The organism is Pseudoalteromonas sp. 2CM28B (assembly GCF_023161935.1).
Map to the genome: position 1 here is coordinate 1 of NZ_JALNTH010000049.1, position 46,025 is coordinate 46,025.

General features: G+C 40.5%; 43 protein-coding genes, 1 tRNA gene and 1 pseudogene. 36 read left to right on the forward strand and 9 right to left on the reverse strand.

The features are described 5' to 3' along the window. The first annotated feature begins 860 nt into the window (after positions 1-860). The 5 genes from MTN96_RS32805 to ihfA all read left to right on the forward strand — a co-directional run bounded on the left by MTN96_RS32805 (position 861) and on the right by ihfA (position 6,394). Positions 861-1,916: a DUF2066 domain-containing protein gene (locus MTN96_RS32805; RefSeq protein ID WP_055255312.1), complete on the forward strand. Its 1,056-nt coding sequence runs from the start codon at positions 861-863 to the stop codon at positions 1,914-1,916. Then, complete coding sequence (gene hda, locus MTN96_RS32810) at positions 1,916-2,626, forward strand: DnaA regulatory inactivator Hda (protein WP_004587231.1); 711 nt, start codon at positions 1,916-1,918, stop codon at positions 2,624-2,626. The genes MTN96_RS32805 and hda overlap by 1 nt, the downstream gene beginning before the upstream one ends. An 82-nt stretch (positions 2,627-2,708) precedes the next feature. Next, on the forward strand, positions 2,709-3,689 hold the full coding sequence (gene pheS / locus MTN96_RS32815) for a phenylalanine--tRNA ligase subunit alpha (RefSeq protein ID WP_004587232.1): 981 nt from the start codon (positions 2,709-2,711) through the stop codon (positions 3,687-3,689). 15 nt (positions 3,690-3,704) lie between these two features. Next, the gene (pheT, locus tag MTN96_RS32820; RefSeq protein ID WP_004587233.1) at positions 3,705-6,092 is read left to right on the forward strand and encodes a phenylalanine--tRNA ligase subunit beta; all 2,388 of its coding nucleotides are present in this window, start codon (positions 3,705-3,707) and stop codon (positions 6,090-6,092) included. A 2-nt stretch (positions 6,093-6,094) separates the two neighbouring features. Then, positions 6,095-6,394, forward strand: a complete 300-nt coding sequence (ihfA, locus tag MTN96_RS32825) for an integration host factor subunit alpha (RefSeq protein ID WP_002960690.1) — start codon at positions 6,095-6,097, stop codon at positions 6,392-6,394. A gap of 88 nt (positions 6,395-6,482) precedes the next feature. On the opposite strand, the gene MTN96_RS32830 is transcribed toward ihfA, so the two are convergent. Then, positions 6,483-7,283: a DUF2989 domain-containing protein gene (locus MTN96_RS32830; RefSeq protein ID WP_004587234.1), complete on the reverse strand. Its 801-nt coding sequence runs from the start codon at positions 7,281-7,283 to the stop codon at positions 6,483-6,485. A gap of 174 nt (positions 7,284-7,457) precedes the next feature. On the opposite strand from MTN96_RS32830, the gene MTN96_RS32835 reads away from it, so the two are divergent. The 10 genes from MTN96_RS32835 to ccoG all read left to right on the forward strand — a co-directional run bounded on the left by MTN96_RS32835 (position 7,458) and on the right by ccoG (position 20,599). Next, positions 7,458-8,900 (forward strand): glyceraldehyde-3-phosphate dehydrogenase, encoded by a 1,443-nt coding sequence (locus MTN96_RS32835; protein WP_004587235.1) that lies wholly within the window; start codon positions 7,458-7,460, stop codon positions 8,898-8,900. A 316-nt stretch (positions 8,901-9,216) separates the two neighbouring features. Continuing rightward, positions 9,217-10,344, forward strand: coding sequence for a M14-type cytosolic carboxypeptidase (locus tag MTN96_RS32840; RefSeq protein WP_004587236.1), 1,128 nt, complete (start codon positions 9,217-9,219; stop codon positions 10,342-10,344). 158 nt (positions 10,345-10,502) lie between these two features. After that, positions 10,503-12,170 carry a sodium:alanine symporter family protein gene (locus MTN96_RS32845; protein ID WP_004587237.1) on the forward strand — a complete coding sequence of 556 codons (1,668 nt, stop codon included), beginning with the start codon at positions 10,503-10,505 and terminating at the stop codon, positions 12,168-12,170. A gap of 59 nt (positions 12,171-12,229) precedes the next feature. Beyond that, complete coding sequence (locus tag MTN96_RS32850) at positions 12,230-12,556, forward strand: hypothetical protein (protein ID WP_004587238.1); 327 nt, start codon at positions 12,230-12,232, stop codon at positions 12,554-12,556. A 1-nt stretch (position 12,557) separates the two neighbouring features. Beyond that, the gene (locus tag MTN96_RS32855; RefSeq protein WP_004587239.1) at positions 12,558-12,839 is read left to right on the forward strand and encodes a YeaC family protein; all 282 of its coding nucleotides are present in this window, start codon (positions 12,558-12,560) and stop codon (positions 12,837-12,839) included. Beyond that, entirely contained in the window at positions 12,829-15,510 is a 2,682-nt protein-coding gene (locus MTN96_RS32860) for a DUF349 domain-containing protein (RefSeq protein ID WP_248534238.1), read from the forward strand. Before MTN96_RS32855 ends, MTN96_RS32860 begins: the two co-directional genes overlap by 11 nt. Before the next feature lie 93 nt (positions 15,511-15,603). Beyond that, positions 15,604-16,161, forward strand: a complete 558-nt coding sequence (locus MTN96_RS32865) for a DUF1439 domain-containing protein (RefSeq protein WP_004587241.1) — start codon at positions 15,604-15,606, stop codon at positions 16,159-16,161. A gap of 115 nt (positions 16,162-16,276) precedes the next feature. Beyond that, positions 16,277-17,596, forward strand: coding sequence for an AarF/ABC1/UbiB kinase family protein (locus tag MTN96_RS32870; protein ID WP_248534240.1), 1,320 nt, complete (start codon positions 16,277-16,279; stop codon positions 17,594-17,596). A 57-nt stretch (positions 17,597-17,653) separates the two neighbouring features. Then, positions 17,654-19,072, forward strand: coding sequence for a sigma-54-dependent Fis family transcriptional regulator (locus MTN96_RS32875; RefSeq protein WP_024032193.1), 1,419 nt, complete (start codon positions 17,654-17,656; stop codon positions 19,070-19,072). 144 nt (positions 19,073-19,216) lie between these two features. After that, positions 19,217-20,599 (forward strand): cytochrome c oxidase accessory protein CcoG, encoded by a 1,383-nt coding sequence (ccoG, locus tag MTN96_RS32880; RefSeq protein ID WP_055255318.1) that lies wholly within the window; start codon positions 19,217-19,219, stop codon positions 20,597-20,599. A gap of 18 nt (positions 20,600-20,617) precedes the next feature. On the opposite strand, the gene MTN96_RS32885 is transcribed toward ccoG, so the two are convergent. The 3 genes from MTN96_RS32885 to MTN96_RS32895 form a co-directional block, all read right to left on the reverse strand. Then, positions 20,618-21,028 carry a hypothetical protein gene (locus tag MTN96_RS32885; RefSeq protein ID WP_055255319.1) on the reverse strand — a complete coding sequence of 137 codons (411 nt, stop codon included), beginning with the start codon at positions 21,026-21,028 and terminating at the stop codon, positions 20,618-20,620. A gap of 251 nt (positions 21,029-21,279) precedes the next feature. Continuing rightward, a complete protein-coding gene (locus MTN96_RS32890) occupies positions 21,280-22,194 on the reverse strand; it encodes a M14 family metallocarboxypeptidase (RefSeq protein ID WP_138685924.1) in 915 nt (304 codons plus the stop codon). Between the two features lie 64 nt (positions 22,195-22,258). Continuing rightward, positions 22,259-22,843, reverse strand: a complete 585-nt coding sequence (locus MTN96_RS32895) for a hypothetical protein (RefSeq protein ID WP_248534242.1) — start codon at positions 22,841-22,843, stop codon at positions 22,259-22,261. Positions 22,844-23,140: 297 nt separating this feature from the next. On the opposite strand from MTN96_RS32895, the gene MTN96_RS32900 reads away from it, so the two are divergent. From MTN96_RS32900 to MTN96_RS32910, 3 genes are all read left to right on the forward strand, one after another. Further along, positions 23,141-25,648, forward strand: a complete 2,508-nt coding sequence (locus MTN96_RS32900; RefSeq protein ID WP_248534244.1) for a UvrD-helicase domain-containing protein — start codon at positions 23,141-23,143, stop codon at positions 25,646-25,648. Between the two features lie 185 nt (positions 25,649-25,833). Beyond that, on the forward strand, positions 25,834-27,402 hold the full coding sequence (locus MTN96_RS32905; RefSeq protein WP_248534246.1) for a cyanophycinase: 1,569 nt from the start codon (positions 25,834-25,836) through the stop codon (positions 27,400-27,402). Between the two features lie 165 nt (positions 27,403-27,567). Beyond that, positions 27,568-27,816 carry a hypothetical protein gene (locus MTN96_RS32910; protein WP_248534248.1) on the forward strand — a complete coding sequence of 83 codons (249 nt, stop codon included), beginning with the start codon at positions 27,568-27,570 and terminating at the stop codon, positions 27,814-27,816. 58 nt (positions 27,817-27,874) lie between these two features. Here the strand turns inward: MTN96_RS32910 and MTN96_RS32915 are convergent, their stop codons facing one another. Further along, positions 27,875-28,198, reverse strand: a complete 324-nt coding sequence (locus MTN96_RS32915) for a DUF2845 domain-containing protein (protein WP_055255323.1) — start codon at positions 28,196-28,198, stop codon at positions 27,875-27,877. Positions 28,199-28,628: 430 nt separating this feature from the next. Here MTN96_RS32915 and MTN96_RS32920 point away from each other — a divergent pair. Continuing rightward, positions 28,629-28,997: pseudogene (locus MTN96_RS32920) on the forward strand (S24 family peptidase). 177 nt (positions 28,998-29,174) lie between these two features. Here MTN96_RS32920 and MTN96_RS32925 read toward each other — a convergent pair. Beyond that, complete coding sequence (locus MTN96_RS32925) at positions 29,175-29,315, reverse strand: hypothetical protein (protein WP_248534250.1); 141 nt, start codon at positions 29,313-29,315, stop codon at positions 29,175-29,177. A 338-nt stretch (positions 29,316-29,653) separates the two neighbouring features. Here MTN96_RS32925 and MTN96_RS32930 point away from each other — a divergent pair, with 338 nt between their 5' ends. The 3 genes from MTN96_RS32930 to MTN96_RS32940 all read left to right on the forward strand — a co-directional run bounded on the left by MTN96_RS32930 (position 29,654) and on the right by MTN96_RS32940 (position 31,125). Then, positions 29,654-30,544, forward strand: a complete 891-nt coding sequence (locus MTN96_RS32930; protein ID WP_248534252.1) for a hypothetical protein — start codon at positions 29,654-29,656, stop codon at positions 30,542-30,544. Beyond that, entirely contained in the window at positions 30,537-30,782 is a 246-nt protein-coding gene (locus tag MTN96_RS32935) for a hypothetical protein (protein ID WP_248534254.1), read from the forward strand. The genes MTN96_RS32930 and MTN96_RS32935 overlap by 8 nt, the downstream gene beginning before the upstream one ends. 157 nt (positions 30,783-30,939) lie before the next feature. Beyond that, positions 30,940-31,125: a hypothetical protein gene (locus MTN96_RS32940; RefSeq protein WP_016899764.1), complete on the forward strand. Its 186-nt coding sequence runs from the start codon at positions 30,940-30,942 to the stop codon at positions 31,123-31,125. A gap of 36 nt (positions 31,126-31,161) precedes the next feature. On the opposite strand, the gene MTN96_RS32945 is transcribed toward MTN96_RS32940, so the two are convergent. After that, positions 31,162-31,449: a hypothetical protein gene (locus MTN96_RS32945; protein ID WP_154945975.1), complete on the reverse strand. Its 288-nt coding sequence runs from the start codon at positions 31,447-31,449 to the stop codon at positions 31,162-31,164. A gap of 125 nt (positions 31,450-31,574) precedes the next feature. Here MTN96_RS32945 and MTN96_RS32950 point away from each other — a divergent pair, with 125 nt between their 5' ends. From MTN96_RS32950 to MTN96_RS32960, 3 genes are all read left to right on the forward strand, one after another. Next, the gene (locus MTN96_RS32950; protein ID WP_186807309.1) at positions 31,575-31,721 is read left to right on the forward strand and encodes a hypothetical protein; all 147 of its coding nucleotides are present in this window, start codon (positions 31,575-31,577) and stop codon (positions 31,719-31,721) included. Positions 31,722-31,723: 2 nt separating this feature from the next. After that, the gene (locus tag MTN96_RS32955; protein ID WP_154945976.1) at positions 31,724-32,122 is read left to right on the forward strand and encodes a hypothetical protein; all 399 of its coding nucleotides are present in this window, start codon (positions 31,724-31,726) and stop codon (positions 32,120-32,122) included. A 193-nt stretch (positions 32,123-32,315) separates the two neighbouring features. Next, complete coding sequence (locus MTN96_RS32960; RefSeq protein WP_154945977.1) at positions 32,316-32,870, forward strand: hypothetical protein; 555 nt, start codon at positions 32,316-32,318, stop codon at positions 32,868-32,870. A 469-nt stretch (positions 32,871-33,339) separates the two neighbouring features. Here the strand turns inward: MTN96_RS32960 and MTN96_RS32965 are convergent. Together MTN96_RS32965 and MTN96_RS32970 are read right to left on the reverse strand one after the other, a co-directional pair. Next, positions 33,340-33,416 (reverse strand) — tRNA-Pro (locus MTN96_RS32965). Between the two features lie 164 nt (positions 33,417-33,580). Beyond that, a complete protein-coding gene (locus MTN96_RS32970) occupies positions 33,581-34,204 on the reverse strand; it encodes an arylesterase (RefSeq protein WP_248534256.1) in 624 nt (207 codons plus the stop codon). On the opposite strand from MTN96_RS32970, the gene MTN96_RS32975 reads away from it, so the two are divergent. The 11 genes from MTN96_RS32975 to ybgF all read left to right on the forward strand — a co-directional run bounded on the left by MTN96_RS32975 (position 34,205) and on the right by ybgF (position 45,739). Then, complete coding sequence (locus MTN96_RS32975) at positions 34,205-34,918, forward strand: ABC transporter ATP-binding protein (RefSeq protein ID WP_004587268.1); 714 nt, start codon at positions 34,205-34,207, stop codon at positions 34,916-34,918. It abuts the gene before it with no gap. Next, a complete protein-coding gene (locus MTN96_RS32980) occupies positions 34,908-37,409 on the forward strand; it encodes an ABC transporter permease (RefSeq protein WP_248534258.1) in 2,502 nt (833 codons plus the stop codon). Before MTN96_RS32975 ends, MTN96_RS32980 begins: the two co-directional genes overlap by 11 nt. Positions 37,410-37,537: 128 nt before the next feature. Continuing rightward, the gene (ruvC, locus tag MTN96_RS32985; protein ID WP_248534260.1) at positions 37,538-38,062 is read left to right on the forward strand and encodes a crossover junction endodeoxyribonuclease RuvC; all 525 of its coding nucleotides are present in this window, start codon (positions 37,538-37,540) and stop codon (positions 38,060-38,062) included. Positions 38,063-38,064: 2 nt separating this feature from the next. Beyond that, positions 38,065-38,682: a Holliday junction branch migration protein RuvA gene (gene ruvA, locus MTN96_RS32990; RefSeq protein ID WP_004587271.1), complete on the forward strand. Its 618-nt coding sequence runs from the start codon at positions 38,065-38,067 to the stop codon at positions 38,680-38,682. A gap of 7 nt (positions 38,683-38,689) precedes the next feature. Continuing rightward, positions 38,690-39,697: a Holliday junction branch migration DNA helicase RuvB gene (ruvB, locus tag MTN96_RS32995; RefSeq protein ID WP_004587272.1), complete on the forward strand. Its 1,008-nt coding sequence runs from the start codon at positions 38,690-38,692 to the stop codon at positions 39,695-39,697. Between the two features lie 1,278 nt (positions 39,698-40,975). Continuing rightward, on the forward strand, positions 40,976-41,680 hold the full coding sequence (gene tolQ / locus MTN96_RS33000) for a protein TolQ (RefSeq protein WP_004587273.1): 705 nt from the start codon (positions 40,976-40,978) through the stop codon (positions 41,678-41,680). Then, a complete protein-coding gene (gene tolR, locus MTN96_RS33005; RefSeq protein WP_248534262.1) occupies positions 41,667-42,098 on the forward strand; it encodes a protein TolR in 432 nt (143 codons plus the stop codon). Before tolQ ends, tolR begins: the two co-directional genes overlap by 14 nt. 4 nt (positions 42,099-42,102) lie before the next feature. Further along, positions 42,103-43,029, forward strand: a complete 927-nt coding sequence (gene tolA, locus MTN96_RS33010; RefSeq protein ID WP_248534265.1) for a cell envelope integrity protein TolA — start codon at positions 42,103-42,105, stop codon at positions 43,027-43,029. 9 nt (positions 43,030-43,038) lie between these two features. Further along, on the forward strand, positions 43,039-44,397 hold the full coding sequence (gene tolB / locus MTN96_RS33015) for a Tol-Pal system beta propeller repeat protein TolB (RefSeq protein ID WP_004587276.1): 1,359 nt from the start codon (positions 43,039-43,041) through the stop codon (positions 44,395-44,397). A gap of 36 nt (positions 44,398-44,433) precedes the next feature. After that, complete coding sequence (gene pal / locus MTN96_RS33020; protein WP_004587277.1) at positions 44,434-44,976, forward strand: peptidoglycan-associated lipoprotein Pal; 543 nt, start codon at positions 44,434-44,436, stop codon at positions 44,974-44,976. A 13-nt stretch (positions 44,977-44,989) separates the two neighbouring features. Further along, entirely contained in the window at positions 44,990-45,739 is a 750-nt protein-coding gene (ybgF, locus tag MTN96_RS33025; protein ID WP_004587278.1) for a tol-pal system protein YbgF, read from the forward strand. Positions 45,740-46,025: the final 286 nt, after the last annotated feature.

The window sequence follows — 46,025 nt, forward strand, 5'->3', positions numbered from 1 at the left end:
GCATTTGCTATGTGAAAGTAGGACATTGCCAGGCTCCAAATAAGAGAAACCCGTTACAGCGATGTAACGGGTTTTTTCTGTCTGGGATTTAATAAATAGCCAGACCCATGGCTAACTCACCAGAGAAGTAAAACAGCTCGAAGGCGAGCCCCACGGAAGGCCGACCCGACACAATGATAATGACCCATTTGCTATGTGACTCTCTACCGCTGTGGGCACCACGACATCACCAAGCTCCCAATACAAGAAAGCCCGACTCGAAAGAGCCGGGCTTTTTTACGTCTGCAGAAAAGTAAAAATACATTTCAGATATTATTCGCACAGTCTCCACCACGCTCCGTAGCGTGGGTTGAATATCACGAAACCCGCGGATAAGGCTCGCCACACATCTTTGTATGGTAAATATAGTGTTTTTATATATGCGAACCATAGTCCGCACACTTAATGCATTCACTTTTAAACCTATCATGTAGGTCGGGCGAGTGAAGCGACTCCCGACGCTAAAAATCATCGATAATTATTATAGTGTTCTTATTTCACGAGTTGCTTTACCAAACATTATTCACAAAGCCTCCACCAACACCGTAGCGTGCACCGTAGCGTGGGCTGGCTATAACGAAACTCGCGGATAAAGCACACTACATAACCATAATATGCATTTTAAAGTTTATTGTGTGTGCTGTTTAATCGCCTCACCAATAACAACCCATTTTACATATAGCTAAGTAGCAGTTTGTTTCTGTTTTAAGCTTTAAGATAAACAATATTTATTCAACATAGCTAGATTACAAATATAATTTTGCTTTGTTACTGGCTTTGATTTAGGATCAAAATAGTTTAAAACCAAGAACTAATAGCCAGTGTATAGATTATTAATTAGTGCCATATCATTTATATTTTGTTTCTCTGTGTCGGCAGTTGAAGTAACTGATCTGTATCAAGATATATTAAAAGTCGATGATAAAAGTCGAGACACGCGTTTAGCCGCTAGCCGCAAAGCATTACTCAATGTATTAGTAAAGGTAAGCGGGGATGAATCTGCTGATCAAAATAGGCTTGCTCAGCAACGCACCAAAAACATTTCTGATTACATGCTCAAGTTTGAATACGACGAAAAAGCAAATGGACAGCTTAATCTAGTTGTTAAATTTGAAGCGCGTAAAATAAATGAATTAATTAAAGAATTAAATTTACCTCTTTGGGGCGTCCAGCGCCCATTAGTTGCTATTTGGTTAGGTATTGAAGATAACTGGCGTAGAGAGCTTGTTACGCAAGAAAGCTATCCTCAGTTAGAGCAGCTTATATATGACAAAGCCGGTCGACGTGGTTTACCCGTTGTAGTGCCGCTATTAGATTTACAAGACAGACGTTTGGTTGGCATTCCTGAAGTATGGGGTAATTTTTCAGAGCCTGTTGAAGAGGCGTCGCGCCGTTATAGTGCAGAGCGAAGCATTACAGCAAGAATGTATCAAGAGCCCGACAGCGAAACCTGGATTTTAGACTGGCGTTTTACTAATGACGATTTATTCGATTCAAACCGTCTTGAAGGTGATAAACAGCAAATAGTAGGCCAGATGATAGACAGCTTAGCGTTGGGATTAGCCAATGAATACGCTATCGACCCTAACGCGTATTATGAACAGGCTGCGGCTACGCTCACCTTAAAAGGTACTCAAAGCTTTGTCGATATTGAACTTGCAAAGCGTCGTCTACAAAGTTTGAGTGTAGTGACGCAAGCAACCATAATGCGCAAAACCCCAGAATTTGTTGAGTTTAAGCTTAACCACACTGGCAGTGTGGGCGATCTTAAAAAAGGCCTTGGTCTTGATAGTGCCTTTAGAGATTATGTTGACCCTCGCGCATTTTACCATGTTGTAGACAAAAACAGTCTTGAGTATCAGTGGGTCGGTGAGTAATGCTAAGTGCTGAGCCAATGCAAATGGCACTACCAGTCACCTTGCCTGATGATGAAACATTTGCTTCTTATTTTGGTGGGGAAGACTCTTTAGAGGTAAACCACCTTAAAGCGAGCTTCTCAAAGCTTGCCAACAAATTTCAGTACACTTATTTGTGCGGCTTAGGCGATTCTGGCAAATCCCACTTATTGTACGCAACCTGCATACAAGCCCAAGAGCGTGGCTTGTCAAACATGCTGTTGTCTATGCGTGAAGTTATCGACTTTGGCCCTATGGTGTTAGATGGTTTAGAAGCACTTGATGTATTATGTATTGATGATGTGCACTTAGTCGCTGGCAATGACGCATGGGAAAAAGCCCTTTTTAACTTTTTTAATCGCTTTAACGAGCCCGGAAAAATGTTAGTGGTTACGGCCGATTTGCTCCCTGACATGCTTAATATCACCTTGCCCGACTTAGAGTCTCGGCTAAAGTGGGGAACCACCTTTCAAATTCGATCAATGAGTGATGATGATAAAGCACAAGCACTGGTTAAGCGAGCGCATATGCGTGGGCTTGAACTAAGCGATGAATGCGCGCGCTTTTTATTAACTCGCTTGAGTCGTGATATGCGTGCTTTATTAGACGTATTAGACAAATTAGATCACGCATCAATGGCCGCACAACGAAAATTAACAATTCCCTTCATAAAATCAACGTTAAAGCTGTAGTAGGTCTAGAATCTAGACCCTGCTTTCAGTTATCATTAGTCAACAAAATTGTAATCACCTTCTGTGAAAGATCAGGTATCGAATGAACTTAGAAAATATTTTAGCGCAAGCACTTGAGGCAGTTGCCAGTGCCAGTGAAATCGCGCAACTAGAAGAGATCAGGGTTAATTACCTTGGTAAAAAAGGCGAAATCACAAGCTTACTTAAAACACTGGGTAAAATTGCTCCTGAAGAACGCAAAGAAGCAGGCCAAGTAATTAACCAAGCTAAGCAAGATGTACAAGCAGCCATTAACGAAAAGCGTGAGCTTTTAGCAAGTAAAGCGCTTGAAGAAAAGCTAGCAGCTGAAACAATTGATGTAACTTTACCAGGGCGCGTAATGCCTACGGGTGGCCTTCATCCGGTAACACGCACAATCGAGCGTATAGAAAGCTTTTTTGGCGAGCTAGGTTTTGAAGTTAAATCAGGCCCAGAAGTAGAAGATGATTTTCATAACTTTGATGCGCTAAATATTCCTGAGCATCACCCAGCGCGTGCTGATCACGATACCTTTTATTTTAATCCTAAGTTAGTACTGCGTACCCAAACAAGTGGTGTGCAAATTCGTACTATGGAAACAGAGCAACCGCCACTGCGAATTATTTCGCCAGGTCGAGTATATCGTAACGACTACGACCAAACGCATACTCCGATGTTTCATCAGGTAGAAGGTTTAATGGTTGATACTGATGTAAGCTTCACAGAGCTTAAGGGTATTTTACACGACTTCTTACGTAACTTTTTTGAAGAAGACATGGAAATTCGTTTCCGTCCTTCATTCTTCCCATTTACAGAGCCTTCAGCTGAAGTAGATGTTATGGGTAAAGACGGTAAATGGCTTGAAGTATTAGGTTGTGGCATGGTTCACCCTAACGTACTTAAGTCAGTAGGTATTGACCCAGAAAAATACACCGGTTTTGCTTTTGGTATGGGCGTAGAGCGCTTAACCATGCTGCGCTATGGCGTAAATGACTTACGTGCATTTTTTGAAAATGACTTAAAATTCCTAAACCAGTTCCGTTAAGAGTGAAAATATAAAATGAAATTTAGTGAAAAGTGGTTAAGAGAGTGGGTAAATCCTGCTATTGATACGCAAGCTCTTTCGGAACAGCTTTCTATGGCTGGCCTTGAGGTTGATGCAGTTGAGAGCGCGGCAGCGGATTTTAACGGCGTAGTGGTTGGTGAAGTTGTGGAATGCGCACAGCACCCAGATGCAGATAAACTTCGCGTGACTAAAATCAATGTAGGTGGCGATGAGCTACTTGATATTGTGTGTGGCGCGCCAAACTGTCGCCAAGGCATTAAAGTAGCTGTTGCAACAGTGGGCGCTGTTTTACCGGGCGACTTTAAAATTAAAAAAGCCAAATTACGCGGTCAGCCATCACACGGTATGCTGTGTGCCTTTGTTGAGCTAGGTATTAGCGAAGAAGGCGACGGCATCATGGAATTGCCAAGCGATGCGCCAATTGGTACAGACCTGCGCGAATACTTAGGCCTTGATGACAACATAATTGATGTTGACTTAACGCCAAACCGTGGTGATTGCTTGGGTATAAAAGGCCTTGCACGCGAAGTAGGTGTATTAAACAGCGTTGATGTAAACGAGCTACAAATTCCAGCTGTTAGCGGCACTATTGACGATGAAGTATCTATTGAACTTGTCAATTCTGACGCGTGTCCGCGTTACTTAGGGCGTGTAATCAAAGGCATTAGCCTTGATGCAGAAACACCGCTTTGGATGGTTGAAAAGCTTCGCCGTAGTGGTATTCGCTCAATTGACCCTGTTGTTGATGTTACTAACTATGTATTACTAGAACTTGGCCACCCAATGCATGCATTTGATTTAAATGCAATTGAAGGCGGCATTAAGGTTCGCAGTGCCAATGCAGGCGAAGAGTTAGTATTGCTTGATGGCAATACTGCAAAACTGAACGAATCAACACTTGTGATAGCCGATCATAATAAAGCACTTGCGATTGCCGGTATTTTTGGCGGTGAGCAATCAGGTGTAACAGAAAAAACGTCTGATATTTTATTAGAAAGCGCGTTTTTTAACCCAGTCGCAATTGCAGGTCAAGCCCGAAGTTACGGCTTACATACCGATGCATCACACCGCTATGAGCGTGGCGTAGATTTTACCCTGCAACACGATGCAATGGAACGCGCAACTGCTTTATTACTTGATATTGTTGGCGGTGAAGCAGGCCCTGTTGTAGAAGCTGTAGCTGCTGATAAACTGCCAAAGGTGACAGAAGTACGCCTACGTCGTGCGCGTTTAGACCGAGTAATTGGTCATCATATTGACGATGAGAAAGTGACTGATATTCTGACTCGTTTAGGGTTAGACGTTAAGTTTGAAAACGACAGCTGGAGCGCCGATATTCCAAGCTACCGCTTTGATATTCGTATTGAAGAAGACTTAATTGAAGAAGTTGCTCGTGTTTATGGTTACAACAGTATTCCAAATGTGGCGCCAACCGCAAAATTAAAAATGACTACACATGACGAGTCAACAATTGCGCTAAGTAAGTTTCGAAATACGTTAGTGACACGTGGCTACCAAGAAGCAATTACGTACAGCTTTGTAGACCCTAAAGCACAAGCTATTATACACCCACAAAGTAATCCGCTTATACTGCCGCACCCAATTTCAATTGAAATGTCGGCTATGCGTGTAAGCTTAATGCCAGGGCTTTTAGCATCGGTTGCGTATAATCAAAATCGTCAACAACCACGTATTCGTTTATTTGAGCATGGTCTTAAATTTATCAGCGACGACAGTGCAGAAAATGGCCTGCAGCAAGTCCCTGTCATTGGCGGTGTGATCACTGGCCTTGCACACGGCGAGCATTGGGTTGAGCAAAAACGCAACGTTGATTTTTACGACTTAAAAGGTGATGTTGAAGCCTTATTAGCAATCACCAACGATACAAGCCGTTTTGAAATTAAAGCAGAACAGTCAGACGGTTTACACCCAGGCCAATCAGCAGTTATTTATGTTGAAGGTAAAAAGGTAGGATTTTTTGGTGCTCTTCATCCTCAAGTGCAAAAATCGTTAGATATCAATAACGCAACTTTTGTATTTGAAATAGAAATGTCTGCAATAGAAAAAAGAAATTTACCGCAAGCTGTAGGGGTTTCAAAATTCCCTTCAAATCGCCGCGACATCGCGATTTTAGTGGCTGACAGCGTTAATTCAGGTGATATTTTAAGCACAATAGAAAAAGTTGGCGGAAATCAATTGGTTGACCTAAACTTATTCGATGTGTATAAGGGCAAAGGTATTGAGCCAAATTATAAGAGTTTGGCGATTGCTCTAACACTGCAGGCGGTTGATAGAACACTCGAAGAGAAAGATATCAATCTGGTAGTTGATAACGTGGTGGCCACATTGGCCGAAAAGTTTAATGCATCGTTGAGGGACTAGATATGGCGCTTACTAAAGCCGACATAGCTGAACACCTATTTGAAAAGCTCGGGATCAATAAAAAAGATGCCAAAGATTTAGTTGAAGCGTTTTTTGAAGAAATCCGCTCAGCGCTAGAAAAAGGCGAGCAGGTTAAGCTCTCTGGATTTGGTAACTTTGATCTTCGTGATAAAAAAGAAAGACCAGGCCGTAACCCGAAAACAGGAGAAGACATTCCTATTTCGGCGCGCCGCGTGGTGACCTTTAGACCAGGTCAAAAGCTTAAAACCCGTGTAGAAGTGGGCACAAGCAAAGCAAAATAAAAAAGGGCAGCGTAAGCTGCCTTTTTTATTTAAAAAACCATCTGGCATCATGTTTTAAAACACATTAAATGCCAGGGGTTTTGCTTACCTAAAATTCTCGCGGCGATACAAACTCACCGTTTTGTATTTGTTCATACGTTTGTTGAGCAAGGGCATCGAGCGCATCTAAATTTTTACCATCGCTCATCAGTTGGTGCTCAATGGGTAGTAAATCTATATTCTCAATGCCAGCGCTTTGCGCCACTTTCGAAAAAATGTAAGCGTGCTTATATTTATCATGTTTATAAAACAAGCTGATTAACGAGGTATACACTTCAGGGTTTGGCTGTTGACCTTGTTTATTTAGCTCAAGCGTTTTATATAGCAAATCAATTGTTTTTTCATCGTCAAACTTAATGTAATAAGAGGCTAGATAAAACTGCATTTCTGCACTATTGGTTACGCTTTCATCATTTTCCATTGCAAGTAAACGAGTCAGCGCACTTTGCTCATTGTTACGTGACCAATGATAGTAAAGCAAACCTGGGTGGTTAGTGTTTTTTGTGTCTTGATAAAGTCGGGTCATCTCTTTAATGCTAGTAAGCTGACCTTCAATACGCGATGTTGTTTTAGACTTTAGTTTAATATGTTCTATTTTTGCGGCTAAAGTAATACATTGATTATACGACTCAAATCCCTTAAGCAATTGGTATTTGTTTTCATCTGTGGGTTTTTTATATTCTATATAGCGTTTTAAAATAACCTCTGAGCGCTCATTTTTACAATGGCTATCTTTATTTAAATCACTACAAAAGCCAGGTGTTTCTTTACATACCTGAGCGAGAGTCAGTGGTTCTTCGCATCCTGTTAACGCTAGCATTGTTAGTATTGCGCTTGCTCTTAAAACCATCCCTTAACCTCAAATGAATATATACATTACTATTCTAGCGCAATCATTTGTGCGCTAACAGTAGAGAATAACTTTAGATTAACTTAGAATAGCCCTGCCTGAAGTGCATTACTCTCAAAATCTAATGCATTTTTAAAGGCTATCCGTTCAAAATGATTAAATTAGGTAAATAAAATGACCTCATCTCACGAATTAGAATATACAAATAGTTGGCAAGAACGCCAAGATTACGCTGAAAGCATGCAACCTATCATTGGTAAGCTTTATCGTAACCGTGGCATAGAAATCGCTGTATATGGCCGTCCTCTCGTTAATGCCAGTACTATCGATATTATCAAATCACACAAAACTGTAGCGCAATTTGAAGGCACTAAATTACGTTTACGCGAAAGCTTTCCGTTTTTAGAAGCCATTAGTAAAATGGAGCTAAACTCAGCACGTATTGATATTGGTAAACTTGCTTATAGCTATTTGTACAGCGATGCTGCTAATGGCCGCACAGTTGATGAATTTGTTAAAGACGAATTAGCCGAAATTGCAGACTCACCAGCCAAAGAGCCGCGTGATGTTGTATTGTATGGCTTTGGTCGTATAGGGCGTTTGTTAGCACGTTTACTAATCGAAAAATCAGGCCCTTATGCCGACTTACGTTTACGCGCAATTGTTGTACGTGGCGGTAAAGAAGGCGACCTTGAGAAACGTGCAAGCTTACTGCGTCGCGATTCAATTCATGGTCCATTTAATGGCTCAATCACAATTGACACGCAGCGTAATGCAATTAAAGCGAATGGCAGCTACATCCAAGTGATTTATGCTAACTCGCCAAGTGAAGTTGATTACACCGCTTACGGTATCGAAAATGCGCTCGTAGTTGATAACACTGGTATTTGGAAAGACGAAGCAGGCCTTGGTCAGCATTTAGAGTCTAAAGGGGCTGCAAAAGTACTATTAACAGCACCGGCTAAAGGCAACATTAAAAACATTGTTTATGGTGTAAATAACCAAGACATTAAGCCTGAAGATAAAATCGTGTGTGCAGCAAGCTGTACTACCAATGCGATTACACCAACCCTTAAAGCATTAAACGATAAGTTTGGTATTAATAACGGCCACGTAGAAACCGTACACTCATACACAAACGATCAAAACCTTATTGATAACTACCACAAAGCAGAGCGTCGTGGACGTGCTGCTGCACTTAATATGGTAATTACCGAAACAGGCGCAGCTAAAGCGGTATCTAAAGCGCTTCCTGAGCTTGAAGGTAAGCTAACAGGTAATGCGATTCGTGTGCCTACACCTAATGTGTCGCTTGCTATATTAAACTTAAACCTTAATAGCAGCACCTCTGTTGAAGAGCTAAATGCATTTTTACGCGAAACAGCACTGCATTCAGAACTGCGTGACCAAATTGATTACACCGCATCAACCGAAATCGTATCTACCGATTTAGTCGGTAGCCGCTACGCAGGTGTTGTAGACTCGCAAGCAACAATTGTTGAAGGTAACCGCGTTGTTTTATACGTATGGTACGACAATGAATTTGGCTACAGCTGCCAAGTTGTTCGTTGTATGCGTGATATGGCTGAAGTTGCTTTCCCAAGCTTACCTCGCTAATTTAAACGCAATTATACTAAGCCAGCTTTTTTGCTGGCTTTTTTAGTCGCGTTATATTTTTAAAGTGTACCCTGTGTGGTAGGCTTTAATTATTGAAATGCTTATTTGATTTCATTCAATAATGCATTTTACTATTTAACCTGCAATCTGCTTGAGATAGTTTAATTATCCACAGTACAGGTTTTAAATAGTGTCAGTTCTGCACTTTTAGGCCGCTCTTTTTTGTAATTTAGTGACCAAAAATAGAGTCAATTTAATCCAAAATATCAACGTGCCTAACAAAGCGGATAAACTTATTCTACCTTAAGGTTTTTTCATGAAAATCAGCAGCAATTTTGATAGTGGTAACATAAAGGTTATCGAAGCCAACGATCCGTTAAATATTCAATTAGAGATAAACAACGATCACCAGTCTGAATTTTACCAGTGGTTTCACTTTCGTCTAGAAACAACGCCTTATCAACTGCATAAGTTAAACATTAATAATTTAGAAAACTCTGCCTACCCAGATGGATGGGAAGGCTACCAAGCTGTTGCCTCATACGACCGTCAAACATGGTTCCGTGTGCCTTCAAATTACGAAAATGGCACGCTTACCTTTGAACTAGAGCCTGAATGCCCCAGTGTATATTTTGCTTACTTTGCGCCATATAGCTACGACCGTCATTTAGATTTATTAGCCTGGGCGCAAAGCGAAGAGCTTTGCCAATTACAAACTTTAGGTGAAACACTTGATGGCCGTGATATGAGCGTGCTTAAAATTGGTCAGCCTAGTGAAGATAAAAAAACAATCTGGATCACAGCGCGCCAACACCCAGGCGAAACTATGGCAGAATGGTTTGTAGAAGGGCTATTACACAAACTACTAGATGATGAAGACCCGCATGCCGCTGCTCTTTTATCAAAAGCTGTATTTTATGTAGTACCAAACATGAACCCAGATGGCAGCGTACGTGGTCACCTTCGTACTAACGCAAAAGGCGTTAACTTAAACCGTGAATGGCAAACGCCTAGCATGGAAAATAGCCCAGAAGTGTATTTAGTACTGAATAAAATGCGCGAAACTGGCCTCGATATGCATTTAGATATACACGGTGATGAAGCTATTCCTTATAACTTTGTGGCAGGCAGTGAAGGTATTCCAAGCTACGATGACCGCTTAAAAGACTTAGAAGATAGCTTTAAAGCTGCGCTACTTACTATAACGCCAGAGTTTCAAGATGAGCACGGTTACGATAAAGACGAGCCGGGCAAAGCTAATTTAACAGTTGGCTCATCTGCAACGGCAGAAGAATTTAAAGCACTTACTTACACAATTGAGATGCCTTTTAAAGACAATAACGACTTACCAGACCCAGATTACGGCTGGTCAGACCGCCGCTCGTATCAATTTGGTCAAGATACTTTAGCGGCAATCGTAAATGTCGTTGATAAATTAAGATAAATTAGTATAAGGTAAGGGCAACATTAAAATGTTGCCCTTTTTTATTACAAAATTAACAAATAATAAAAGTGCGCAATAGCTTAGTTATCGTATTACCTAGCTCTGAGTAAGTAATAAACAATCAACAGTCTCAAATAAAATAATAAGAGGTATTTAGCGTGGATGCATTCGGACAACTTTTAGATAGCCTAGATGGCATGTTAGGGGGCGCAGTTTGGTTTCCCTATGTGCTGCTAGGAGTCGGTCTATTTTTTACTATTTATTTAAAGTTCCCACAAATTCGTTATTTCAAACATGCGTGTAAAGTAGTTACAGGTAAATTTGATAAAAAAGGCACCGAGGGTGACACAACTCATTTTCAAGCACTGGCTACTGCGCTCTCTGGTACGGTAGGTACAGGTAACATTGGTGGGGTAGCCTTGGCTATTTCTATTGGTGGCCCCGCGGCATTATTTTGGATGTGGATGACGGCATTTTTTGGTATGACTACCAAATTTGTAGAAGTTACACTTTCACATAAATACCGTGAAAAAACCCAAGATGGTACCATGGCCGGTGGCCCTATGTATTACATGGATAAACGCCTAAACATGAAGTGGCTTGCTATTTTATTTGCCGTTGCCACTGTAATTAGCTCTTTTGGTACGGGCAGTTTGCCACAAATTAACAACATAGCGCAGGGTATGGAAGCCACATTTGGCTTTGCACCTATGGCAACCGGTGCTGTGTTATCTATTTTACTTGCATTGGTTATTTTAGGTGGTATTCGTCGTATTGCTGCTATTACATCACGTGTTGTGCCCATAATGGCCGTGATTTATATCATAGGTGCGTTAGGTGTTATTTTTTATAACATTGAAAACATCGGTCCTTCGTTTGCGTCAATATTTGTTGATGCATTTACAGGCTCTGCTGCAGCCGGTGGCTTTTTAGGTGCCTCTTTTGCGTATGCATTTAACAGAGGTGTTAACCGTGGCTTGTTCTCAAATGAGGCCGGTCAAGGTTCTGCACCCATTGCCCACGCATCGGCAAAAGCTGATGAACCTGTGTCTGAAGGCATGGTGTCAATTTTAGAGCCGTTTATCGATACCATTATTATTTGTACATTAACAGGCTTAGTTATTTTATCGTCGGGTGTGTGGAATGAAAAATTCGAAACACATTTTGAACGATCGTCAATGAGCATTATTAAAGGTGACTACTCAGAAACCAACGAAGCGCAGCGCCAAGAGCTATACAATTACCTAAACGGTAACGATAGCAAGGTAGAGCTATTCAACGGCAACATTGATGTAGTTAATGGCGAACCAACAAGTAATGGCTTTACCGTATTACATTCACGCTCAATTGGTGAAGACATACGTTTTGGTATTACCGACAAACATAAGTACACAGGTATTGTTGAAGTTAAAAACGGCATGCCAACCGACGACAGCATTAGTTTAATAGGTAAATCGTTAGTGCACTCAGCAGAGCTGACAACTAAAGCGTTTACCCGAGGCTTTTTTGGTGATAGCGGCCAGTACATAGTATCGATAGGCTTATTGCTATTCGCGTTTTCTACTGCCATTGCGTGGTCGTACTACGGCGACCGTGCCATGATTTACTTACTTGGTAATCGCTCAGTTATGCCGTATCGCGTATTTTATGTTGCTGCGTTCTTTTGGGCTTCGTTTGCCGATACCACTTTAGTATGGAAATTAGCAGCCGTTGCAATTGTCGTTATGACCTTGCCTAACTTATTTGGCATTATGTTATTGCGCAAAGAAATGAAACAATCCGTAGATGACTACTGGGTTAAATTCAAAAAAGACAACGAGCAATAAAACAAGTACAATAAAAGGCGCCGCAAGGCGCTTTTTTTATGCGTAGTATGGAGAGTAGTATGGCGATTATTCATTGCCCCAAATGTGCAAAATCAATTTCAGATAAACATCAGCAGTGTCCGCATTGCAATAGTAACATTGGCGCGCTTAACTCTGAGCAGGTACAACAGCTTCAGCGCGAACAGCGAATTAAAAAACAGCAAATGTTTATGAACCATTCTTTCTTGGCGCTCATACTATTTTTAGGTGGCTTTTTTTGCTTATACTTTTTACAACCCGCAAAAGAAACCCTGCAATGGTACGCGTATACAGTAGCGATTGGTGTTGGCTGTATTTGGTACTTAGTAAACCGCGTTATTTTAGTGACTCTAAAAAAGAAAAGATGACATGAATATTGACAACCTTGTACAAAATATAACCCCAGAATTATTTGAGCGTTTACAGTACGGTGCTTCAACCGGTAAATGGCCCGATGGCACGCCGCTCTCTGATGAGCAAAAGCAACAAACGGTGCAACTTGTTATGCTTTACCAAGCTAAAATAGCGCAATCAAACGAGCAATTTACCATTGGCGCTAATGGCGAAATGATCCAAAAGACAAAAGCACAACTACAAAAAGAATTTAAATCAGAAAACGAAATAGCTAGGTTTAGTGAACATGATCTTTAAACACCTTTTTACACCTAAGTGGAAACACCCAAAGCAGCAAGTTCGTCTAGACGCAATTGAAAAACTTGATGTAGAGCGCGACGCATCAATTTTAAGCACATTAGCGCTGGAAGATAATTCAGCCGAAATACGCCGCAAAGCATTACAAAAAGTAAATAACTTACCACTGTGGTGGAAAGCCTATAAACAAGATCACGCGCTAAAAGATGTAGCCGAAATACAAATTTCAAACGCAGTGTTAAACAACGAAAGTGCACTGAGCACGCAAATTAAAAGTGAGTATATAGACCGTTTTGCACCGGTTAAAACACTAGAAAAACTCGCCTTTGCAGAGAAAGAACTACAAGTACGCGTTAAACTTTTAAAGCGCTTAGCTAATCCTAAATTAATTGAAAAAGCGTTTAAAGAGGGCAGCGAAGAGCTTCAAAGCCAACTTGTAGAGCTTGTTATAACGCATCAACTTATTAAGCCATTAGTAAAGCACGCTAAAGGCGATGCTAAGCAGCAGCTTGAGCAACACATTGAAAACGAACGCTTAGCGATTGAAATGCCCGCTCAGGTAGAGAGCGCAACACGCGTTATTTTAGCTAAGCTAAACGCCCTGCGAGATAAAAACGATTACGCCATAGTAAACCCACAAGCCGGCGAATTAATGGCGCAGTGGCAAGCACTTGAACTTAAATGGTTAAGCGAAGAGCACGTTAAAGAGCTAGATAAAAAATACATCAGCATTACTGATAAACTCGATGCGCATATTGCTACGTTAAAAGCTCAGCACGAGCAACAACAGCAGCGTTTAGCCGAGCAACAACGCCAATTATTAGCTCTGGCAACACTTGAGGCATTGAGCGAAGAAATAGAAAACGCGTTGCAATTAGGCTTAGAAACCCCAGAGCAAATTCAGCAAGATTGGTTAGAGGCTAAAGTAGCGCAAGCTAAGCAAACGTTAACCGATGCCCAACACGGCGATAACGCACAAACTAAGCAAGTTATTACAAAGCTTGAAAAACTATTCAATCAGGTGGCTAAACTACCAGAGCTTAGTAGCGCAATTGCACAGTATAAAATTGCTTTTGAACAGCTTAAAGAAATTGAGCCTGCGCAGCAGCTAGCTGATTACGATGATGTTTTAACTCGTTTTAATAACGCATTTAAACAAACTCGTAGCCATTTAAATGTGGTTGATGGGGCATTGCAGCAAAACTTTAAATCGCAATTAAATACGCATAAAAAGCATTTTTTAGCGCAAATGAGTGAGCTGACAAAACCGCTTGAAAAAAACCAAAGTACAGCCAAACGTAAAGCACGCGATGTAAAACGCCTTATTGAGCAAGGCCGCTTTAATGTTGCTTTTGGTGTATTTAAAGGCTTTGAAGAGTTGTTTGATAAGTTAACACCGCAATTTCAGCAGCCACTAGTAAACTTAAAAGCCGATTTAGAAGCACAACTTGCAGAAGCAAAAGATTGGCAAAAATACGCAGCCGCGCCAAAACGCGAAGCCTTACTTGAAGAAGTAGCAGGGTTAGTCGACCAACCGTGTGACGACCCACAACATCGCGCTGAGCAAGTTAAAACGTTTCGTAAGCGTTGGAACGAGCTTGGCCGTTTAGATACAGAGCAAGAAAAGCAACAAGGTGAGCAGTTTGATAGCAACATAGAGCTGTTGTTTGCACCGTGTCGTAGTTACTTTGCCGAGCAAGAAGTGGCGCGCGAAGCTGCAAAAGCCCAGCGTGAAGTACTGATAAACGATATGCAAGCACTAAGCGAGCAAGACACCGCTATTGAAAGCTTTGATTGGAAGCAGTTTGAAAGCCAATACAACCGTTTAAATAAAGCGTGGCGTAGCGTGGGTAAAGTTGACCCTAAAACATACCGCGTATTAAACGAAAGCTTTAAAACACAGCAGCAGAGCGTACTTGCTATATTAAATGCATACCATAAAGGTAACGCAGCACAAAAAAATGCCTTAGTGGAGCGCGCCTCAGCGCTTTCGCAAAGTGAAGATTTAGCTGCAGCATGCCAAGAGTTAAAGCAATTACAACAGCAATGGCAAAGTATAGGTTTTGCAGGTTTAAAAGCCGAAAATGCGCTGTGGCAAAAGTTTCGCCAGTATAACGATGAAACCTTTAGCAAACGTAGCAGTGAGTTTGAGCAGCAAAAGCTGGCTCAAAACGAAACAGATAAACAAGCTGCAATAGAACTGGCTGAGCTAGAAAGTGCCCTTGAGCAAGTTAATCAAAAAGCCCAATTGCATGACCTAGAAACCAAAGTAAAAGGCTACGCACAATATAAATCGCTTGCGTCAAAAGTGGCAGCATTATTAAGTGCTATTGACGAAAAGCTAGCTTTACTTACAAGCCAAGCGCAGCATGCGCAATTTGAAGCGCTGATCACTGCACTTGAAAACAACGATGTAGTGCCAAGCCAATTTCAAGCTCCGTTAGCGACGTCGCTTAGTAGTGAACAGCTTATTACAAGAATGGAAATTCTTGCCAATGTAAGCTCGCAAAATGCAGCGCTTAGAATGGCAGAGCAAGTAGCCATGCTTGATGATAAACACCGTGGTGAGCATGCTGACTTAAACTATTATTTAAAGCAGCTATTAGCGCTCAGTAAGGGTTCAGTTGAGCCTGACACACTAGCTAAAATTAAAGCTATTTTTACAGCATAATATGTAATTAACTTGTATGAACTACAGGTATTGCATAATAAAAGCCGCTGTTTAAGCGGCTTTTTTATAATTACAACGAGGATAAAGGTTAGCATGAGAATTTTATTACTGTTTTTAACCACACTATTTTTAAGCGCATGTAATTCTACACAAGGCGTGTCTGTTTACTCATTTACCAGCTCAGAAGTAGAAAGTGTGCTAGGTAAACAGTTGCCTAAGTTAAGCGAAAAGGTGAGCTTAATGGGGCTGCCAGTGCAGTTTGATGTAAACGATTTAAGTGTAAATATTGGTCCAGATAACCGTGATGTAGTAGTACTTGGTGCAGACTCCAGTGCAGAAATAAATGCATTTGCACTAAAATACCCAGTACGCTTAAAGCTGCAAATTGAAGGCAGCCCGTTTTATGACAGTGAAAAAAAAGCCGTGTTTTTACGCAATGTTAAACTACTAGATTCGAGTGTGGATGCAGGTGGCTTTAAAGGTAATTTAGCGGCGCTTGATAATGAAGCGATGGAAGTAATTAATGCTTTTTTAGCCCTCAACCCTGTTTATACGTTAAATATGGACGACCCTAAAATGATGCTGCTAAGCAAATTACCCCTTGATATGAAAGTGGTTGAAGGGGCAATTAAATTAGTACCGCGCCTTTAATGTACAGCACACTGCTTGCGATAGTTTTATTACCCAAACGTTTGGTTAATTAGATCGAGCCCAGTAATATGTACGTATTAATTAGCCTGTTTCTCAGGCTAATTAGGTTTTTATAATGGCAGCTTCGCGCAGCATACCTACCTCAAGACTCTCTCGATTTGCAAAGCTTGGCTCCTTAGCCGGTGGTGTTGCAACCAACATGCTTATAGATGGCACTAAAAGTGCGCTCTCGGGTAATGGTTGGAATAATAAAGCTTTACTCTTACAACCTAAAAACATAGAAAAACTAGCTGTTCAGCTAGCACACCTTCGTGGTGCTGCCATGAAACTAGGGCAATTACTGTCTATGGATGCTGGCGAGCTATTAAGTCCTGAACTTACTCAATTACTCGCATTGCTTCGCGCTGATGCAAACCCAATGCCGCACAATCAATTAGTTAAGGTACTTAAAAGTGAATGGGGTGAAGACTGGCTTAATCGTTTTTCGCATATTGAACTTAGGCCATTTGCAGCGGCGTCTATTGGCCAAGTGCACTTAGCTTATCAAGAAAATGGTGAAAAGCTGGCGGTAAAAATTCAATACCCAGGTATAGCGCAAAGTGTACATAGCGATGTAGACAATGTTATTGCACTATTAAACATTGCGCGGTTAATCCCTAAAGAGCTTGATATACAGCCACTCATAAATGAGGCTAAAGCGCAGCTACTTGCCGAGGCTGATTATGAACGCGAGGCACACTACCTTAAAAGATACGGTGAGTTGCTAAGCCAGCACGTTAATTTTAAAGTGCCTAAAGTATATGGTGTTCACAACACTAAACGTATTTTGGCAATGGAGTATGTGCAAGCAACGCCTATAGAAGCGCTTAGCAATTTACCTCAAGGTGAGCAAAATAACATTGCAGCTAGGCTCATAGATTTATTTTTTAAAGAAATGTTTGAGTTTAAGCTAATTCAAACCGATCCTAACTTTGCTAATTTTCATTATCAGACTCAGAGTAAGCAAATTGTGTTATTTGACTTTGGGGCAACCCGAGAGATCTCGAGTAAGTTGAGCAAGGCTTACCTGTCACTATTTATTGCAGGCACTGAAAACAATAGGGCGGGCGTGTTAAGCGCAGCACGAGAAATAGGTTATTTTAAAGATACCCTACTAGATTCTTACAAAAGTCATGTTATTGATTTGTTTCTAATGGCGTGTGAGCCGCTAAGAACCACTGGCGAGTTTGATTTTAAAAACAGTCCCTTAGCAACAAATATTAAAAATGCAGGGCTAGAGCTGAGCGCACAGTCGCAGCAATGGCATACACCGCCCGTTGATGCGTTGTTTATACATCGTAAGCTCGCTGGGCTTTATTTAATTGCGGCAAAGTTAAATGCAAAAATAGATATTAACGCTTTATTTAAGCCTTATATTAAAGGCCACTTTATTTAACTGTTTAGCGCGTCACTTTATGGCATAATAATCGTGATATTTCGCGAGGATGATGCAATGATAAAACAATTTTTAAATGACCCCAAACTTTTACTTAATGCGGTAGGAGAGGGCATTTACGGCTTTGATTTATCGGGCAATGCGGTGTTTGTTAACCCAGCCGCTGAACGTATGACAGGCTGGAAAGCCCAAGAATTGTTGGGCAAAAAAATACACCAGTATCATCATCACAGCCACGCCGACGGCTCTCCTTATCCAGCCGATGAATGCCAAATATATTGCACCATGTTTGATGGCAAACGCCGCGAGGTTAAAAACGAAGTATTTTGGCGCAAAGACGGCACCTCGTTTGCAGTAGAATACACATCAACCCCCGTTTACAGGCAAGGTGAGTTAATTGGTGCGGTCGCGGTATTTCGCGATATATCGGCGCAGCAGCAAACCCAAAACGAACTTAAGCAAGCGCTTGAGCAAGTTAAGCATTTAAGTGAGCAGCTGCAAGATGAAAATAACTACCTAATTGCAGAGCTTAACGAAGACTGGCAAGACTCAGGTTTAGTTGGTCAGAGCCATGTTTTTCAAGCTATGTTGGCGCAAATTAAACTCGTTAGCGAAACCGACAGCACAGTATTAATTTTAGGTGAAAATGGGACTGGCAAAGAGCTGGTGGCGCGTAACTTACACCGGTTAAGTAAACGCAGTAATCAAGCTTTTATAAAAGTGAACTGCGCAGCGTTTACGCCAAGCTTGTTAGAGTCTGAATTATTTGGCCACGAGCGCGGTGCGTTTACCGGTGCAAACGAGCGACGTAAAGGCCGCTTTGAACTGGCCGACAAAGGCACACTGTTTTTAGACGAAGTTGCTGAGCTGCCATTAGAAGCGCAAAGTAAATTGCTACGGGTATTACAAGAGCAAGAGTTTGAACGGGTTGGCGGTAGTACTACGCTTAAGGTAAATATTAGAGTATTGGCAGCAACCAATCGCGACTTATGGCAAATGGTGCAAAAGGGCACCTTTCGAATTGATTTATATTACCGCCTTAATGTGTTTCCTATTAAAGTGCCAGCGCTTAAAGAGCGCAAAGAAGACATTCCTTATTTATGCACCAATTTAATTACTCAACTAAATAAACGCTTAGCAAAGCAAATAAAAGGGGTGAGTAAAAAAGCAATTAGCCAACTACAAGCTTATGATTGGCCTGGTAATATTCGCGAGTTACAAAACGTACTAGAGCGCGAAGCTATTTTAACTAAACATACTGTCCTTAAACTGAGTCAGCCATTGCATGGCGATGCAAGCACAGCTGTAAATACATCACTTACGCTTGCAGAGGCGCAAAAACAGCACATTATTGCGGTGCTTGAATTGTCACAGTGGCAAATATCTGGCGATAAAGGCGCTGCTTGCAAATTAGGTTTGCCCGAGAGTACTTTGCGCTCAAAAATGCGTAAACTAGGAATAAGCAAAAATACGTGATATATCGCGCTATTCGTTAAATATCGCGGATTGATTTTTCCGGTAATTTATAAATTTATTTAATATCAATTAGTTAGTTAAGCTTTCAGCTTGGTCTGAAAGTTGCAAAAGTAGCATTAATACCGTCACTATTAAGTAGCTACTATGAAGTTTGATATTAAAGAAGAAGATATGATCATCAAGCCCTATAACACACCAGGGCCTATTTATATTCGTGAGCAAAAAGGCTTTTACCAACAAATACGCCGTAACCTTGGTTGGTTACTTATGCTTATGTTTATTGCCATTCCTTGGATTCAATACAAAGGTGAGCAAGCCGTGCTACTTGATGTAGCCACGCAAAAGTTTACTATTTTTGGTTTAACCTTACTGCCGCAAGACTTTATGATTTTAGCGCTGCTATTTATGGTAGGCGCGTTTGCTTTGTTTTTTGTCACGAATTGGCTTGGCCGAGTGTGGTGTGGTTATACCTGCCCCCAAACAATCTGGATGTTAATGTTTAGTTGGGTTGAGCAACGTATAGAAGGTACTCGTAATCAGCGTATAAAGTTAGATAAATCGCCATGGAGTGCATTAAAGTGGCGTAAAAAAATAACAAAACATGCTGCGTGGCTTGTTATATCGCTGCTTACTGCAACGTCGTTTATGGCGTATTTTATACCCGCTAAAAGTTTATACCTTGAAATGTTTACCTTACAGTGGTCGGGCATTACCAGCTTTTGGGTGTTTTTATTTGCATTTTGTACTTATGGAAATGCTGGCTTTTTACGCGAAAAAATGTGTAACGTGGCGTGTCCGTATTCTCGCTTTCAATCGGTGATGTTTGATAAAGATACATTGGTAGTGAGCTACGATGCAAAGCGCGGTGAAAACCGAGGCCCTCGCAAACGCAAAGCTGATCCTAAAGCCCTTAATTTAGGCGACTGCGTTGATTGTAATTTATGTGTAGAGGTATGCCCCGCGGGCATAGATATTCGTAACGGTTTGCAATACGAGTGTATAAATTGTGGCTTATGTATTGATGCCTGTGACGACACTATGGATAAATTTGGCTATCAAAAAGGGTTAATTAAATACGCCAGCGAAAAACAGCTAGAAGGTAAAAAAACCAATCCATTTAGGCTTAAATTAGTGGGGTATGGTGTATTAACAGGGGTATTACTTATTTCTATGATTGCGTGGGTATTGCAACGTACGCCAATAGAGGCATCGGTACTGCGTGACAGAAACGCATTATACCGTGTAAATTATGAAGGCTTGGTAGAAAACCCATACACACTCACTATCATCAATAAAACCCAGCAGCCATTGCACTACGGCGTAGCCATTGAAGGCCTACCTGTGGCCACACTTAGTGCGCCAAGCTCTATTTTGGTATTGCCAGGAGTGATGAAAAAAATTCCGGTTACAGTCACCGCCGATGGCTACGACATAGCAACAAAAGTGACCCCAGTTAGCTTTGTGATTACCGCCTTAGAAAACCCTGACATAGCGATTACTAAAACAAGCCAGTTTTATAAAAACTAGCAATGGCTTGGGCTAAAGTTAGCTCACGCCATTATTTAATTGCGATGAAATAAAACGTTTTGCAGCATCTAGGTTATCAAATAAACATTGGTTAAAATCTACATCGCGTTTAGCGTTTTGCATTATTCGCTGCATTTGGCTTATAGCAATAGGGGAGGTGAGTACAAATGCACTTATCAAGCAATTAGTGTGCTGCATTTGTGTGCTTATGGCGACCATTTCTTGCTCTGCATCGGGCGTAGCTGCAAGTACACACGATGAGTCGCTTATGTAACCCCATTGCTTACCTTCAAATTCAGCCACAGTATCAAAAAGGGCAGTTTTAAAGTTGGCCAATAGCTCTAGGTCTAAATTTCCGCTAAATTGGGCAATAATGATATTGCCCTCAACGGATAAAGTTACCTCGGCATGCTTATTTTTATACTTCATCGTAGGTTCCTAATTTAAATTAGTTTATAACTTATACTAATTTGCTTAATTAAGTTAGCTATCTTGAGGCTAGAAAAACATGTTGATAGCTTGGCAAAAAATTCGCTATTTAGTTGTTCTTGGCAATTGCTCCTGCATTGCTCTCCCTTCTGCATCCATGCAGTCGTAAATGAGCTTTTTGTAACGAAGGTAGCGACACGTTCAACCCCGCAAAATGATTAAGTATTATCGCACATGGGTATTAAAAGCCACTAAAGTGACTTTAAATAATCTAACGCGCCGGTAATAACAGCAACTTGGGCTTGAGTACACTGCTCATCTGAGGCACTTGGGCTATCTGGGTATACTTCGGTTGTCGTTACATAAGGGGCATTAGTAAAGCCCATGCATAAGCCCAATTCGCGAGCGGCGTAATTGATAACGCCAAATTGCTCCTGCGGTACACCAATTAATTGATTGTTTTCGTCACTGGGGGCAATGTGCGTTACCTTCTCAACACTATTTAAAATGGCTTTTTGAAAATCAGGTGCTGGTTTTTTGCTATCAGCCACTAAATAAAAACCATCTGGTATGTTCCAGTTGGTGTTAATTTTACCATCGCGCGCCGCCAAAGCGGGTCTAAACTCACTGTTGTCTGTGTCTGTGGTTTCGTGCAGATCAATATGCGCAACTAACTCAGTGTTAAGCGAGGCTACATATTTCATAATAGCTGCAGATTCTTGGGCAGGGCTGTTATCGTAAAAAGAGCGATTTGGATCAATAGCTTCTGGGTTCCAGCGGTTTATGGTTTCAAAACCCCACGGGCTAATACAAGGCGCAATAATAAAGTTAAAACGCGTTGTATAAGGTGCAACAGCGGTTTGAGCAAATGCCAGCGCACCCATAACGCCACTTGTTTCGTAGCCGTGCACACCCCCAGTAATTAACACGGTAGGGCGATCACTTTGCCAATTTTTACTTTTAAATAAATAAAGTGCAAAGCTAAGTGGCGAATAATTTAATTCGCCGTACTGCTCAACATCTAAAAACTCATTAGGCTGGGTAATTTTACTTACTACGAGCTGGTTATAATCGCGCTTTTTTTGTTGAAGTTGTAACCATGCTGCTTTATCACTGTCGTTCCATGGTTTATTAGGGGTACCAATTGGGTATAAAGTGTCGCTCATTGTGTGCCTTTAACTTGTCGCTTTATAAAGGCGTTAGCTTATCGCTGCAATTAACGGCCTGCAACTAGAAATGCTCAGTTACACCTGCCGTGTTTTCGTACAAGGTTGCGTTTTCACGTTTATGTTTTTCAAATAAATACTCACGTAATGCCTCTTTACCACTTTTGATACTGACAATTTTTGCGGCATAGCCTAAATTAGTTTTACGGACTAAATCTATAAGCAGAGTGACTTTTTTCTTATTGGGTAGTTTAAATGTAATATGTTGCGCGTGGGTAAGGCTATAGCGATGATCGCGCGGCTTTAATAGCACGCCACTGCTTGAGAGCGAAAGCACATAAAAGCGCTCGCTTTGTAAATGCAGGTCTGAATAACGCCAGCTTCTGTCTACACCTTCGGTATCAATTACCTCAGGCGCACTCAGTACGGGGTTGAAGTAGCCGTCATCGTTGAGCTTAAACTCAAGCGGAAACCACAACTGATAATGGCCTACCTCAGCTAGCATGGTTAATTTAGCGTGAGATAACAAACCTTTTAGTGTATCTGGCAAAGCCGTTTTTAAGCTAAGCTGCGAGTTATCGTTTGTATTGTCCTTGTTACTGCCTACAACAGACGAAATAAAACTTAACTCTTCCTTAGTTAAATCCATATTATTTCTCGTTTAATAAAAGCTTCACATTAAACCAATAGTGCAATTTGTTCAATATTTAAGCTGAAAAATTAAACTAATATAAACACCTGTTTAGAGTAAATACTTAAGACGAGTTGATTGTTTTAGGAGGAGTTTAGCGCAGTTTAAACACCCAATGTACACAGCCTTTGGGCTATTTATGAGGCCTGCTTGTACATGCTTTGGTTAACCAGGCTGCCACTTTTAAGGCGCGGCGCGCCTTGGCGTTTAAACTGTGATAAAATTTATTTTTAATTTTAGTTTATTCAAGGTTTTATGGCGCAGTTTATTGCCACTCCAAGCTGGTTAGGACGTTTTTTTACACGTATTAGCACCGTTACTATTAAGCAAAGTTCACTCGTTATACATTTTAAAAATACTACTTCACGCGCCTATTTAATTAGCGACTTTACTAATTTTACACAATTTAAAAAAGGCCTGTTTAGCGGGAAAATAACCCTCAACCATAATAAAAAAACGGTAATTAGCTTTTTAAATAAACAGCAGGCTCAAACGCTTAGTGAGCAGCTAAACAGCGTTTTTGCCAATCACCTAGAAGAAAAAGTGAATACAGCAAAAACGCTTGTAAAACGTTATGCAACAAACGAGTATCTTCGCGACTCAAACGTGCCGTTATTAAAATCGGCGGTGTTTTCACTGGCACAGCAGTACGGCGCAATACCTGCACTATGGCAGCAGCATTTATCGGCCATTAATATTAAGTTTTTAACTATTTTAAGTAGCTCACCAACAGTAGCGCATGCCACAGAGCAGCTACGTAAAAGTTATGAGCAAAAAACACTAACGGCAAGAGCCGACTTTTATAATGTGGTTGAATCAAACCCGCTCACACATGAGCAACGCCTTGCTGTTATACGCAATAACGACAAAAATTTAGTGCTAGCGGCCGCTGGCACTGGCAAAACCTCAGTAATGGTTGCAAAGGCATTGGATTTAATTGCCCACGGTGGTGTAAAGCCCGAGCAAATATTGATACTTGCTTATAATAAAAATGCGGCAAACGAATTAAATCAACGCTTTAATTTAAGGGCGCAGCAAGCAAACTTAAACGTTACGCCGCCTACTATTTTAACCTTTCATGCGCTGGGGCTTAAGTTACTGCAAAGCGCTAATAAAACACGTAGCTTATCGCCTTTTGCAAACGATGCTATGGCGCTTAATCAATGGTTTACACAGTGGCTTAGTAATACCCTAAAAACAGACTCACGTTTTTGTAAAACCTTTGTTGAGACACTGTACGAACCTACTGATAGCCTCAATACCGAAACTAGAATCGCAACTAAAACCGCCTTAAAAGCACAAACCTATCACACCTTATCGGGGCTAAAAGTAAGCAGTTATCAGCACTTATTAATTGCCAACTGGCTTTACATGTATGGTATTGAACACACTTACCAAAATGATGACACCGCCGATTTTTACTTGCCACAGCACCAGATTTACTTGGCGCATTTTGTGACAGATAGGCAAGGTAATTCAGTGCAGCATGCACCTAACTTTCACAATAGCGAGCATATTAAATATGTACGCGCGCACCATAAAAAACAGGGCCATGCGTTGGTGCAAACATTTCACTACAATTGGCAAGAAGCTCAGCTTGAGCAGCGTTTAAAAGCACAACTACAAAAACATAAAGTACACATTAACCCCGTAGATAACCACGCAGTGTACGAGCGTTTATCTGCAACAGGGCTGTTAAAGCAAAATATAAATAAATACTTAAACTGCCTAAGCGCAATAAGGGGTGAGCAACTATCTAACGCTCAAATAGCAGCGCGAATAGCTAAAAGTGGCATTATAAATCATAAAAGTTATGCAATATTATTGGTGGCAATGCAGCGTGCATACTACGAAAAATTAAAAGAGCAAGATGCTATTGATTTTGACGACATGATTGCAAGCGCAGCTCAGGCGGTTAAATTGGGGGAGGTAAGTGTACCTTGGCGCCATATTTTAGTTGATGAATTTCAAGATATTTCATGCGCACGCATGGCGTTTTTAAATACGTTAATAAAGAGTGGTCCACAACCTTGTTTTACTGCGGTTGGCGATGATTGGCAGGCTATTTATCGGTTTTCAGGTGGTAATTTGGCGCTCACCACGCAGTTTAACGATTTAATAGGCAGTCACTCACTCACGTTATTGCAAAAAACGTTTAGATATAACAACAGTATTAGTGAGGTAGCGGGGCGCTTCGTAATGCAAAACCCTGAACAATATAAAAAGCACATCACCACACATACGCAAGTAAGTACCCCTCAAGTTGTGTTACTTGACGATTTACACCAAGGTAAAAAGTCAGTAGCACTAAAAGTGCAGCAAACTATAGCCACAATTAATAAAAATAATATCACGGCCAGTATTGCCGTATTGAGCCGCTATCGGTTTATGCTTAATGAGGTAGAGCAGCATTTAGCAGGTAACAACTTTGCTAACCCACTGCATTTTTGGACGCTGCATGGCTCTAAAGGACTCGAGGCCGATTACTGTATTATTATAGGTTTTGAGCAGGGAAAGTTAGGTTTTCCAAGCAATAATCCGGGTAATTTACTTGTTGAGGCATTATTGCCCGCACAAGATACCTTTAATCATTCAGAGGAGCGACGTTTATTGTACGTAGGGATCACGCGCGCTAAGCATAAAAGCTATTTAATTGCTCCGCCATCTGCGTGTTCTGAATTTATTAGCGAGCTAATAAACGATAATTACCCTATTGATATAGCCTCTAATTTGTTTGTAAAACAGAGTAAGCACAATAAGTAAGGTTAATGATTAAATGTAAGAGTATTGGCTGCGTAAAACGCACATCGCGCTTTTGTAACTAGCAGTCAAACTAGCTTTATACACTAATGCCATGTGTCGCAATCATTGAGACCCACATTTACTATTTAGCCTGCAATTACATGCTGTTAAACTTAACGCCTATTTAGATCATTTTTGAGAGCGTTATGCGTACCCGTGCTTTTTTTACTAAGCGAGTGAGCTTTATATTCGTTTTATTTACTTTATTTTCATTTAAAGGGGCTGCCCAGCAGCAAGAGCAAACCCTTATTTTAGCCGGTAGTACAATTAATAGCTGCAGTGCTAATACGGCGCAAAGTTGCAATACGCAAAATAACTCAAAGTCACAAAGTGTGTTTAAGGTAACCAATACTAATATTGAGCAAATAAAATTAAATTGGCCCACTAACAATACAAATAACCAAGCAAATGTTTTAAATACCTTACGTGCCCTTAGTAGCAAAAATGCAAACGCAGTCTCTAAAAGTGAGCTGCTTTGGCAATGGCGAGATATAAACAACGAGCAACTCAATAACCTAACAAAGCAAGAGTTTAACTTTGTGTTTGATATGCTCGAACAACCTCATGCAAACACCACCCCAAAAGCTGAGCCACAAAGCAACGGCATATTGCAATTTATAGCGGGGAGCTTAAAGGTTGCTAACCCAACACCTACCTTATTAATTATTAGCGCAGCCCAGCGCGACCCATACGCACAGGTAGAGGCGCTTAAAACACTTTTACCAAAAGGTGTAACCAGCCAATGGTTGCCGCTTACACCAGCACTTGCTAAAGCAATTACTAACAATACCTGTAGTGATTTACCGGCGCTGCGTCACTCACAAATGAACCTGTATAATCGCAGCAATGTATACCCCGAGCTCACAAAGGCTGAGCAAACACTTTGTAATAATGGGGTTGAGGCGTTAGTTAATTTAATAAACACCAGTACCGGTGTTTTATTTAGCGACGGCACGGCTAAAAATGCTTTAAAAGCACTGTATGATGAAAATAATACTGCCTACCCTTGGACGAACGCGCTTAAAACTCGCCCTGTTATTGTAGGACTAGGTGCAGGAAGCAAAATACAAAGCGAAAACGTCTATCTCTCACAGCACCAAAGCGAAGCGGTATTAAAAGCAAAGCTTGCCCCACAACCTACTGCACTTAACGGGTTAAACACGTTTACCTATGGGCCACTGAGTACCCGCTTTAGTGAGCAAAATCAAACGCTAAACTTAACGAGTACATTAAATACCGCAAAGCAAAAAAACGGTGATATTAAGCACGGTTTTGGTATTGATGAAAACACAGCCCTTGTTGTTATTAAATCCAACAAAGGAAATTTAATGACCGTAATAGGGCAAAGTGGCGTTGCGCATTTAAGTACGCAGCAAAAAGCAAGCAGCTATAACTACTCGTACTGGCCTGCTCGCAGTGTAATAGATATTACTAATGCCGGGTTTAAACTTAGCGAGCGGACCATTAGCCAAGCATTAGCGCCTGTTAAAATACCGCCTTTACCGGTGCAGCGTTTTGCCAATATTTTAACCGATTCAAAACTACGCTCGCTTACGCAAGCTATGTGCCTAAGCCAAGAGCAAAGTGCGGTAGGGCAACAAGATGACCTTTTAATAAATTTAACTGCCACAAAAAATACGGATTATTACCGCATTAATACCCAGCCGTATGGTTGCGCATTAAGTAATTTGTCACTGAATGTAGAGCGCTTTTAACCTTAAGCGCTAGTACTAAATATACTTAATAACCCGATACAAAGGTTTATGTTTATTTTAATCGGCTATAAAATAGCGCCCAAGTAATTTATACCTATTCGCTTAATTTAGTGGTTACGTTTTGCGAATAGGCATTAACCAAGCAGATTTTACAAAGAGCAATTTATGAATAACGAGCACGACATAATCGACAACCTAGCAGAGCTAGAGAACTTTTTAGTTATGGTAGAAAACGGCGGCTTAGGCTTAAAAGGTGTATCGGGTGTAGGTATGGCTACAAGCAATAAAGACGGCAGCCATTTTGTTGCAGTATTTGACGACAAACAACAGTTATTACTGGCGCGCGGGATAACAGCCGAGGTATTTGAAAACGGCAAAGACATGGTGCGTAACGGCGTAGGGCTTACACACTAATAAAAACTAAAAAGCGCCGTATGGCGCTTTTAACTGCTTAAAACTAACTCTAAAATATTTAAAGCCTGTCGACTTGTTTTGAACTAATACTGGTCACAATATTATTTTCAAAACGGATCAATACAATGTACATTCCACCAATTGAGCCTTTTAGTTTATAAGTAAACTCTTCTGTTTTAACTAAATTGTCGCCATTACCAATATCAACAGCTTCATTAAGCACATCTTTATAAAGTGGTGCGCCCACTACAGCTACAATGTCAGATTTAGTTTTACCTACACTTAATAGATTTCCGTTTTTAAGTCGAAAACTACCCTGAGCAAACGCAAAGCTTGAAATAAAAAGAGATAAAAGCAGGGGAAACACAATACGCTTTTTCATAAGTCATCCTTAAACACATAGTATTAAATGCTAGGTATACAAGGTAATACAGAAAAATGACAGTGAAAAAGAAATAAAGAGGAGGTTAAATGGTCGGTATGGCAGGATTTGAACCTGCGACCCCTGACACCCCATGATGTTATGCTATATTGAGTTAAGTTCTTGTAATATAATCACTAAAAGTTAAATTTTACTGGTTTTATGTACGGTTAATTTGCAATTTTTATCATTTTTACAATTCAATAAAATCAATCGGTTAGGGCGCTTGTTACAAATCGAGTATTTTAGTTATCGGTTAAGTTCAATATAAACAACCCATTAGAAAATCTTAATCAAGAGCCTCACTTTCCTCAATAAGTTAGTTTATCTCTCAAAATGAATTGACCTAATTAATACTTGTATAAATAAACAGTGTTTTATTTTAGTGTGTATGTTTGTTATTCCTATTCATATCGAGGCGGGTATTACTGGTTTTGAATCGCCGATAGCGCAATATAGCAAGCACCCAGATGCTACTTTTATAGGTGTAGCATCTGGGCAATCTATGTAGGGGGTGGGGATATTTGATGCCGTCTTGTTAATTGTCGATCGCGCAGTAAATGTAAGTACGGGTGATGTAGTGGTTGCTACTTACAGTGGCAGCTTTGTTTGTAAAATAATTCATAAAGGAAAGCGTTTGTTAATGTTGGCATCAGGTGACTACACACCTGTTTAAGTATCACCTGAAGATGGCTTTTGCTTAGAAGGAGTGGTAACAAGGGGTATCGGGCTACATAAGCCTGCTGACATTAGAAATTAGGTTAGAGCGTATGGATGAGCGCAAACCCGTAGGACTGTGCGCTACTAATTTTATTCAGATTTGTATATACACAATTAAATATACACAAACCATTCGTTGCTATTCTTCTCGGCTCTATTAAGATAACTGAGCAGCGGTGAATAGTTTTGGTAAATATTTAATTTCAAATTTGAAAACTTAATTACTGAAATACGCAGTACCTAAGGCTACAATCCCAGTTAGCGCCTCAGGTGTAATGGAGGCGCCATAAAAGGCAAGTAGTAACACTAATATGGTAAGTGCTATAAATTCTAAGTTCTCTTTATTGTTATTATTCAAATTTTACTCTTTATATTTTTACCCATAATCGTACTCATTGAAGAAAGCGGGCCACAGTCTTGCGAGTTGTAATAGCACACGAATGGTTAAGTTCTTGGTGTGTGCAAAATACTTACGATTGCGGTTGAGTATAAAGATACCTGTTTGATTTGCAATATTAATAGTAGTTTGAAAGTTTCTTATAGCAGGAGCATTCCTTTAACTTCAGTATAGTCTACTTTCTTGTATATCAATTTGAATCGTTATATATTGGCTGAAATTTATTACATATGGACGTGTAGTATTTAGTTGTTTTTACTCTATAATGCCGCGTCTGTTTATCACCTTAAGGCGCAATTTTGGATAAGAATAATAAAACTAAGTACGTGTTTGAAATATCTTATGATACATCAGAAACAAAAGACCACACTATTGACGCTGAAAAACTTGGCGCCGCAATTATCAGTACATCAAAAGCGCTTAAAAATGCCGACAAATCATTGAATGGTGAAGAGTCAGACTTAGAGCTGGATGTAAAAGCTCATTCTGAAGGGTCGTTTGTTGTTGAATTTGTAACATACCTCAATGCCGCTGGTATAAACCCATTAACTCTTTTAGGTTTTGCAGGTGGTGCAACTGCTTCTGTCACTGTACTCGGTGCAATAGCAGAGATTAAGTCGCGTACAATAAAGCTTACTGAAAAGACCAAATCAGGAAAAACAAAACTACATTTTAATGATGATGAATCATTGGAATTAAACGATGATGTGGCCAAGTTAGTATTAAACAGGGAGCTTCGCAAAGACTTAGATACAGTAATTAAAGCGCCGCTGGAAGGCACCACAGACGCTAAATTTAAGATTACTGATGAAGAGGGTAATGAATTGATTTATGAAAGTGATGACGTTCAAAATTTCAAAACGCCGGCTAAAACGGTAGTCGATGAAGTTACTGAAACCGAAGAAACTAAAGATATTCGATTTGTTAAAATTAATTTTGAAGGTGCGAGTGGTTGGCAAATACGATTGCCTGACGGCGATGTAGTTACAGCTAAAATGTCGGATGAGGGATTTTTAGCTAGAATTAAAGGTAATGAACAAAACTTTGTAAAAGATGATTTATTCAGCGCCATTATTAAGACTACTAAAAAACACAGGACAGGTAACAGCCCAATCTATAGCAAAGAAGTAAAACGTATTTTACGTCATAGAACTAGACCAGAAGCGAAGATCATAAAAGATAATGAGTGAAATTGAAGCATACATACAATTAATCGCGATGGTAGGCATTTTATTATGCCTACCTTACTGCGGGTATGTGTTTTACAACATAGGTAGATGGTTAACAGCTAAATTTTTTCCTCCTAAGTATTTAACCATCGAAATAACAGGTGAAAATGGCACTGTTCGATTTGAGCGGATAGATTTGAAAGATGATGAAGAGTTAGTGGAAAAGCTTTTATTAGCAAGGGGGGCTTCTGAAAGATAATACAAAAAAAATAGGAGCCTTTATTGCTGGCGCTAATACCGTTGCGTTAGCAATTTTTCAATATTGCTACTCAGAGTCAGATTTTTTAAATGTTTTAACAGTTTGTACTCCTTTAGTTATAACTGTAATTGTGTATATAGGCGACTGGTTGCTAGCGATGTTGAATATCCAAAGCCCTGCATTGATGCATGCGAACAATAAGTTAGACAAGCGAATTGGATATTTAACTAAAAGGCGTAAAGAGGCCGAAGACATGGGTATTTGCACTAAAAAAATTGATGCAGAATTCCAAAAAGCTGTTATCGCTCAATCTAATTTAATGGATGCTAAAGAAGCTAAATAGCCTACTGTCAAGTTGATGAGTAGGCTAAGAACATATCTACTTTGTATTTTTGTCTATTAATTCATGCCAACTTTCTAGAGCTTCAATCATGGGGACGTAATCAAATAAAGTGAGTTGTATTGGTGAGTCTTTGCGGCCCATATCTGTAAAACTCATTAAGTCAGTTGTAAGGCCATTGCCTCCTATTACATCATCAAGGTATTCTAGTGCCTCCATTTCATCGTAAAAGCGTGTTATTTCAAATATTTCTTGCTGCTCATTAGTGATCCATGAGTCTTTATATTTTGGTTTTTCTGTTTCAGTGTATGTAAATAGATAAGCCATTTTTTACCCTTAATTAAAGGGAAAGTTAGATATTCTCTAATTTTTGGTTAAAAATAACACTAGACATTGCAAATGCGATATCCTAAGATCGCAGTAGTGCCTTATTGGTATCTGAGGAGCGTTATATGTTAGCTAAAGTACAACATAAGCAAGAAAACAAAGTGTTCAATAGAGAAAGAATGGAAAAAGCCATTGCAGGTAAGGTTAACACTGTACCTGCTGGTTTGTCTCGTGAGCAAGTCAGACAATTGATCCTATCCAGAGCGAAGTAGTATTGACGTATACATGGACGTTTAGTGACGACTTCGCTAGTCAATTTCAATATTTCCCCGAAGACCAGCAAAACAAAGTTCTCGATTTTACAGATGTTTTTACCGAGCATGGGTTAGGTGATTTTAGTCTTTACGAAGGCAAGATTTCTAGCTCTTTTAGTGGTAACTATATGGATCAAGATGATTATAATTTTGCTCTAAACAATCACCTATGGCATTACCACATTGGTATTCCTGAGTATGAGCAAAACCATAGTAAGTATAAAACCTCTGATTGGGTGCTTCATTTTCAATGGTTTGATCAGGGCGATAGTATCAATATCGTGGATTTGTATCATCATTACGATAATGAAGGTAACTTCTATTTACCAACAGAAAGAAGCTTAATCATTTTAAAGTGATAAAGCCCACAAATTAAGCGGGTTTTTATGGGCTTGGTATTTGTGGAGCATGTGCCTTAATCGTTCGCAATGCCCCCATTCTTTTTGCTGAATAAATCCGCTTAGTTTTGTTGCTTGCGGATTTTTTGTGCCCATATTTTGTATTTAGAGTTGCCGTGGTAATATTGCTTCCCCATAAAGATGAGGGATTTTTATGCGAAAACCAGATTTAATGATAATTGCTGCTGTTGTGCTATGTGTCTGTACAGGTGTAATCTTAGGCCAAAGCTTTTCATTTGAAGTTAAGTTGAGTGATTTAATAGCACTTACAGCTACATTAATTACATTTATTTTTGCGTATTCAGGTCTGAAATCTAACAAAGCTCAGTACATAAATTCAATAACACCGATAGTAACAAAATTTGAATCTGGACATAACAATAATTTTTCCTATGCGATTTTTGTAAATAACTATGGGACAGGGCCAGCTCTTGATTTTAGTGTAAACGTTCTTTTGGATGGTAAGGAGTTCTCCTTAGCTGGTTTCTTGAATGAATTAGTGAAACTCCATGGTGATATGGAAAATAGGTATAGCCACCCTGCGGTTTTAGCTGCAAGTACCGAACATGAAGTCCTAAGTCTTAAAGCAAAAGATTATTTTCAGTATGTAAAAGTGCATGACACATTGCAAAGTGCGCAATTAGTCGTGCAATTTACCTCTATCCAACAACGCGAATTTACAGAGACCTTTTTACTTGGTTTCGAATAGATATTATTCAATTTATTGAACCCGCTTATTGAGGTTTTTTTATGCCTGCAATAAAGGTCTAATATGAAACTTTATTCAAACGTTTTCCAACTCCCGCTGGTATCTTTGGTTCTTTTGGCGAACTGTATGTAAATGGTGAGCTGTTTTATTACACAGTTGAGCGTGAGTGGAAGAATAATGAAGGTTATGTGTTGTGCGTTCCTAATCGGCGTTTATGACTTCTTGCCGCATGAAAGTCAACGCAATGGCGATTGCTACGTACTTGGACAAAAACAATGCGTTACTCACTGCTGAACATTTTTAAGAAAAGCGTTAGAAAAAATAGCAAAGAACTCTTGAAGGCTACGTTAAGTATTAATAATTCTCATACCTAAAATTTAAACTAAAAGTCATTTTGAAAATTAATAATACAAATGGAGTTTATGAGAAAATTGATTTTTGTGTAAGTGAAAGATATTAAAGGGGAAGATGGTCGGTATGGCAGGATTTGAACCTGCGACCCCTGACACCCCATGACAGTGCGCTACCAAGCTGCGCTACATACCGACGTTGTTTGCAATAGTACGTATATTTTATTAAAAATCAATAAGTGATTGTTTGTTTGCGTGTTTATTGTGCAAATGAGCTAAAAAACTTTAAACTAAGGGCGTATCGCCCTTAGTAAGCACATGCCGTGCAGCGCATGTTAAGCCACCAAAGAACAACACGCCCTAATCTTTATTTAGCCATTGATTGATCGCCTCATACATTTCATCGCGTATCAGCGGTTGTGCTTCTTTATTTGGATGTAATTGATCTCTTTGCATTAAGTTTGGCTTATCTGCCACATTAAGCATAAAAAAGTTAAGTAAATGAGCATTTGTTTTTTCACTTACTTGTGTAAAACTGTCAGTGAACATTTTACTGTAACGCGGCCCGTAATTAGGGGGAATATAAATTTCCATTAACGCGACCATGGCATTTTCAGCTTGGCTTTTTTCGATTAAATCCGTTAAGTTGGCCTGCATTTTTGTTACCGGAAAACCACGTAAACCATCATTAGCACCAAGCTCAATAAGTACATGGCTTGGTTGGTATTGTGCTAGTAAGGCATCTAGCCTGCGTAAAGCGCCACCGGTAGTTTCGCCACTAATACTGGCATTAATTAGCTCTATATTACGCTGCTCTGCATCGTATTTATCTTGTAACAATTTAACCCAGCCTTGCTCTTGTTTAAGCCCATAGGCTGCACTTAAACTGTCTCCAAGTATTAAAATCGTGTTGTCGGCCGCCGCACTAAGTGGTTTGATAACTAAAAATAAAACGAATACAAAACGTAGGATTGAATGAGTCATATGTCAGCGCTTTCTCAATTAAATATTATTCAAGTAAATGGTTTGTCTAAAGTAGTTTCTACCTTCGAAGGTGAGTTGCCCATCCTCAGCGACATCAGCTTTAATGTCAAGCATGGCGAGTCAGTTGCTATTGTTGGCACCTCTGGCTCAGGAAAATCCACGTTATTAAGTTTATTAGCGGGGCTAGATACTGCCAGCAGTGGTGAAATTACCCTTGATGGCGAGCCGCTACATAAATTAGATGAAGAGCAACGCGCGGCATTGCGTGCAGAAAAAGTAGGTTTTGTATTTCAATCTTTTATGTTGGTACAAAGCTTAACCGCACTTGAAAACGTGATGCTGCCGGCAGAGCTTGCTGGCGAAAGCGATGCCAAAGAGCAAGCTCTTGCCCTATTAGAAAAAGTGGGGCTGAGCCATCGTATTGATCATTACCCATCGCAACTCTCTGGTGGTGAGCAGCAACGTGTAGCCATTGCCCGCGCTTTTATTGGCACACCTAAAATTTTATTTGCCGATGAGCCCTCTGCAAATTTAGACAGTAAAAACGGCAAAATGGTGGAGTCACTATTATTTGATTTAAACCAGCAGCACGGCACAACGCTAATTTTAGTAACTCACGATGAAGCACTCGCGCAAAAGTGCCAGCATATTGTACAAATTGAAGCGGGCTGCTTAGTTAAAAACTCAAAAGAGGACGTAGCGAATGTGGGCTAAGTTAGCACTTAAATTATTTGCGCGTGAATTTCGCCGCGGCGAACTAACGGTAATTAGTGCCGCCATTGCGCTGGCGGTATTAACGGTGCTTACACTGTCTATGGTCACTGAGCGAATAGCACAAAGCATAGCGCAAAAAAGTAGCACGTTTATTGCCGCAGATAGAGTATTGGCAAGTGCCCATGAGCTAGATACGGCGTTTATTAGCAAAGCCAAACAAGAAAACTTACACACTGCGCAAATGATCTACTTTGATACCATGTTATTTGCCAACGACGAGATGCAATTTACCTCAGTAAAAGCCGCGTCTAACGAATACCCGTTAAAAGGCGAGTTAAAAGTAAAATCATCATTGCTTGGCGAAACACAAGTAGCGCAGGCCGGCCCAAAGCCTGGCAATGTGTGGCTAAGCGAATCGGTTTTTTACAGCTTAAATATTGATATTGGCAGCCAAGTAGAGCTAGGCGCAGCAGTATTTAATGTAGAAAAAGTGGTGGTTGAAGAGCCAGATGCGCCGTTTAATGTATTTTCGAGCAGCCGCAGAGTGCTTATAAATATTGCTGATGTAGCAAAAACTGAGGTTATTCAACCTGGCAGCCGAGTAAATTATCGCCAGCTCTACGCAGGCGATGAATCAGATATAACCCGGTTTTATGAATGGTTAAAGCCGCAAATGGCTGAAAATCAACGTTGGTATGGCGTAAAAGATAGGCAGTCGCCCATATCAAATAGCTTAAACCGTGCAGAAAGCTTTTTATTACTGGCCGGTTTGCTGGGCATTATTTTGGCTACGGTTGCTATTGCTGTGTCGGCAAAGCGTTATTGTGAGCGCCAATACGATCCCGTAGCAATGATGAAAACACTTGGCGGAAGCCGTGCATTAATTCGTAAAATATATTTTATGCACTTACTCATGGTGTGTGCTTTAGCGGTTATTGTGGGTTTAGCCATAGGCTACGGTTTACAAGAAATAGCCACTGGTTATTTAGCAAAAAGCATGGATATGAGCTTACCTGCCGCCGGGTTTAAACCTTGGCTGGTGGCCATTAGCACAGGTGTTATATGTGCAGTTATGTTCTCTATTAAGCCACTGCTTGATTTATTTGATATTCCACCGCTTAGAGTATTGCGCCGTAATTTAGGCGACAGACTAGCGGTAAGCCGTGTGCACTTAGGTTTAAGCGCGCTTACGGTGTTTTTATTAATGTGGTTATTTAGTAACAACATTAAAATAACGCTTATTTTATTTGTCTCCACGCTTGCTTTGATTGCGGTTTTGTTTGTTATTTCAAAATTAATATTTGGCGGTGGCCGTAAATTAGGTTTAAAACCAGGCAATAGTTGGTCGTTAGCCATTGCCTCTATACAAAAGCGTGCCAACGTAAATGCGGTGCAGCTTATTAGCTTTTCATTGGCGATAAAATTGCTATTGTTTTTGATTGTGCTTAAAAATGACATGATCTCAGATTGGCAGTCTCAATTACCCGCCGATGCGCCTAATGCATTTTTAGTTAATATTACGCAAAACGAACTTGAGCCTGTAAATAATTACCTAGCAGAGAACGATATTTTAGTTTCGGATTTTTATCCAACCATTCGTGGGCGAGTAAATGCGGTAAATGGCGAGCTTGTGGCGCGTAAAGTGTCGTTGCAAGATAACGAGAAAAAAGATGAAGAAGCGCGTTCAGGCATAGGCCGTGAGCTTAACCTAACATGGCTTGATAATGTGCCAGCCCAAAACGAAATTGTGCAAGGGCAGTGGTTTGGCGAAGGCGCAGTGGGTGAGGCATCGGTTGAGGAGTCTATGTTGGAGCGCCTAGACGTAGAAATAGGCGACACCTTAACATTTTTAATTGGTGCGCAATCATTTGATGCCAAAATTACCAGTGTGCGTAAAGTAAATTGGGCGACGCTAAAACCTAACTTTTTTATTATTTTAAGCCCCGACGTGCTAAAAGATTTTCCGGCAACGTATATTTCATCTGTGCGTATAGAGCCAGAGCAAAAGAAAGCGTTTAGCCAGTTACTGCGCACTTATCCAACCATTACCGCCATCGATGTAGATAACTTTGTTAAGCAAATACAATCAACCATTGAGCAGGTGTCGTTAGCTATTGGCTTTGTGCTTGCTATTGTGGTTTTGTGTGGCGCATTAGTGCTTATATCTCAGGTGCAAGCGAGCCTTGGCGAGCGAATGCAAGAAATAGTAATACTGCGAACGTTAGGCGCCAAAGGGCGGCTAATAAAAAATGCGACGCTTTATGAGTTTTTGCTATTAGGTGGCTTAGCCGGGTTTGTAGCTGCATTATTTAGTGATGTAGCCTTGCTGATTGTTCAGCAGCAAATGTTTGACTTAGCCGGTAAGTTGCACCCAACAATTTGGCTAATAGGGCCTGTGTCGGGCGGGGTGTTTGTAGCCGCGCTTGGCTACTTTATGATTGCCCGTAAACTTAAACAAAATACCCAAGGCTTAGTACGTGCTTTAGCCTAAGCTATACTTTTAACGCTAAACGCCCGCACTAAGTTGCGGGCGTTTTTGTTTTTACTCGCCACTGGTAATTTATACAGTGCTCTGGCATTATTACCGTTATTGAAAAATAACAATAATGAGTGTGCTGTTTGGCCATTATTTTAGGGATAGACCCAGGTTCGCGTTTAACCGGTTATGGTGTGGTTGCGCATCAAGGCGCTAAATTTACCTATTTAGGAAGCGGGTGCATTAAATTAGCCGAGCATGAGTTCCCCATACGATTAAAAATGATCTACCACGGGATCACGCAAATAATAGAGCAGTTCTCCCCCGAAACCTTTGCCATAGAAAAAGTATTTATGGCGCATAACCCGGATGCCGCGCTAAAACTTGGCCAAGCCCGAGGAGCCGCCATAGTGGGAGCCTCTATGGCCGACTTACCCGTATTTGAATACTCAGCACGGCAAATTAAACAAGCCGTGGTAGGTAATGGCGGTGCCGATAAGTCGCAAGTGCAACACATGGTAAAAAATATTTTAAAATTACCTGGCACACCGCAAGCCGATGCGGCCGATGCGCTTGCCATTGCAATTTGCCATGCGCACTCAGAACAAAATTTAATAAAACTAGCGGGTAGCGCAAGCAAAACCGTTAGAGGACGTTTAAGGAAATAAATATGATTGGCCGTTTAAATGGCACTTTAGTTGAAAAGCAACCGCCCGAAATTTTATTAGAAGTAAGCGGCGTAGGCTACGAAGTACAAATGCCCATGACCTGTTTTTACGACTTACCCAATATTGGCGAAAACGCCATAGTGTACACACACTTTGTAGTACGCGAAGACGCACAACTATTATTTGGCTTTAATAATAAAACCGAGCGCGCGCTTTTTAGAGAACTATTAAAAGCAAATGGTGTGGGTCCTAAACTAGGCCTAGCTATTTTGTCGGGCATGTCGGCGCAACAATTTGTTAGTTGCGTAAACAACGAAGATGCCACAACATTGGTTAAATTACCGGGTGTGGGTAAAAAAACCGCTGAGCGTTTAGTGCTTGAAATGAAAGACCGCTTAAAAGATTGGGGTAACGACTTATTTACGCCATATAGCGATAATGCCGTTATAGAGCCTCCTAGCGATGCAACAATTGCCAATAATGCCGCAGACGATGCCGTATCGGCACTTGTTGCGCTTGGTTATAAATTGCCACAGGCGCAAAAAGCAGTAAAATCGGTAAGTAAACCCGATATGTCTACTGAGGTTCTTATTAAAGAATCTTTAAAATCAATGTTGTGAGTAACCCATGATTGAAGCTGATCGTTTAATTGACGCGAGCGAAAAAACCAACGAAGACACCATAGACCGCGCAATAAGGCCCAAGCTTTTAGCCGACTACAAAGGTCAGCCGCATGTTAAGCAGCAAATGGAAATATTTATAGAGGCAGCGCGCAGCCGCGGTGAAGCGCTCGATCATCTATTAATATTTGGCCCGCCGGGCTTAGGTAAAACCACGCTTGCTAATATTGTTGCCAATGAGCTTAATGTAAGTATTAAAACCACTTCAGGGCCAGTACTTGAAAAAGCCGGCGATCTTGCTGCATTACTTACTAACCTTGAAGAAGGCGACGTGCTGTTTATTGATGAAATACACAGACTCAGCCCACAAGTTGAAGAAATACTTTACCCCGCAATGGAAGATTACCAACTCGATATTATGATTGGTGAAGGCCCCGCTGCACGCTCTATTAAATTAGACTTACCGCCGTTTACGCTTATTGGCGCGACAACACGCGCAGGCTCACTTACCTCACCACTTAGAGACCGTTTTGGTATAGTGCAGCGCTTAGAGTTTTACTCGGTAGCTGACCTATCGCATATAGTGGGGCGCTCTGCACATTACCTAGATTTACAAATGTGCGACGATGGCGCTACCGAAATTGCAAAACGCTCACGAGGCACACCGCGTATAGCAAACCGCTTATTGCGCCGTGTGCGCGATTACACGCAAGTAAAATCAGATGGTACAGTAAATGCCTCAGTTGCCGAGCTTGCCCTTGATATGATTGACGTAGATAAAAGCGGGTTTGATTACATGGACCGTAAATACTTACTTGCCATTATCGAAAAATTTATGGGTGGGCCTGTAGGGCTAGATAATTTAGCCGCCGCCATAGGCGAAGAAAAAGAAACCATTGAAGATGTAATAGAGCCGTTTTTAATTCAGCAAGGTTTTATACAGCGCACACCGCGCGGGCGAATTGTATCAGACAATGCGTATCATCACTTTGGTTTACTCCCAAAACAAGATTAACCCCTCTTTAGCCTGTTACAGTAAATGTAGCGGGCTACTTCCTCTGTTAAATGTAATACCAATTTGCAATAACACTTAATCATTTTGCGAGGCAAACGTGTCGCTACCTGCGTTAAAAACTCTCATTTACGGCTACAAGCAGAAGGTAGAGCAATACAGGAGCAATTGCCAAGAACAACGAAATAGCGAATTTTTTGCCTAGCTATCAACACGTTTTTCCAGCCTCAACATAGCTCACTTAATTAAGAAAATTAGTATAATTTTTTAAAACTTACTCAGCTTTCATCCATTTTGTTGCAAATGTAACCAATAAATTAAAATCGTTTTGTAATTCACTTAACGTTAAGACTGGCGTGGCTATGCTGCGTACCATTAAAACCAGTTAGCTTTAAAGCAGTAGCAACATAAGAGACTAGATGTAGCACTATTCGTGTTAATAAGTTTTACCTTGTTATAAACATGCTTTTTACTGAAAGTAGATAATTTAATGATACGAACTGGTAAAAAAAGATAGTAAATACACCGTTGGCAATTAAACAGATTGTGTAATTTATACTTATTGCATGCCAAGTTGGCGGTAAAATTTAGGCAAAAAAAAGCCCGCATATAATGCGGGCAAACAACAAGTTGAAGGAAGTAATCCAGGGAACTACGTTTTACTTAATCAGGTTTTATCCAAAAAGAGTAAAACAATGTAATACGATTAAAAATCCTATTACTAAGAACTTGGCTTAATGAAAAATGTTTCATTCAGTGCGTAAGCTCGGTATGGGAGAATAATACGGAATAAGCATTTTTTGTTCAAACTAGAAAATTTAAAATTTCAAATAAGAAAAACTAATCTGATGAATTTTTTTGTTGTTCGAATCTTGTACGTTAATTATTCGTTAACTTTATAAGTGGCTGAAAATTAATAAATAACTGCTCTGAGCTGTATTGTTACAGTATTAGTTATATTAGTACATGCAAAGTGGCGTGAATTGCTTTTGCGTGCTTATGCACTTTTTATGAATAAACGGTGCGTTTTATTAAGTTTACTGCGTATATTTACGCACTTTTGTAGTATTAAGTTGTGTTTTACTAAACGCGGTAGTCGCGTTTTAGAAACAAACAAGCGATTAAGCGTATGTTTAACGTTTTTTGTTGCCAATTCATAGCAATATCGTTGTCAGTAAACCCTTGACTCGATACACTAGATGCAACTTATGGCCGTTACAATGGTCTTATTTACACAAAATAACCAAATTGACGTTTTTTGAAATTATTTAGGAGTTTAACGTGGGATCAGGGCTTAATTTTTTAGATCTAATTCTAGAAGCCAGTTTGCTTGTGCAGTTAGTAATGCTAGCGCTAGTAGCAATGTCTGTTATGTCATGGGCAATTATTTTTCAGCGCAAAAAAGCAATTAGCGACGCCTTGTCTGATGCAAAAAAATTCGAACAAAAATTTTGGTCAGGTATCGACTTAAGCAAACTATACAACGAAATCTCATCACGTAGCGGTCAATCTCATGGTATTGAAGCGTTATTTACATCTGGCTTTAAAGAATTTGCACGCCATAAAAAGAACACCTTTCAAAGTGCTGGCATTGTAATGGAAGGTACGCATCGCTCTATGCGTGTGGCACTGTCACGTGAAATTGAAAAACTAGAATCGAGCTTATCGTTTTTAGCGACAGTGGGTTCGATTAGCCCATATATCGGCTTATTCGGTACGGTGTGGGGTATTATGAATGCCTTTATTGCACTTGGTGAAGTGAAGCAAGCAACATTACAAATGGTAGCGCCAGGTATTGCTGAGGCACTTATTGCAACGGCAATGGGCTTATTTGCGGCTATACCGGCTGTTATTGCGTATAACCGCTTTGCTAATAAAGTTGAAAAACTAGAATCACACTACATCAACTTTATGGAAGAATTTGCCAATATTTTACACCGTCAAGCAGCTACCCAAATAGAGGCTAAAGCGAATGTATCAGCGTAAGAAGCGCCGTCCGGTCGCAGAAATTAATGTAGTACCTTACATTGATGTAATGTTGGTATTGCTAATTATATTTATGGCAACAGCACCGCTTATTACTCACGGTGTAAAAGTTGATTTACCAAAAATGGAAGAGTCGGATTTAGTTGATACTAAAGACACGCCGCCCATTATTGCCTCAATTGACTCGGCAGGTAAGTACTATGTAAGCATAGGGACTGATCCAGAGGAGCCAATGGAAGCACTTGATGTGGCCGCGGTTATTAAGCTTCAGCTAATGAAAAACCCTGATATACCAGTAATGATTAAAGGCTCTGGTAAGGTTTCTTACCAAGAAGTGTTGTTATTAATGGACTTTTTAAAGAATGCTGGCGTACCATCTGTGGGTTTAATGACAGAATCCTTTGAGGGGACACAGTAGTAACATGAATAGTTCTATAATCAAGTCAGTACTTTTACATTTAGGTTTAGGGGGCTTTTTGTGGGCAACTGCAAATATACACCCACCGGCACCTAAAGTAATGGAAGTGACTCTTAATTCGGCTATTCCTGAGCCTGATAATGCGGTTTCGGCGGTCACTGTTGATCAAAAACAAGTGGAGCAAAAAATTGCTGAGCTACAAAAAAAAGAAGATGCTAAAAAACGCGCTGAAGATAAACGCATTCGCGACTTAGAACGCAGAGCCGCCAATGCGCGCAAACAGCGTGAAGCCGAAGCGCGTAATATTAAAAACCTAGAGCAACAGCGCAAAGCTAAAGAGAAAGAAAAAGCACAAGCTGAGGCTGAAGCTAAAAAAGCGCGCGAAATTGAACAAAAAGAGCGTGCTAAAGCAAAACAAGCTGAAAAGCAAAAGCAAGAGGCGGAAAACGCCGCTAAAGCTGCTGCAGATAAACGCAAAGCAGAAGAAGAGGCACTGAAAAAAGCCGAAGCAGAGCGTAAAAAGCGTGAAGCAGAAGCTAAAGAACGTGCAAAAGAAGCCGAGCGTAAACGTCAGCAAGCGCTGCAAGAGCAAATGTTACAAGAACAACTTGCTAAAGAGCAGGCTGCACGTAGTAAAATACGCCAACAGCAAGTAGTGAGCGAAGTTGATAAGTACCGTGCTTTAATTATGGCGCGCATTCAGCAAAACTTACTGATTGATGAAAAAATGAAAAACCAACAGTGTCGAGTAAATATTCGTCTTGGGTTTAATGGTTTAGTAACGCAAGTTAAATCGTTAGGGGGTGATAAGCTAGTGTGTGAAGCTGCACTTAGAGCTGTGCGCATGGCCGATACATTACCTGTATCTAAAGACAAAGACGTATTCGAGCAACTTAAGAATATTAATTTAACAATCAAGCCAGAATTTTAAAGGAATGATATGTTCAGCAAAATTAAAATAGCCTTTGTAGTTATATTATTAGGATTTCAGGGTGTGGCAAATGCGGCACTTGAAATTGTAATAACTGAAGGTGTAGACGGCGCACGTCCTATTGCCATCGTGCCTTTTAAATACAACGGTGTTGGCCCAATTCCACAAAAATTGAGCGATGTAATTGCTGCCGATTTAATGCGCAGCGGTAAATTTAAACCGGTAGATGTAGCACAAATGCCACAGCTTCCTAATAAAGACGGCGACATTGACTACGCAGCATGGGTAAACCAAGGTGTAGAAGCGGTTGTAGTAGGCGAGGTAGAGCAGCAAACTGATGGGCGTTACTTAGTACGCTACGAATTAGTTGATGTTATTCGTGGGCAAATTACTGGTGGCCAAACTCAAATGATGAGCAGCGGTAAACTAGTAAAAAGCCAAGATCATATTTTAGAAGCACGCGAAAGCGTAATTGGTGAAAGTGGCTTTCGCCGTTATTCACACCGCATAAGCGATGTAGTATATGAAAAGCTAACCGGTGAAAAAGGCGCGTTTTTAACTAAAATTGCTTATGTAATCGTACGTGAAGACCAAGCTAAGCCATACCAATTAGTGGTTGCCGATTACGATGGCTTTAACGAGCAAGTATTATTGCGCTCAAAAGAGCCGTTAATGTCGCCAGCTTGGTCACCAGATGGTACTAAGCTTGCGTATGTTACGTTTGAAAACCGCCAAAGCCAAATTTACATTCAAGACCTATACTCAGGTAAGCGTGAGCTGATCACTAGTTACCGTGGTATTAACGGTGCACCGCAGTTTTCACCAGATGGCAAAAAAATGTTATTGGTGCTTTCTAAAGATAAAACAGGTGCAACCGAAGTTTACGTTTTAGATTTAGCAACCCGTAAAGAAACACGCCTTACACGCCACCGTAGTATAGATACTGAACCATCTTGGTATCCAAATGGCCAGGATATTGTGTTTACATCTGAAAGGGGTGGTAATGCCCAGATTTATAAGTTAAATTTAAGAACTGGTAGGTCACAACGATTGACCTTCGACGGCGATATGAACCTAGCGGGTTCTATAACGCCAGACAGTAAAGAATTAGTGATGGTTAACCGTACCAACGGGCAGTACCATCTTGCTAAGAAAGAGCTGGCTACAGGCGCGTTTCAAGTATTAACGCGAACTCGCCTTGATGAATCACCGAGCATAGCGCCAAACGGTTCGATGATCATTTATAGCACGCTTCATAATAATAAACAGGTACTCGCGCTGGTATCGATGGACGGTCGCTTTAAAGCACGTTTACCCGTGCTAGACGGACAAGTAAAGGCACCAGCTTGGTCGCCATATTTACAGTAATATTTGCTGGTTTACTCAAAAATAGGAATCTACTCAATGCAACTTAACAAAGTACTTAAAGGCCTGCTAATCGCTGTGCCAGTAATGACATTAGCCGCTTGTAGCTCATCTTCAGATATTGATGAAGGCGCAGCTAACCAATCAAATCAAAGTGCAGTTGAGCAATCAACAAACACGGATACAGTTGAAGTAGCAACAATTTCACCAGAACAACAAGCAGAAGAGCAACTTCGTCAAAAGTATGAAGCGCTTCGTCAAGAACAAATTATTTACTTTGACTTCGACAAAGCAACTGTTGAGAACAAGTACGCAGAATTACTTCGTGCACATGCTGAGTTTTTAGTTCAGAACCCTTCAGTAAAAGTATTAATTGAAGGTCACGCTGATGAGCGCGGTACGCCTGAGTACAACATTGCACTAGGTGAGCACCGTGGCCAAGCTGTAGAAAAATACCTACAAAGCTTAGGTGTTTCTGCTAGCCAAATGTCAGTAGTTAGCTACGGTGAAGAGAAACCAATGGTTAAATCTCGCACTGAGTCAGCTTTCGCTAAAAACCGCCGTGCGGTACTAGTTTACTAAGATAAGAGATATTATGAAGCCGAAAATTATTTTGGCAGCCATGATATTGAGCGGGAGCACCCAAGTTTTGGCTGCTCCCGCTCCTGTTTCAGAAGCTGCAAGTTCACAGTCGAGCATAGAGAAGCGTTTAGCGTCACTAGAAAACATGATGCAGTCGCGAAACTTATTACAAGTTGAATTACAGCAACAACTTAATCTACTTCAAGATGAAGTAAGCCAAATTCGCGGTGTTACTGAAGAGCAAAGTTATAAACTTGAAAAAGTACTTCAGCGCCAGCGTGAGCTTTATCAAGAAATAGAAAACCGCGTTAGCCAAGCGTATACACAACCCGCTGCTGCGCCTGCAACCGATTACACGCAATCGAGTGACGCACAAACCTATAGCAGTGACTTATCTGAAAACGAAGCGTATGAGCGTGCAGTAGCGCTAATAATGAAAGATAAACGCTACGACCAAGCTATTCCTGAGTTTCAAACATTTTTAACAACCTATCCTAATTCTGTGTATGCCTCTAATGCACATTATTGGCTTGGGCAGTTGCTGACTATTAAAAATGATGGTGTAAAAGCAAGTGAGCATTTTAAAGTTGTGGTTAATGAGTTTCCAAACTCAAATAAACGACCAGATGCCATGTTAAAGTTAGGCACGCTTTTACAAGAGCAAGGCCTGAATCAAGAGGCACAAAAAATATTGGGTGATCTAATTAACCAATATCCAAGTACAACTGCTGCAAAACTTGCAACCGAGCGTCTAGCTAATTAGGACGCATTTAAGCGGTGTATTTAAAGCTCAAACTACATAGAAATACTCGGCGAATCTTGTATTTGCATGTAGTTTGAGCACAAACGCTTTAATTTTGCTCACCTAGGCATAAAAACTGAAAAAAAGAGACATTTTCGGTTGCACTCATTTTATAAATAAGTATTATAAGCGCCCGCAGCAAACGAATGGTTACCCCACTCAAAATGCGGCAAAAAGAGCGGGTCATTAGCTCAGTTGGTAGAGCAGTGGACTTTTAATCCATTGGTCGATGGTTCAAGTCCATCAT

Bases quoted from the DNA above. Each gene is read 5' to 3' on its own strand.
- hda (WP_004587231.1), top strand. From the start codon at position 1,916: ATGCTAAGTGCTGAGCCAATGCAAATGGCACTACCAGTCACCTTGCCT.
- pheS (WP_004587232.1), top strand. From the start codon at position 2,709: ATGAACTTAGAAAATATTTTAGCGCAAGCACTTGAGGCAGTTGCCAGT.
- pheT (WP_004587233.1), top strand. From the start codon at position 3,705: ATGAAATTTAGTGAAAAGTGGTTAAGAGAGTGGGTAAATCCTGCTATT.
- ihfA (WP_002960690.1), top strand. From the start codon at position 6,095: ATGGCGCTTACTAAAGCCGACATAGCTGAACACCTATTTGAAAAGCTC.
- MTN96_RS32830 (WP_004587234.1), bottom strand. From the start codon at position 7,283: ATGGTTTTAAGAGCAAGCGCAATACTAACAATGCTAGCGTTAACAGGA.
- MTN96_RS32835 (WP_004587235.1), top strand. From the start codon at position 7,458: ATGACCTCATCTCACGAATTAGAATATACAAATAGTTGGCAAGAACGC.
- MTN96_RS32840 (WP_004587236.1), top strand. From the start codon at position 9,217: ATGAAAATCAGCAGCAATTTTGATAGTGGTAACATAAAGGTTATCGAA.
- MTN96_RS32850 (WP_004587238.1), top strand. From the start codon at position 12,230: ATGGCGATTATTCATTGCCCCAAATGTGCAAAATCAATTTCAGATAAA.
- MTN96_RS32855 (WP_004587239.1), top strand. From the start codon at position 12,558: ATGAATATTGACAACCTTGTACAAAATATAACCCCAGAATTATTTGAG.
- MTN96_RS32860 (WP_248534238.1), top strand. From the start codon at position 12,829: ATGATCTTTAAACACCTTTTTACACCTAAGTGGAAACACCCAAAGCAG.
- MTN96_RS32865 (WP_004587241.1), top strand. From the start codon at position 15,604: ATGAGAATTTTATTACTGTTTTTAACCACACTATTTTTAAGCGCATGT.
- MTN96_RS32870 (WP_248534240.1), top strand. From the start codon at position 16,277: ATGGCAGCTTCGCGCAGCATACCTACCTCAAGACTCTCTCGATTTGCA.
- MTN96_RS32875 (WP_024032193.1), top strand. From the start codon at position 17,654: ATGATAAAACAATTTTTAAATGACCCCAAACTTTTACTTAATGCGGTA.
- ccoG (WP_055255318.1), top strand. From the start codon at position 19,217: ATGAAGTTTGATATTAAAGAAGAAGATATGATCATCAAGCCCTATAAC.
- MTN96_RS32885 (WP_055255319.1), bottom strand. From the start codon at position 21,028: ATGAAGTATAAAAATAAGCATGCCGAGGTAACTTTATCCGTTGAGGGC.
- MTN96_RS32890 (WP_138685924.1), bottom strand. From the start codon at position 22,194: ATGAGCGACACTTTATACCCAATTGGTACCCCTAATAAACCATGGAAC.
- MTN96_RS32895 (WP_248534242.1), bottom strand. From the start codon at position 22,843: ATGGATTTAACTAAGGAAGAGTTAAGTTTTATTTCGTCTGTTGTAGGC.
- MTN96_RS32900 (WP_248534244.1), top strand. From the start codon at position 23,141: ATGGCGCAGTTTATTGCCACTCCAAGCTGGTTAGGACGTTTTTTTACA.
- MTN96_RS32905 (WP_248534246.1), top strand. From the start codon at position 25,834: ATGCGTACCCGTGCTTTTTTTACTAAGCGAGTGAGCTTTATATTCGTT.
- MTN96_RS32910 (WP_248534248.1), top strand. From the start codon at position 27,568: ATGAATAACGAGCACGACATAATCGACAACCTAGCAGAGCTAGAGAAC.
- MTN96_RS32915 (WP_055255323.1), bottom strand. From the start codon at position 28,198: ATGAAAAAGCGTATTGTGTTTCCCCTGCTTTTATCTCTTTTTATTTCA.
- MTN96_RS32935 (WP_248534254.1), top strand. From the start codon at position 30,537: ATGAGTGAAATTGAAGCATACATACAATTAATCGCGATGGTAGGCATT.
- MTN96_RS32940 (WP_016899764.1), top strand. From the start codon at position 30,940: ATGTTGAATATCCAAAGCCCTGCATTGATGCATGCGAACAATAAGTTA.
- MTN96_RS32945 (WP_154945975.1), bottom strand. From the start codon at position 31,449: ATGGCTTATCTATTTACATACACTGAAACAGAAAAACCAAAATATAAA.
- MTN96_RS32950 (WP_186807309.1), top strand. From the start codon at position 31,575: ATGTTAGCTAAAGTACAACATAAGCAAGAAAACAAAGTGTTCAATAGA.
- MTN96_RS32960 (WP_154945977.1), top strand. From the start codon at position 32,316: ATGCGAAAACCAGATTTAATGATAATTGCTGCTGTTGTGCTATGTGTC.
- MTN96_RS32970 (WP_248534256.1), bottom strand. From the start codon at position 34,204: ATGACTCATTCAATCCTACGTTTTGTATTCGTTTTATTTTTAGTTATC.
- MTN96_RS32975 (WP_004587268.1), top strand. From the start codon at position 34,205: ATGTCAGCGCTTTCTCAATTAAATATTATTCAAGTAAATGGTTTGTCT.
- MTN96_RS32980 (WP_248534258.1), top strand. From the start codon at position 34,908: ATGTGGGCTAAGTTAGCACTTAAATTATTTGCGCGTGAATTTCGCCGC.
- ruvA (WP_004587271.1), top strand. From the start codon at position 38,065: ATGATTGGCCGTTTAAATGGCACTTTAGTTGAAAAGCAACCGCCCGAA.
- ruvB (WP_004587272.1), top strand. From the start codon at position 38,690: ATGATTGAAGCTGATCGTTTAATTGACGCGAGCGAAAAAACCAACGAA.
- tolR (WP_248534262.1), top strand. From the start codon at position 41,667: ATGTATCAGCGTAAGAAGCGCCGTCCGGTCGCAGAAATTAATGTAGTA.
- tolA (WP_248534265.1), top strand. From the start codon at position 42,103: ATGAATAGTTCTATAATCAAGTCAGTACTTTTACATTTAGGTTTAGGG.
- tolB (WP_004587276.1), top strand. From the start codon at position 43,039: ATGTTCAGCAAAATTAAAATAGCCTTTGTAGTTATATTATTAGGATTT.
- pal (WP_004587277.1), top strand. From the start codon at position 44,434: ATGCAACTTAACAAAGTACTTAAAGGCCTGCTAATCGCTGTGCCAGTA.
- ybgF (WP_004587278.1), top strand. From the start codon at position 44,990: ATGAAGCCGAAAATTATTTTGGCAGCCATGATATTGAGCGGGAGCACC.